Source organism: Ferriphaselus amnicola, assembly GCF_000974685.2.
GTDB classification, from domain to species: domain Bacteria; phylum Pseudomonadota; class Gammaproteobacteria; order Burkholderiales; family Gallionellaceae; genus Ferriphaselus; species Ferriphaselus amnicola.
Genome location: NZ_AP018738.1, coordinates 1,262,630 through 1,316,477, shown reverse-complemented (window position 1 = coordinate 1,316,477; position 53,848 = coordinate 1,262,630). Strand labels below are relative to the sequence as shown.

Sequence of the window (53,848 nt, the reverse complement as noted above, 5' to 3'; positions counted from 1 at the left end):
CTTCCATGTCGGGCAGTCGCCCTTGGGCATGGCGGTGGTGATCTTGGTCATCCGGTCTTCCCGGCAATGCGCCCGCATTCGTCCCGTGCGCAGATCGACGACACCTCCGGGCGTGTTCAGCAACCAGATGTCGGCATCCCACTCTTCCGTGTTGCCCGCATGACGACGGTCGGCACGGGCAAGACGTTCCACACCACCGATCGTGCTTGAACCGGCTAGTTTGGCGGCCACTCTGGGATTGTCCGAACGCACGGCGGCATGGCGGCAGACATGGCGGATCAGATCGGTTGCCGCCAAGGTGTCCTCGGTACGCCAGCGCTGACCGTCCCACATCAGCCACTTGCCCCATGCTGCGACATAACGCCAGTCGCGCTGATAGCGACGGGTGAAGGAAAGCGCCAGTGCATCCTCGGTGCCCCATACCGTCTGCTCGGTTTGCTCCTGACCGTCCGCATCATCAGAGTCATGCTCGTCATCAGGCAGGTGCATTTCAATGCGCGGGCCGCTGGCAATGAATGCCGCAACATCGAGTCCTTCGGTAATCGCGTCCGCCGCATCCCAGCCTTCCGGACGATCTTCGGGTGGCAGCAGAATGGAGCACGATATTGCCCCCGCCGCCAGCACAGCCTGCGAGGCCGACTGTGCATATTCCCAGCCCGGCTTATCCTTGTCCGGCCAGATGGCGACCGACTTGCCGGTGAGTGGCGACCAGTCGGTTTTATCGACTGGAGCTTTGGCCCCGTGCATCGCGGTGGTGGCGCACAGGCCGATCACGATCAGTGCCTGCGCGCATTTTTCGCCTTCGACCAGTACCACGGTGCTGGACGCAGCGATGCCAGGTTGGTTGTAGAGCGGGCGCGGATCGGGTGGCGACATCTTGCGACGCTTGGCATCCCATGGACGGAACTCCTTGCGGCGACCGGGTGGGTCGTAGCGATAGACCACTGCAATCAGATTGCCAGCTGCATCCTGATAGTCCCATTTGGCAGTGGCAGGACCGAGATCGTCGACCGGTGCTTCGCGCTTGGTTTTACGGGCAGGCAGGGCAGGCGCGCGGCCTACCAGATCACGCGCATGTTGCAGGACGCTGGCGAAATCGTTGTGCACATCGCAGCCATGGTGTCGAGCAATCAGATCGAAGATGTCGCCGCCACTGCCTTCGGCACGGTCGGTCCACAGACCGGCTTTCTCACCAGTGAGCACGATCTCCAGACTGTCGCCGGGGCTGCCCAGCACATCGCCGATGTGAAACTTGCCGTGACGCTTCTTGCCAGCGGGAAGCAGTGTGAACAGCACCGACTCCAGTTGGACGAGCAACGCCTGCCGAATCTCCTCGCGTTCTACTTCGCGGCTTGGGCTCGCTTGAGCAATCGTATCGTTGAAATCCATCATCTTGCACCTGACTTTCTGGTTCGTTTTTTAGGTTTCGGCGTTTTCTGTGTGGTGAGATAGCGCGCCCGGCGCGCCACCTCTCTGACGAATTCCGGGTTGAGTTCGACGAGGTCTGCGAGATGGTCGAGATCGCTGCCCAGCAGAAACTGATACGCCCTGCGCCGGGTGTAATCCTCGACTGCAGCCGCATCCGCGATGCCCTGACAAATCACCGCCACGATCAGCTTCGCTTCCGGCACGGGCGCAAACACATGGCGCAACAGCATCCGCTCGATGGCGCGCATGCCGATCAGTGGCACCGGTGGTTTGCTCGACGCTTTTGGAATCAGGGCCGCGTTCATGCCGACCTCCAGCATCGTTCCTGCCATGAACAGAACTTGCATTCGAAATGCGTGGCATCGTTGAACGATCTCGGTAGCAACTCGCCATGCTCGGTGGCCGCGATGATCTTCACGGCACGATCGGAGGCGCGCTGCGCCAGTGCCGCATCGAAATCAACCTGCTCAAACCAGATCTCCTGCGTGTCCTTGTTGATCGCGGTGAACAGTGCCGGGTTGCGGCTGATGCCATCGACCGTGCCTTCCATGTAGGCTTGGTAGATCGCCATCTGTGCGGCATACACCGGTTTGGAGACAGCCACGCCGCGCTTCACGCAATCCCGCCAGTTCTGCGCGTTCATGGTTTTGCACTCCCATAGCATCGGGAAGCTGCAGCCCAGATCATCCGGTGCGTCCATGACGATGCCGTCCACATGACCTTGGATCAGACCGTCACAAACCGAGAAGCCAAACTGGCCGCCGGAACGCGTGCGGGTATGTAGGTCGAATCCGGCCAGACGCAGCCAGCGAATCGCTATATCTTCCAGCACATGTCCAACCTCGAAGATGCGCAGCACGCGCCCGTCGAAATCACGACCTGGATCGGCAGGAGCTCCGGCAAACTCGTACTGCAGTGCCCGGTCACACGCCACACCTAGGCGGGAGGCCCCGAGGTAAGTGCGGCGAGTTTGCTCTGCACGTTCTGTCACCAGTGCCACATCGATGTGAGCGGTGATCAGGTCGTGCAACTTGGGGCGGTGATTGAAATCCAGCATCACACACCGCCTTTCTGTGCCGTACCTTCTTCCCACGGCAGGTCGTTTTTTAGATCACTGAACGGGTCCTGCACTACTTCAGCCAACCCGCGAACGGGTGGGAAGTTGAAGCCGGTTGACCCGTAGCGATCGGCCATTGCATTGACGAAACAGGTGACGATGGAATCAACCACCCGCAAGGCATCTGCTTCGGTGTAGTCGCCCAGCGGTTTGGCGTAACCGATCTCGCCCGCTGCGCTGCCGAACGCCTTGAGGCATCCGCGAATGGCGGCCTGCTCGAATTCAGTCGCATCAATCATGGGCAGCTCCTCGTCCTTGCGTTCTGCCTCGACGCGCACGCTGTAGAACCGATGAAATGCATCCTGACAGCGCTTTGAACAGAACACCCATCGCACCGGATAGCGTCTTGCATCGCCGATGGCATAGCGCGTGTCGGTGATCCCAAAGCCACGCGCCTCTCGTGAACAAATCCAGCATTTCACGATCCCTCCTTACTGCGCCCACGCCGGTTTGCCGGTTGCGGCAGGGCGTTGCGGAGCGGGTTGTGCGGGTGAGCCGGAATGGCCACCTTGGGATGGGCTGCCTACCTTCGGCGTCATGCCCATCAGACGGGCGTAATCCTTGTGATCAGGTTCGATGGCTTGTTTGACGATGTTGCGGTTCTCGCCCTTGGCATCCTTTTCGATATCGATGCGTGCGACGAACTCGATACCGTCGATGGCGGCGAAGCTGGTGATGCGGCGGGCTCTCTGCGCTTCCGGCGATTGGTCGGCGGGCTGCACACCGTGGGCGGAATTGAGCAGCGCACGGATGAAGGTGCGTCCCATATTGGCCCATGCATCGCCCTTGGCAGAATGCAGGCCGATGTTGCTCCACAGCTTGCGTTTGGCATATTCGCCTTCGAGCACGACGAATTCGGCGGCCAGATAAATCGAGCCGGTATCGAAGCTCTCGGTGGCATAGCCATCCGTCCACCCCTTGGATGAATCGTCGTGACCGCCGGGCTTGAGCGTCATGCGTACTTTTGCCAGCGTCCCTTTCGGGATCAGGTCGAATGAGGTTTGTTGTTCGGCATCGTTAAAATCATTCCAGTTCATGGCTTACTCCTTGTCAGATTGAGGTGTGGTGGTGGCTGCGCACTTGGCGATCAGTCGTCCGAGATGCGGTTCTTCCTGCATGGACAGACGGCCAGACCGGTCCTTGGCAGGGAAGCCCCATGGATTGAGCGTGTGGCAGACGAAGGCGCGATAACTGCTGCCGTCATCCGCTTTGAGTTCGGCGAGCGTCACGACCTCATCGACGATGCCGGGCAGTTCGAGTGCGGTCTTGGAACCCTCGATCTGCGGCATGAACACCTTGCGGTTGAAGTCGTCGATCTTCTCGTCGAGGATGGCGACGAACACCACGTTCTTGCCGCGTGCGTGCTGCAGGTGGGTGAGTGCGGTGATCATTTCCTGTCCGAGCAATCCGTATGCACCCCGGCTGTCCGGCTTGCCGGTGCGCTCGGAATACGCGGCAGGTTGTGCCTTGGCCCAGGTGAAACACAGCCGGGACAGCGCCGTGATCGAATCGCAGAAGTAGGTTTCGTACTTGTCGAGTTGTGCCGGGTCGCCGTAGATCTGGCAGACATGGTCGAAGTGCGCCTGCGAGAACGGCTGGTCGGCGGGCAATGCTGGATTGGGACCGGCGAGAAACACCACCAGATCACGGAACTCTGGCCAGGTGCGTGGACGGATGGTATCGCCCGACCATTCGGCCACGGCCAGGTCGCCTGCCTCCAGATCGATGAACAGCGTGATGTCGGTGCCCAACGTTTTGAGTTGGGAGGTCTTGCCGATGCCGCTCTTGCCGAGCAGGGCCATCTTCACGCCACGCTTTTCGGCGCGGCGCTGGTCGGCGGAAATGATGGGCAGGCTCATGCTGCACCTCCTTCCACCAGTGCCAGACGGAAGCTGGGTTTGCCGGGTTTGACGGTGCGTGCTGCCTCGAATTGTTCGCGCAGAGTGGATGGCCAGTTCTTGAAACGGCTTTCCGACACGGAGTAATCGACGTCGATGAAGTCGGAAACGTTCTCTCCGGCGGCAGTGATGCGTTCTGCCATCTCGGCCAGACGCTTCTGATCCCACGAGACACGCTTGGGCAACTCGTAGGTCACTTGCAGCGCGCCGTCATCGATATGCGTTACACCAAAATCGCGTCCGGATTCCTGCAAGGACTGCCGTGCCTGTTCGCCGTAGCGTTGCTCCAGCGCGGTATTGAGCCGGTCGCGCGACTGCTTGATCCAGGTCGCCATCAGGTTGAGCGACAGGTCGAACTCCTGCAGTTGTTGCTGTGGCAGCGCGGCAAGTTGGCTGACAGAGAGTTCCGGCAGGGAGCCGGTATTGATCATGAGGTCGCTCATGCTGCACCTCCTGCGGTCAGAGGTTGAGAGGTGCTGGAGCGCATACACTGGGCTTCGTAGGCTTCGATGTCCTCGATGCGGTACAGCACGCGCCCATTGAGTTTCATGAAAACCGGGCCTATGCCTTCACAGCGCCAGCGTTCTAGGGAGGCTTCGCTGCAGTTCCAGCGTTCAGCCAGTTCACCTTGTGTCAGGTGTCGGACTTTTTGTTGCATGATGAATCTCCTGAATGGTTGCGATGTCACCGGTTTCAGGACTCAGCGAGTGCCGTCAACCAGTGAAGCGAATTTCTCAAGCGGGATTCCTCAAACCGTTCCGCAGATTCCTCAGAACCATTCTTCAAAGTCGATTCGTGCGAACAGGCAACAAAAAGCCCGGATTGGTGAAGGCCAATGCCGGGCTGTGATAGGGAAGTAAGGATGAAACGGGCTAGTGCAGCCAGTCCTTGTCTTCGTAGGGGATGATCAGGGCGTAGCGTTCGTCGGTGCGGTCGTATCGAATGAAAGTCTGGTAAGCCTTGCTGTTTCGATCAAATACCTTACGCGGCGAAAACTTTTCTGCGGTTGAATTGCATGCCGATCGCAGCGCATCCCTTTCCATCTCGTGATCTCGGTCCTGAATGAGTGCAAGTAATATGGATTGCTGTTGTGGCTCGAGGTTATAGGCGTCGCCGTCGATGTAAACCCGCCCCTTGGATTCCACATAGCGCAGGGTGGTGCCCGGCACGGATTCTTCGATGACCTGTGGTCCGGGTGTGGACATGCGGTCTGCAAAAAACTCGAACTTGCTTTGACTGATACGCGCGATCGAGGCCAGGTTGATTACATCTAGTCCTGCCATGGGTGAGCCGTCCGGCAGGGGCAATGCGCTGCTGGTCAGGATGCGGCACGAACTGATGGTTTTATCCAGACTGATCTGGTCGCGTAGGCGTTGTGCGACCTTGGGTTGGTGCAAATGGCGCGTGAAATACCAAGTGACGGGTTTGCCGCGCACGGGCTCGGTGGTGCCGAGATACCAGCAGGTATCTGGTTCGATCTGCTTGATGTTCGTCGATGATAAGCCCAGGCCGATAGCGATGGCCGTTACCAGCTTGGCCGGGCTGGGCTTGAATGTGTCGCGCAGTCGCCGGGGTGCTTTGACGTCGCCACATTCTGGGCAGGACAGCAGGATGCTGTCATGAGCCAATTCGCGCACCACGCGCGCGGTTTCGACACCGCACTCCTGGCAGGTCCCCCACTCGAGCGGTGTGCCGATGACCAGCATGCGCTCCCGCAATAACTGCTGCCCGGCCTCGGCGTGCTCACCGGCACAAAGCGCCAGTCCATTGATTTCCGGCTTAGCACGCTCGAGCAGGCGGCAAAGCAGATCGGTCGCATCGCATTGCGACTGACTCATGCGTTGACCTCGTCGGCCTCGATGACGTTGAGCGCTTTCAGCACGACGTTGGCGACCTGCTGGTTATGCACCGACAGATTTTTGATGGTCGACGATCCTGCCGAACTGATGTCAAAACTGAAGTGCGAGGTCTTCTCGTCAGCGGAGGCCAGCGGGTACACGATGATACAGGCACGGACCAGATTGTATTCAGCTTCGAATTGGTGCTGAATTTTCAGATTGTCGAGTGCCAGCCGGATGGCGTCGTCTTGGTCCTTGGCAGGAGGAGCCTCGATCTCGAAGGAAATGCCGGTGCTGCCGTTCGGACTGAATCGCGCGCGGCGCAGCCTGACCTTCTCCACACCGTGAATCGACCAGTCGTCAAACGGCTCCAGCATTCCATCGCGCAGGGCATTGAGTTTGAAGCGTGCTTTCTCGATGGCCTCGGGGGCGATTTCTTTTTCGACGACATGCTTGCCGAACAACTGGAGCACGGCAGTGTGATTGGCAGCCCCACCTTTGACGACGGTTTCCACGAACCCGGAATCCGGGTGATAGACCAACGCGGTTTCTAGCGCGATACGGGTGGTGATGCGCTTGAAGTTGCTTTCGGAGAAATGGGCAATCGCCGTCACTGGCCCCTCGACATAGATGGCCAACTGGATGCTGCCATCGGCAGCACGCTCACTGATCTCGATATGGGTGCCATCACCAGCGCCGACCTTCTTGTACAGCTTGGCCACCTCATGGCAGAACGATTCCAGCTTTTCCCGATCACGGGTTGGATCGAGGCCGGGCTGGATGCGATGCTTCTTCCAGTATTTGCCGTTGGTCTTGGCCTGAAACGCGAGGTGCAGTTCGGCGTCCCGGAAAGCCTTATCTCGGAACGCCATCATCCAGAGGGCTTTTTCTCGTTCGTCGCGCGAAGCAAATGCAGTTTCAACCTCGGCATCGCTCGCGCAGGCAATCTGGAATTCTTTAATGGCCAAACCGTTCGACATCATGTGGGCACGGCGCAGATCGTCGTACCACAGGTGGATGTCATGACCGATCGCTTCGCGTTCGGTGGCAGGGAGATCGGCATTGGGCAGCGATGCGTCAAGTACCTCGACGGCATCTGACAGTATCGTGGGTAAGGTTTCCGGGGCTTGATCCCAATCGATATTCAGCCGTGCGCCGAGAACGTGCGCTTCGGTGAACTCGCGAAGCGTCGGCATGGAGATGTGTCGGAGGAAATGGCGCGGGTTGAAGATTTTCATGTGTGGCGTTCCCCTTTACGAATATTTGCGCACTAGGCCGACAACGACCCCAAAAATTTCCAGCTTGCCCTGTGGCCGGATGATTGAAAAATCCGGGTTGGCCGGAATGAGATGAAAACCAGCCTTGTCGCGCCCCAGCGTCTTGAGCGTGAATTCATCGTCGACTATGCCAACCACCAGTTCGCCGGGCTGGGCATGAGTCCGGCGCTCGACGATGGCCAGATCGCCGCTGTGGATGCCCGCATTGATCATTGATTCGCCCTTGACTCGAATAATCACGGTTTGCGCCGGTTTCTCGATCAGGAAGCGATCCAGCATGACCTGCTCGCAGGCCTCGTCGGATACCGAAACTGGCGTGCCCGCCGGAACCGGTTGGCTGGCGACCGTGCGCTCGAAAAACCGATCACTCGGAGCCCAATCGCCATCCGGGGTGCGTTCCAGCATCCCGACAGCTTCCAGCCGTTCGAGCATCTTTTTGATAGCGGACTTGGAGGCGAAGCCGAGTAGATCCATCAGCCGGGCATAGGACGGAAAAGTGCGGTACTCGGCGTAATACGCCTGTAGTCGCGCCAAGTGTTCCTGGTCGTTGGACGATTTGGATTTGGATATTGTCATGAGCGATATTGTAGAGAACGCACGTTCTCTAGTCAAAAATTATCACAACCTTTTTGCAATCGTTCGCATCTGTTCGCATTCGCTGGAAAATCTCTCGCCAAATTTCATATTCCTCCATCGCAAAATTCTTTCATCGACGAGTTTGATGACAGAAGGAGTGCTACCCAATGATGGATGTGAACCAAACCCCACCGGACCGGATGACGGTCGAGCAGCGCAGGCAGGAGGTCGGCCAGTTGCTGGCACGCGGCATTGCCCGCTTGAGAATGCCCCCGCAAAACTGCGCCCCAGAGAGCGAGTTTGAACTTGCTATACCGCCGGAACGAAGCGTTCATGCGGTCTCCAACCCACGCAACAGAAAGGAGATCGCATGAACCAGAAAACCCATCCCTTCGTGACGCCGCCATCGGTAGTGGCACAGATCACTCAATTGCCCAGCCTGGACATGGCAGCAATCAAGGCGTTGTGGAAACGCCTGTACGGCGGGGATACGCCGACGCACAACCGGCAGTTCCTCGAACGCCGCATTGCCCACAAGCTGCAGATGATCGAGTTCCGCAAGGTCGATCGCAACATGCTGGAGAGCAACCAGCGCCGGATCGCTACTCTGATCGAGCGCGGCAAGATGCAAACGCCGACCAAGCATTACATCCCGCCGGTCGGCACTGTGCTGACCCGGTTGTATCAGGACGTCGAGCACCGGGTGACCATCGAGGCCGAGGGCACCTACGAATACCAAGGGCGGCGCTACGACAACCTGTCCGTCATCGCCCGCGAGATTACCGGCACCCGCTGGTCTGGCCCGCTGTTCTTCGGATTGCGCAAACAGGAAACTACCAAGAAACCCAAGAAAGGAGTTCGTAAATGAACCAGCCCATCAAGCGCCGTATGCGTTGTGCCGTCTATACGCGCAAATCCAGCGAGGAGGGGCTGGACCAGGAATACAACTCCATTGATGCCCAGCGTGATGCCGGGCATGCGTATATCGCCAGTCAACGTGCCGAGGGCTGGATCGCGGTCGCCGACGATTATGACGATCCGGCATTTTCTGGCGGCAACATGGAGCGCCCCGGTCTGAAACGCCTGATGGCGGACATCGAGGAAGGTAAGATCGATATCGTCGTGGTCTACAAAATCGACCGTCTGACCCGTAGCCTGGCAGATTTCTCGCGCATGATCGACGTATTCGAGCGGCACGGTGTATCGTTTGTTTCCGTCACCCAACAGTTCAATACGACGACCAGCATGGGGCGGCTGATGCTCAATATCCTGCTGTCGTTTGCCCAGTTTGAGCGAGAGGTCACCGGCGAGCGCATCCGCGACAAAATCACCGCCAGCAAGAAGAAAGGCATGTGGATGGGCGGCATCCCGCCCTTGGGCTACGATGTGGAAAATCGCCGACTGGTGCCAAATCCCAAGGAGGCTAATCTGGTGCGACACATCTTCAAGCGCTTCGTCGAGATTGGATCGACCACCTTGCTGGTCAAAGAAATGCGGTTGGACGGTGCGACCTCCAAGGCGTGGGTAACGCAGGACGGCAAGGTGCGTGAGGGCCGTCCGATCGACAAGAGCCTGCTGTACAAGGTGCTCAACAACCGCACCTACCTTGGGGAACTGCGGCACAAGGAGCAGTGGTATCGAGCCGAGCATCCACCGATCATCGACCAGCAGGTGTGGGATGATGTGCAGGCCATCCTGTCCGTCAACGGACGACAGCGCGCCAAAACTACCCGCGTCACCAAGGTGCCGTTTCTGCTTAAGGGGATTGTATTCGGCAGCGACGGCTACGCCTTGTCGCCGTGGCATTCCACCAACAGGCAAGGACGCAGCTACCGGTATTACATTCCACAGCGCGACACCAAGGAATACGCCGGAGCATCGGGATTGCCGAGACTGCCAGCCGCCCAACTGGAGGGCGCAGTGCTCGACCAGTTGCGCGGCATCATGCGCAATCCGGCGATGACCGGCGAAATCGTGCCGCAAGTGAAAAATCTCGATGCAGACATCGACGAGGCACAAATCACCGTGATCATGACCCGGCTGGATTTGATCTGGGATCAACTGTTTCCGGCAGAGCAGTCGCGCATTGTCAGGCTGCTGGTGGAAAAGGTTGTCGTCTCGCCGACCAACATTGAGCTGCGCCTGCACTCCAACGGTATCGGTCAGATCATCAGAGAGATGCAACCGGCGTCAGCAACCGAGGAGGCCATGGCATGAGTTCCATCAAAATCGAAGGTCACGCCGAGGCCGTGCCATTCAGCGATGGCTCATTGACGCTCAACATCCCGATCAAGATAAAGCGGCGAGGTGGGTGCAAGAAAATCACTCTGCCCAATGGCGAGGAGGGGATAGCCAACTCGCCGAAAAAAACGACGGCCATGCAACTGGCACTGGCGCGCGGACACCGCTGGCTGGCCATGCTGGAATCCGGTGAGGTGAAAACCATGCGTGAACTTGCTGCCCGCGAGGGCGTGGACAACAGCTACGTCAGCCGGATGGTCAACCTGACGATGCTGCCGCCATGGACGATTGCAGCGATTTTAGAAGATACGCTGCCGGATGATGCCATTTTGTTCGACATGGCGGTTGATCCGCCGTTGGTGTGGGGTGAGTGCTAATCCAATGACGTTCATGTTTTAGACATGCACGTCATTGGTTTGGCTTTCGAAACTTGGTTTACTTCTTGATGCCGCAGCTACTTATACCGAACAGGGAGTAAGCTGGGCAGAAGCCGATCAGCCCGGTCAACAGCGGTACCACACCGATCCATCCCCATGCACCTATTGTGTCGGTGACGGCCAAAGCAATCAGAACTAGCCCTACGACGATGCGTAGCGCGCGATCGATCCAACCTGAATTGCATTTCATACGTTTCTCCTTGTCTGGTTGCGAAAAACCAAAAGCATAATATTTTACCTCCTTCAAGTATGTGAGGAATGTCACATAAGTAATATATTGAATTTACTTGTTTACAAGACAATATTTGAAGAAATAGAATAGTAATCGAATACTTACTTGTGGGGTTTTTGTGTGAGAATAATTGGTCGACCTTCACTACGTTGGGCGATTTTGCGCTGTAGGCATAAAGTCCTTTCTGGGCTTAAGTCGCTAAATCTCTCAAAACGGAAAATTTCACTACTTGCGCTGGCCGCAGCGTTGGTTTCCGCATTCCTGTGGGTCATCCTGACTCAAGGACCGCTGGCTCCTCTAAAGGTGACGACTGACAGGGTTCGTGCCGCCAATCTGGCCCCAGAGGTCTTCGGAGTGGGCATCATTGAAGCACGGCATACTTATAACATTGCTCCGATCATGAACGGTAGAGTAAGCCGGATGCTGGTCGATCAGGGCGACAAGGTGGTAGCTGGGCAAGTCGTTGCCGAAATCGACCCCGTCGATCTCAATGAAAAACTTGCCAGCAGTCAGCATCTGGCAGAGCGGGCGGCTAATACTATCAAGGTTGCCGAGGCTCAGTTGATCGAGGCTCAGAGTCGCAGCAGAACCACGTCTTCGACCTATGCACGATTCGAGGAATTGCATACACGCGGTTTTGTCAGCCAAGAAATGCTGGACGCCAAACTGCATGAAAGAACCGCCGCCATCGCTGCCGTTGAAGCTGCAACAGCGAGTTTGTCTGCCGCCAAACGTGAGTATGCCAAATCCCTTTCAGACTTCAAGGGGGCGAAGAAGCAGCAAGAGCAAACTCGTTTGATCAGCCCGGTGAGCGGTATCGTTACTGCCCGTATGGCTGACAATGGAGCCATTCTTTCCCCCGGCCAAACGGCGCTGCAAGTGGTTGAACCGAGCGACTTGTGGATCAAGACCCGCGTGGATCAGAAGCAAGCTGGCATGTTACAGCCGGGATGCAAGGCAGTTATTGTGCTGCGCTCCCAGCCGCAAATCCATATTCCTGGGGCACTGGCGCGTATCGACTTGATCAGTGATTCCGTCACGGAAGAGCGTATCGTCAATGTGGTTTTCTCAACCAAGGAAATCCATCCGAGCGTGGGGGAGTATGCGGAAATTACTTTCCAACTCCCTTCTCTTCAGCGGGTGCTTTCCATTCCCAGTGCAGCGGTTAAGCGCATCAGCCAGCAGGAGGTGGTTTGGGTGTTGCAAGAGGGACATGCCCGATTGCGCGCAATCAAGACAGGCGTTGCTACGCTGGATGGTCGAACTCAGGTCATTGACGGCCTGAGCGATCAAGACGAGGTGATCGTCTATAGCCAGCAGGCGCTGCGTAATGGCCTGAAGGTCAAGGTCGTTTCTGAAATCGTGAGGAACTGAACGTGATCAATCTAGCGAGCCGCGATATTCTGCATGGCTGGGGAAAATTCGTTTTTACCGGTGTCGGGCTCGGCTTGCTGATTGGTGTCACCTTGACGATGGCAGGCGTTTATCGTGGCATGGTAGACGATGCCAAAGTACTGATCGCCAATGCGGGCGCAGACTTGTGGGTGGTACAGCAAGATACACTGGGGCCGTATGCTGAGCCTTCCAGCATTCATGACGATGTTGTGCGTGATCTACTCGGGCAGCCCGGTGTAATGGAAGCAGGCAACGTTGCCTATCTGACGATGCAGATACAGCATCAAGGCAAGGAGGTGCGTATCATGCTCGTCGGTATCGAGCCGGATCGACCCGGTAATCCGGAGTATCTGGTGTCCGGGCGACCGATTGCACAGTCTCACTACGAAGCGCTGGCCGATGTTAAAACCGGGCTAAATTTGGGAGATCGTGTCCAGATTCGTCGTCATCAATTCACTGTGGTCGGGCTGACGCGCCGCATGGTTTCTTCCAGCGGCGATCCGATGGTATTCGTCCCGCTGAAAGATGCGCAGGAAGTACAATACCTCAAAGACAATGATGCACTGCTCAATGAGCGCGCGCGAACGACAGCGAATCCTGCGCTCAACCGTCCAGGCTCGACTAGCGCACTGAACGTCGTCCTCGCCGCACAGAGTTCCAGTCACATGGTCAATGCGGTGCTTGTACGGGTCAGGCCGGGTTTCGAGGCAGAACAAGTGGCCAGCGACATCCGGCGCTGGAAACACTTGCAGGCCTATACCAAGGATCAAATGGAAGAAATTCTGGTCGCCCGATTAATCGCCACCTCGTCCAAACAAATTTTCATGTTCCTGGTAATTCTGGCTATCGTCAGCGCTGCCATCGTTGCCTTCATCATCTACACCATGACTATGAACAAGATCCGCGAGATCGCTGTGCTCAAGCTGGTCGGAGCCAGTGACCAAACGATCGGCGGAATGGTGTTGCAGCAGGCACTGGGGCTGGGGCTGATCGGCTTCGTTGTTGGCAAAACTTCGGCCACGCTATGGGCGCCGCTGTTCCCTAAATACGTGCTGCTCATTCCGGGGGATGCACTGAGAGGTTTCGTGCTGGTCATGCTGATCTGCTCAATCGCCAGCATCTTTGCGATTCGCGCAGCCTTGCGAGTTGATCCGGCGACGGCGATTGGAGGTTGATAGCATGAACCAACCCGCAATCCATATTGAGAATCTCAGCAAGCGCTATGGCGAGGGCGATACTGCCGTCGATGCCCTGAAGGGCGTGGATATGACGATCTGGCCCGGCGAGGTTGTCGGGCTGGTTGGGCCGAGCGGCTCGGGCAAGAGCACGCTGCTGAAATGTCTGGGGGCAGTCATTGAGCCGACTGCCGGGAAGATGCAGCTTGGTGGCGATATCGTATTTGATCAGACCTGGAAGATCGACGACTTGCGTGTATTGCGCAGGGATCGGATAGGCTTCGTGTTCCAGGCACCCTATTTGATCCCGTTTCTGGATGTTACCGACAATATCGCCTTGCTGCCCATGCTGGCTGGTGTTCCTGATGTTCAAGCGCGTGAGCGGGCCAGAGAGTTGCTGGCTGCTTTGGATGTCGGTCATCGCGCCAAGGCACAGGTCTCTCAGCTTTCCGGTGGCGAGCAGCAACGCGTGGCGATTGCACGCGCACTGGCGAATCGCCCGCCGGTGATTTTAGCCGATGAACCCACCGCACCGCTGGATAGCGAACGCGCTCTCAACGTGGTGCGCATCCTTAACCGGATGGCGGGGCAATACCAAACTGCCATTATCGTGGTGACGCATGATGAAAAGATTATTCCAACATTCAAGCGTATTTATCACATTCGCGATGGCCGCACCTATGAAGAAGCGGGCGAGGGGCGCCCAGCTTAGAAATTAACAGGAGAACGAAATGACTCAGGAAATTATCAAGCGCCGTTTGCCTACGGAAGAAAGGCAGGGCGAGATTATTCGTGTGGCCGTCGAGCTTGCAGCGGAAAGGGGGGTGGACAGCGTCACCACTCAGGACATGGCGGATGCTATGAACGTCACCCAAGGGGCGATCTTCAAGCACTTCGCCACCAAGGACGACATCTGGTTCGGCGTTATGAACTGGGTACGCGACCGGCTGATGTCCGTACTGGATAAAGCGGCTTCCGAGGCGGCTGATCCGCTTGACGCTATCGAGCGCATGTTCTTTGCACACATCACCTTCATCAACAAGCATCCGGCCATTCCCAGACTATTGTTCTCCGAAATGCTGCACAAAAAGAGCAGCAAATTGCGCGTACTTATCCAGACCATCATTTCAGGATACGAAACCAAGATCGCCACGTTATTGGATGCTGCCAAGGAGCAAGGTCTGGTGTCGGATGAGTTGGACAGTCAGCATGCGGCAGTACTGTATATCGGAATGATTCAAGGCTTGGTCATGCAGATCACTATCTTCAACGACAAACGCAGTCTGCTCGACGAGGCTAGAAAAACCTTCCCTATATTTTTACATGGCATCAAAACTCGCAGCTGATTCATTATATTTTCACCCACGAAAGGACTTACCATGAAAAAGCAGTTGATCGTAGCCACATCCCTTATCTCCCTGGCGTTGTCCGCATCTCATGTGCAGGCAGCAGAACCACTGGAACTGCAAAAAGTGATGAAAGAGCTTGGCAGAAATATGCAGGTTATTACCGATGGAATCTCCCGTGAGGACTGGGAGTTGGTTGTTAAAACGGCTCCAATGATTGCAGAACATCCACAACCTCCGCTGACGGAAAAAATGCGCATTATGTCGTTCATGGGAACTGACATGCCCAAATTCAAAGCGCTTGATGGCGAAACACATGAAGCCGCACATGATCTACTTCATGCGGCGCAAGAAAAGGATGGAAAGAAAGTCATCGCAGCCTTTCAGAAAGTGCAATCTTCATGCCTAAGTTGCCATCAGGCTTTCCGTGGGAAATTTGTCGAACATTTCTACGGCACAGTCAGCAAATAAATCAGCGGATAATCAACCATCATTCATGGAGCAAATCATATGAAGAGCTGCAAATTAAGTTGGACTCTGGTCGCAGTGTTGACCGTCATTGTCGCGGCATTGGGGTATAAATTTACAGTAGGTAATGTCAAGCCATCGGACGATGGCCGTCAGGCGGTCATATTGAGTAAAGATGAGCGCAATGCACTGCTACTCGAGATGCGTGTGTGGCTGCAAAGCTCACAGGGAATATTGGCGGCGGCATCCGAAAAAGATTTTGATGCGGTTATCAAATTTGCCAAAGCATCCGGCATGCAAGCTGAGGCAGACACACCGGGGTCATTGTTTAGGAAGCTTCCCGTCGAGATGAAGGCGCTCGGTTTTGATACGCGCGGAAAGTTTGACGACATTGCCGCCGAGGCTGCAAAGTCAAAAGACAGCAATCAGGTGATTACGAAATTGAGTGTCGCTATGAATAACTGTATTGCTTGCCACGAAATGTATCGATTTGTTGAGGACTCAAAATAGGCCGTAATAATAGTTGCGGCGATTCGGGATGGTACGTTGCCGGGCGACGTTAACCTATTTGGTCTGGCTGTTGATCCACTGTTGGCATGGGGATGATGCCTGAATAGACTTCTAATATGGCTGGTTATTTCCCTTGGTAATTCTGCTATCAAACCGTTCATCCGAGTCCGCGCGTAATTCTATGAAAATAAAGGATGAAATTTAATGCCTTTGCGGACTTCGGTTTCGGCATGGTTGGAGAGTCGGCAGAGAATATCGGCGCGGAGAGAGAAAATAGCCCTCGATCTTGAGGCCGGTGGTGAGAGGTGAAGTCCGCAACTTGTTGAAAATAAAGCCGCCGTGTGCGGGATTTTGGAAAAAGAAAAAGGACTCAGAGAGAGTCTGAGTCCTTATTATTGGTGGTGGGGCGCAACCCCGTATCAATTCGATTCTCTGCAACGCGCACTAGCCACTAAAGGCGGGTGCGGAAATCTGCAAGAACCCCTTATCTGCGCAGCATCTTATCAGGAATTTACCAGGTTGTTTTGTTGATGGTAGAGTGACTGCGAACGCCAGTTCAATTGCTGATTTTGGAATTGAACCGGCGTCCTGAGTTATAAATTTTCGATTTGGCTCCGAGCCATTAATTTTTCCGCCAATTTAACGAGGCTAAGTTGCTCGACTATGTGATTGTCGTAATCGACGGTAAAGAACGTTGGTTCGGAGATGGGTGGGGAGGGAGCTCCATCACGTGCAAGCGGAATAACATGTACAGCGCCGCCATATAGTCGAATCACAAATAGAACTGAGTGGCGGCCTGCTCCATGAGAGTATGATGCCAACATCATGAGATGAGAATTTCCATCCATAGCCGAAAAAAATTCACCAAAGTTGGCCCCAATATCCCCATCTAAATTCATGTATACAGGGGGTTTCCCGGTTAGAACAGAGGCCTTGATGTCGTCGAAAGCTGCATCGCGACAATACTGTTCGCCATAGGTGTGGATCGCAATATTCATACCGATTTTTGCCAGCACACGAGAGTAAGCATCTGTGTCGATATTCATGCCTATGTGCATGCTCGGTTTCTCAATGGTCTTCGGATCGGGAAGTTCTGCTCCAGAAAGAGCAGAAAGTTGTGACCTTACAATTGAGAGCCATTCAGGAATTTGTTCCGTTGTTTCTGAGCGTAAAACGAGTTGCCCAGTCGGCCGCAAAAATAATCTTGCTATTTCTGTATCCCCGGAATTTTTCAGCGGCTCTAGCCAGATGCACTCACTTGGTGGTTGTGCCAACTGTTCCGTCGAAGCAAAGTTGTATTTATCATCTGACCAAATGAAGGTCGTTACACCGTAGCTAATGATAGAGCTTTGTTTTTGTTTGTCGACAATGAGTACATCCTTAATGAGCAAGGAAGAAATCTGATCAAGCAAAGCTCGAATGCCGATAACATCTGGCCCGGAAAGGCCTAGTTTTTCTTTGCTGATAACGATTTGCGGCATCACAGTCGGTATGCCGCCGGCCCCCAGACCAGATTCAAGTTCATGACCTGAATGAGGATCTGCAATCGAGTTGCTTGCTGTATCCAGTCTTGGGATGCTTGCTTTTTTGCCGCTTCCTCGTCCTTGCCCTTGCAAAAAAATACGTGCAAGTGCGGCTGGTGAGTTTCTCATAAACTTGGCTTCGAGCTTTGAAAAAATGCCCGTATTGCAATTGGCACAAACTAGCTTCTTGAGTAAAAAGCGCCGATCATCACCGCCAAGTCCAGCGGGAAAAATATGTTCATCGGTGAATTGACCGGGTTCCCCGCAGTAAATACAAGTTGGTTGTTCATGCATCGGGATCGATAACGCGAAAACCAGCACGCAGTACCTCAGCGCTGGCTGACCTTGCAGCAATCGAATCCCGAAGTTCTTCCAGCGCAGTCAGTACCATATCCAACGACTCAAACCGATGTTCCAGCCAGTAGTCGTTATAAAACAGAGCGCTGAATGACTCGCGACTAAACGTGTCGTTTTCAGCAGGAATTCCCAGTGCATCGAGAACGTAATCGAACAGGCAGTCAACACTTGGCGCTTGATCGGCAAAACCAGCATCCTCCAGCCTCGCAGCGCGATCCGCTTCATAGAGCACAATCCCGAGCAGATCGATCAGTGTCGATCTATCAATTTGACGCTCAATGCTTCGGGCGAATTGCTGATCCTGCAGCCATAATTTGGTAATTCCCATGTGCACTCCAGTTATAAGGTTACGCCTTGCTCACGGGATAATACCCATCCGAATCTTGGTCTTGATGCCCGACAGCCAATCTTCCCGGTACTGTAGGGCGAGCGCGTCAAGGTTGGTGCGACCGACCCCGGCTTTACGTGCCAAATCCTCCAGCGATACCGCGCAGTCAAGCCAGCCAAGTGCGTGCGTCGCAATCAACGCAGCCTTATCGGCGGTTGTCACGACAACGATTGCTGAGGGCAATAGCTTATTCGCGAGCAGCCACGCCAGTAGATGTTTTTCACCATCGTCGAGCGTGCTGCATGAGTGATGTGAGAGCACCAGCGATGCAAGTTCTTTGCGCGTTACAGGGTGCTGGCCAGCGAGTCCGGCATTCAGGTCTGCCGGAAGTACCGAAATGTGGCGCGGGTCGTTGGGGTTGCCAGTGAGAGTTTCCTCTACACATTTTTCGACTGTTTCAATAGAAAAATGGCTACTGATTGCTGTCCAGCAGCCGGTTCGGAATGCTTCGAGGATGACATTGGTATCAGCGAAAACTCGGGTTGTCGGCATACGGTCTGCACCTCAAAGTTCGAACGGTGCGGTGAGGTCGTACTGAGCAAAAAGTTCGTTCAAACCGCCCAGCCCCAGTCCCATGGTTTTTGAGGCTTTACGTGCCGACAATCGCCCATTTTCAAGTGCTTCGTGAAGCATGCGCACAAACGCTGTTGAAAACCGTTTGGGTGGACCAGATACCGATGATCGTTGCGTCTCCAGCGAGAGGTTGCGGCGAGTGTCCTCACTGATGAGTTTGAGGTTTAAAAGTCGCCACGCGAGCGCGACTGGTGCAACACGTAGCAGCGCTGCAACTTCGCAGAGATGTGCGACGTCGTCTAGGCGGTCACGGTCGATTAATTTGTCGAGAGACGCACGAGGCATTAGTAGCGCGGCTGCAAAATTGTCGGCCAGTTGTTCGATTCGCTTCTTTTTATTACGATCCTCAAGCGAGTTGGATTCGCGATGGTCAGGCTTCATTGCATCCCATGTCAGCGCGTGGAATAGCTCGTGTGCCAGATCGTAGAGGCGACGCGCCTCGGTTTCATTTCGGTTGATGAGAATAACGCCCATTTCTTCGAGATGACAGGTCGCACCCGAGATGGATTTGCCATCGTCCGCCTCTAGTGTGTCTACAAAAAGCACCGGAATGTCGAGCTCGCGCTCGATTTTATCAATTAAGGACTCTGCAGGAATGACACCAAGATCAAGTTCGGCTGCCAAGCTTTCAGCGCGCTCTTGTGCGTCCTCGAATGAAGACTGTGCTGACAGACGTAAGGCACGTTTGAGTACACTCGCACGGCTGTCTTGCTGCTCACGCAGCCAGCGCAGCAGGCCGATCCATTGCCCAGCCTTTAGTTCGAAACCGTCAAGGCTGTCTTCAGGAACTTCGGGGGCTGCACGCCACGAGAATTGTGCCTCGCCAGCGACGGTGAATGGATCAATGAAAAATTCGATGTCACGATCCAGAAGATCGGATAGCGTCAGCAGTTCCTCCGGCTTCAACGCGCGTTTGCCGTTCTCAATATCGGAAACCGACTGGCGATCATTCAAGCCGAGGTGTTGTGTGAGCTGATCTTGTGTCCAGCCCTTCGCATCGCGTGCTGCTTTGACGCGGTAGCCGATCAGCTTTTGCGAGATTTTTTCAAACATGGTAATTGCCCCCTCAAGGTCGATATTCTACATCTTGCATATTGAAATCCGCAAGATAATCTTGCTTTTTTGGCTTGGCAATATTATCGGCAACTCTTCTTTGTAGAACGTCGGTTACATCATATGAGCTGCAAACTAACTGTCATGCGTTATGGTATTACGCCACTTTTACCACCAACCAGCATAAAAGTATTGTCAATAGCCTGTTTGGTGGTTACTCGGCTTCTGTGCTAGGATGCGCGCCGCTTTGAGGTGCTTTCCTGCTTGCAGGTAAGTTAAACGGGAAACAGGTGAAATACCTGTGCTGCCCCCGCAACGGTAAATAAGTGTGGGTTTGTCATCATGCCACTGTGAGCAATCATGGGAAGGCGACAGATCAAAACTTGTGAGCCCGGATACCGGCCTGATTGCATACGAGCAGAAGAGGGCGCGGGTGGCGGCTTCGTGGTGATTCATTTTGCAGCGTGCTTTCTCAAAGAAAGCTGATTGTTTGCTGTCCGCACTTCTTCTGATTATTAACGCTCTAGCGGGGTCGCTGGGGTTTATCAGGAGTGCTTTAAATTATGCAATACAAACTTTCTGCTGCCATTTTATGTGCAGCAACCTCCCACGCATTTGCAGAAAATACGCTGCCGGAAGTGTTGGTGACCGCCACGCGCACCGAGCAATCTGCCGATGCAACTTTGGCGTCCGTTACTGTTATCACCCGTGAACAGATAGATCGCTTGCAGGCGCAGTCCATGCAGGACGTGTTGCGCGGTGTGGCGGGTTTGACGATCAGTAATAACGGTGGCGCAGGGAAAGCTACCTCAGTATTTTTACGCGGTAGTAATGCCGATCATGTGTTGGTGTTAGTCGACGGAATAAAAATCGGTTCGGCAACTACGGGTACAGCCTCATTTCAGGATATTCCAGTCGCACAAATCGAGAGAATTGAAATTGTGCGCGGTCCGCGTGCCAGCCTGTATGGCTCGGAAGCGATTGGCGGCGTGATCCAGATATTTACCAAAAAAGGCGGTGGAGCCTTGACTCCTAGCGCGAGCTTCACGGCGGGCAGTTATGGCACGTACAATAGTAGTGCTGGCTTGAGCGGTGGCGGTGAGCAGGGCTGGTTCAATGCCAAAGTGAATCAGCAAAATGTGCGCGGCTTCAACGCCTGTCGCGGTAGTTTAGTCGCAGGCTGTTTTGTCAATGAACCGGACAAGGACGGCTACCACACGACTTCGCTAGGCTTGAATGGAGGCTATCACTTTGACAACGGTCTAGTGGCTGAAGCGCAGGTGTTGCGTGCGAATAGCAAAAATCAATATGACGGCAGCCGCTTCGCCGGAAATCAAGCTGAAGGCGTGCAACAGGTTGTTGGCGGCTCGCTCAAATTTTCCCCCATGCAAGACTGGAAGATGACGCTGCGTGCGGGTAGTAGCCAAGATAATTCAACCGCCTTTTTTAATGGTCTTTACAACAGTCGCTTCAACACGCAACGTGACAGTTTGACGTGGCAAAACGATGTTGCCGTGGGCGATAGTCATCTGCTCACGGCAGGGGCGGACTATCAAAATGATCGCGTGGACAGCTCTACACTGTACGCCAAAACTACGCGCAACAACCAAGCTGTGTTTGGGCAGTATCAGGGCGGTTTCGGTGCCCACAGCGTGCAAGCCAACGCACGCCGTGACGACAATCAGCAATTCGGCGGGCACACCACGGGGGGATTGAGCTACGGTTATGCGCTGAGTGACGCTACTCGGTTGACCGCCTCCTATGGCACGGCATTCAAGGCACCGACCTTCAACCAGTTGTATTACCCTGGTTTTGGCTCGGCGACCTTGCGTCCAGAGTTGTCACGCAGCGCGGAAGTTGGCCTGGCGGGACGTGGAGTGCTGGGCAAATGGTCGCTGAATGCCTATCAAACGGACATTACCGATTTGATTGGCTTTGATGCGTTTTTCAATCCAGTCAATATTAACACGGCACGGTTGACTGGCGTGGAGGGGCAACTCAAAGCGCAATTGGCGGAGTGGGACATTAACACTACGTTGACATTGCAAGATCCGCGTCAGACCTCGGGTAGAAATAGTGGCAAATTGTTAAACCGCCGAGCGACTGAAGCGCTTCGTATCGAAGTGGCGCATGACTTTGGCGCAATTCGTGTGGCCAGCTCATTGTATGGCGAAGGCCGCCGTTACGACGATCTGGCCAATACGGCGGGTAAAAAGCTGGCGGGTTACGGCCTGCTCGATATTCGTGCAGAGTATCGCTTTTCGCCCGAATGGCTGTTGCAGGGTCGCCTGGACAACTTGCTCGACAAGCAATATGAGACGGCACAGTTCTTTAATCAGGCACGACGCGGGTTATACTTCACGCTGAATTACCAAGCCAAGCAATAATCTGACTCAAGTGGGCGTGTCATCGCGCTCACTCCCTATGTTAAGGAGCCCATATGAAAACTTTATCGAATCGCTCGCTGCTCATCGCGGTAAGTTTGGTGGCCTTGATGGCAGCTACGCGTATGCACCACTTCGGCACATCGCTGCATTTACCCGACGCGTCGTTAGCGATTTTTATTCTCGCGGGATTTTTTATTGCTAGTCCCGTATTTTTTGCTGCATTGTTCATCGAAGCGGTCGTAATTGATTACCTCGCCATCACGCAATTTGGTGTGAGCGACTTTTGCGTTACACCTGCGTATTGGGCGTTGATTCCGACCTACCTCGTATTATGGGCGGCGGGGAGGGTTTATGCGCGTTTGCATCAAGATACACTGCGCAGCTTAAGCGTATTTTCCGCGATCTCCTTTCTTGCCATGAGTATCGCGTTCCTGATTTCCAATAGTGCGTTCTACGTGTTTTCTGGACGTTTCCCAGAGATGAATTTCAGCGAATACACTGAACGTGTGGCGCAATACTACGTGCCTTACCTTAGCAGCGCAGTGGTCTATCTTATCCCCGCCGTGCTGATTTATGCCGTGGCGCAACAACGCCTGAAAGCTCATGCCGGATAATTCAGCGCAACACCAGGCGCGCATGGCGCGCAAGAAAAAGGTTATCGATGCCGCGATTGCCCAGGCCAATCAGGACAAGGGTTTGCTGCTGGTGCTCACGGGCAACGGCAAAGGAAAATCCAGCTCGGCGTTCGGTATGGTGGCGCGCAGTTTGGGCTACGGCTTCAAGGTTGGCGTGGCGCAATTCCTCAAAAGCCGCCGCGACACCGGCGAAGAAAAATTCCTCGGCGCGCAAGCCGGGGTGGACTGGCAAGTGCTGGGCGACGGCTTTACCTGGGATACGCAAGACAAAGCCGCCGACACCGCCACAGCGCAACGCGGCTGGCAGGTGGCGCAAGCCATGTTGCGCGATACCTCATTGCATCTGGTGGTGCTGGACGAGCTGACCTATTTGCTCAAATACGGCTACCTCGAAGCCGCACAAGTGTGTGCCGATCTGGCAGCGCGCCCTGCCATGCAGCACGTCGTCATTACGGGTCGTGCCGCACCCGATTGCTTGCTGGAACTCGCCGACACCGTCAGTGAAATCAATGATGTCAAACACGCCTATCGCGCAGGCATCAAAGCCCAGCCTGGAATAGATTTGTAATGCGTTTTTGTCCCGCTTTATTTATCAGCGCACCCGCATCAGGGCAGGGGAAAACCACCGTCACCGCTGCCATTGCAGCCTACCATCGCGGGCAAGGGCGGCGTGTGCGCGTATTCAAAACCGGTCCAGATTTTATCGACCCGACTATTCTGGCAACCGCTTCGGGACAGGCGGTTTACCAGCTCGATTTATGGATGGGCAGCGTGGACGAATGCTGTGCGCGCTTGTATGACGCAGCGGGTGAAGCAGATTTGATTTTGATCGAAGGCGTGATGGGCTTGTTCGATGGCAAGCCCTCCAGTGCCGATTTAGCCCGTCAATTTGGCGTACCCATTTTGGCGGTGATCGATGCGAGCGCGATGGCGCAAACCTTTGCCGCACTCGCCGTTGGGCTGGCACGCCTGGACAGCGAGCTGCCCTTCTTCGGCGTGCTGGCAAATCGGGTCGCGAGCACGCGGCATGCCGAGATGCTGACCGAACATTTACCTGATGATTTGAACTTTTGTGGCGCATTGCCGCGCACGGCTGAAATCACTTTGCCCGAACGCCATCTGGGCTTGTTGCAAGCTGCCGAGCTGCCCGACATCACGGCGCGCATCACTCATGCGGCAACGCTGTGGGCGCAATACGGCGTGACCGAATTGCCACCAGCGGTAGGATTTTTGCCCGCACCACTCGTCGCGTTGCAAGGTGGATTGGCGGGCGTAAGAATCGCTGTGGCGCGCGATGCGGCGTTCTCATTCTTGTATCAAGCCAATCTCGATGTGCTGCGTGAACTGGGCGCGGAACTGCGCTTCTTCTCGCCGCTAGAGGATGCCAACTTGCCTGATTGCGACAGCGTATATCTGCCCGGCGGCTATCCTGAATTACACCTGAAAAAATTATCATCCAATGCTACGATGTTGACGGCACTGCGCAATCATCACAGCGCGGAGAAGCCCATACTGGCCGAATGTGGCGGCATGTTGTATGCCTTGCAATCCTTGGCCGACAAGCAAGGTGCGTCAGCCAATTTGCTAGGTTTATTGAATAGCACAGCCACCATGCAGCCGCGCCTGACCGCCCTCGCCTTGCAAAGTGCAGTGCTGCCGCAGGGGACGTTGCGCGGCCATACTTTTCATTATTCCAAACTGGAAAGCGATCTGCTGCCCGTCGCGCGCGGCGCATGTCCCAATGGCTACGCCACCAGCGAAGCGGTGTATCAGCAAGGTCGTTTGACCGCTTCCTACATCCACTTTTACTTTCCCTCCAATCCACTTGCCGTGGCGCAATTATTCTTGCCATGACGCATCGCTACTCCGATTCCGAACGCGCTGCCATCTACCGCGTTATCGCCGAGCGGCGCGATATGCGCCACTTTTGTGGCTCGGACATTCCCGCAGCAACGCTGCAACGCATCTTGCAGGCGGCACATCAGGCACCCAGCGTGGGGCTGATGCAGCCGTGGCGTTTTATCCGTATTAGCGACGGCGCGTTGCGCGAAAGAATTTACCAGCTGGTTGCAGCCGAACGGCATTTAACCGCGCAGGAGATGGGCGAACGCGATGCAGAGTTTTTACGCCTCAAAGTCGAAGGCGTGCGCGATTGTGCAGAGTTATTGGTAGCAGTATTGGCTCCCGATGACGGCACGCTATTTGGCCGACGCACCCTGCCCGAAATGGATCTGGCATCGGTCGCTTGTGCCATACAAAACCTGTGGCTGGCGGCGCGTGCCGAAGGATTGGGTATGGGCTGGGTGTCGCTGTTTGAACCGCTCGCCTTGGCACGCTTACTCAATGTGCCAGCCGGGGGTAAGCCCATCGCCATCTTGTGCCTAGGGCAGGTCGAAGCGTTTTACACCGCACCGATGCTGCAACTGCAAGGCTGGCGCGATGCGCAACCGCTGGCGAATTTGCTGTTTGAAAATCAATGGGACGAGCGTGCAGCATGATGGACTTGCTGTGCGCATACAGCCTGCCGCTGTTGGTTCTAGCCGCCGTACTGCTCGATCAACTACTCGGTGAACCCCGCCGTTTTCATCCGCTAGTAGGCTTAGGGAATTTTGCGCGGCGGGTGGAAGACCTCTGTTATCCATCCCACACAAAATCGGCCTCAAGGCTGTATTCGCAAGGCATGGCGGCGGTGTGTCTAGTGATAGCTCCATTCGTTTTACTGGCCGTATGGCTGCAAACGTTGCAGGTTGTTGGCGTGTTTTTTCCTATCGTCGTTTTATATTTTTGCATCGCGCCACGCAGTTTGCGCGAGCACGCCGAAAGGGTCTGGCTTGCCTTGCAAGCCAGGGAGCTGGTGGCGGCGCGCACGGCGGTCAGCATGATGGTGAGCCGCGACACCACGCAGCTGGATGAGCGTGCGGTAGCCAAGGCGACCGTGGAATCGGTATTGGAAAACGGCAATGACGCGATTTTTGCCGCGCTATTTTGGTTCGTTGTGGCAGGTGCGCCGGGTGTGGTGTTGTACCGCATCAGCAACACGCTGGATGCGATGTGGGGCTATCGCAATGCGCGCTATCAGTATTTCGGCTGGGCGGCGGCGCGCCTAGACGACTGGCTGAATTTCATTCCCGCGCGGCTCACCGCTCTGAGCTACGCTTTGTTGGGCAAGACTTCATCAGCCTTGCGCTGCTGGCGCACTCAAGCCCCGCTGTGGGACAGCCCGAATGCCGGGCCGGTGATGGCGGCGGGCGCGGGGGCGTTGCAGGTGCAACTCGGCGGTGCGGCGCGCTATTGCGGGGTAGAGGAAACGCGCCCGCTGTTGGGCGGTGGCGAGGCTGTGGGCGCAGCGGATATTCGGCGTGCCTGTGCGCTGGTGCAGCGCGTGTTGTGGGTTTGGCTGGGGTTGATTTTTGTCGCTTCATCCGTGTGGGAGGTAGCTCATGCTTGAGCACGGTGGCAGAGTACGCGCAGCCGCACAGCACTTCGGCATCGCCGAAAAACACTGGCTGGATTTATCCACGGGCATCAATCCGAACGGCTGGCTGGTTCCCGTCGTGCCGCAGCAGGTGTGGCAAACCTTGCCGCAGGACGAAGACGATTTACCCGCTGCCGCGAGTGCGTATTACGGCTGTGCCTCACTACTCGCGGTGGCCGGTTCGCAAGCCGCCATTCAAGCCTTGCCGCGCTTGTTTTCGCCCAGCCGTGTCGCACTGCTTACTCCCAGTTATGCCGAACATACACACGCTTGGCAGCAAGCGGGGCATGAGGTTTTAGCCCTGCCCGCCGAGCAGATATTGCCGCTCGATGAGGCCATTAACATCGTCGTTATCGTCAATCCCAACAATCCCACGGGGCAACTTTTCAGTCGTGCAGACGTGTTGGCTTTGCATGAAACACTCGCTTCGCGTGGCGGCACGCTTATCGTGGATGAAGCCTTTATGGATGCCACGCCAGAGCACAGCCTAGCGGGTGATTGTCCGCGTACAGGCTTGGTCGTGTTGCGCTCCATCGGAAAATTTTTCGGTTTGGCGGGCGCGCGCGTCGGCTTCGTTTTAGCCGAGCAAACCATCCTACTCCGCTTACGTGAACTGCTCGGTCCGTGGCCGATTAGTGCGCCGTCGCGCTTCGTCGTCAGCCGCGCCTTGCGTGATACGGTCTGGCAAACCGCTACGCGCAACACCTTGCCGAGGGCAGCCGCGCGCCTGTGCGCCTTGCTGGAACAACAGGACTTGCAGGTGAGTGGCAGTACGGCGTTGTTCGCCTGGGTGCGGCGCGCCGATGCCGCGAGCATTCACCGGCAACTGGCGCAGCAAGGCGTACTGACGCGTTTGTTTGTAGAGCCTGCCAGTCTGCGCTTTGGCTTGCCGCGCGATGAAGCGCAATGGCGGAGACTGGAGGCGGCGTTAACTCAACGAGCCCCCCCTCACCCCAGCCCTGATGAAACAACTAGCCAATCGACTAAGCCCGCACGCGGGCAGGTTGCTGGTTATCTCCCGATGGGGGAGGGGGTAAAGACGGTGGCGCGTACCGTGATGGTGCAAGGCACCACGTCCGATGCCGGAAAAAGTACCTTGGTTGCTGCGCTGTGTCGTTGGCTGGTAAGGCAAGGTGTGCGCGTTGCGCCCTTCAAGCCGCAGAACATGGCGTTGAACAGTGCGGTTACCCGCGATGGCGGCGAGATCGGGCGGGCGCAGGCAGTGCAGGCAATGGCGGCAAACCTTGCGCCACACACCGACATGAATCCCGTGCTGCTCAAACCCAATAGCGACACCGGCGCGCAGGTCATCATTCACGGTCATGCCATCGGTAACATGGAGGCGCTGGAATATCACGCGTACAAAAACACCGCGCGTGCGGCAGTGATGCAATCGCATCAACGGCTGGCGGCGCAATACCAGGCGGTGGTGGTGGAAGGCGCGGGCAGCCCGGCAGAAATCAATCTGCGTGCCGGTGATATTGCCAACATGGGATTCGCCGAAGCGGTCGATTGCCCGGTTGTTTTGATTGCTGACATAGATCGCGGCGGCGTGTTCGCGCATCTGGTGGGTACACTGGCCTTGCTGTCCGAAACCGAGCAGGCGCGTGTAGTTGGTTTCGTCATTAACCGCTTTCGCGGCGACATCGCACTGCTGCAAGACGGTCTGGACTGGCTGGAGCAACGCACCGGCAAGCCGGTATTGGGCGTGCTGCCGTATCTGCATGGCCTGCATCTGGAAGCGGAAGACGCGCTACCGATTAACTCCCCTCGCCCTTTGGGACAAGCAGCGACTCGCCAGCTTGCTGGCTTAGTCGATTGCTCGGTAGTTCCATCAGATGGGGCGGGGGTGAGGGGGCGCGCCACGCCAAAGCTACGCATCGTCGTCCCCGTCCTCCCCCACATCAGCAATCACACCGATTTCGATCCGCTGCGCTTGCATCCGCAAGTCGAGTTGATTTTTGCTCCCATCACTGCACCGTTACCGCTCGCCGATTTAATCATTCTGCCCGGCAGCAAGGCGGTGCGTAGCGACCTTCAAAGTTTGCGTCGCGCCGGTTGGGAGTGGGCGATCAACCAGCATCTGCGCTATGGCGGAAAGCTGATCGGTATATGTGGTGGCTTGCAGATGCTGGGTGAATTCATCCACGACCCACTGGCCATCGAAGGTGAGGCGGGCAGCAGTCCAGGGCTGGGCCTGCTGAAACTGCAAACCACGCTGGCGGCGCAAAAACAGTTGCGCAATGTAGGCGGCACACTGCTACTGGAGGACGCTCCCGTGTCTGGATACGAGATTCACGCCGGAGTCTCCAGCGGTGCGGCATTGGCCAAACCTGCATTGCGCCTGGCGCACGGCGAGGATGGCGCCATCTCGGACGACGGGAAAATTCTCGCGACCTATCTGCACGGTCTATTTGAATCGACCGCCGCGCTGGATGCGCTGTTGCGCTGGGCGGGTTTGCACACGGTGAGCACGCCTGACTACGCCGCCCGCCGCGAGGCAGACATTGAGCGGCTGGCCGATGCTGTGGAGCAGCATCTCGATCGGAAAAAGTTGGCGGCATTGTTTGGACTGGAGGGCGACCGATGCGGGAATTGATTTTGGGCGGCGTGCGCTCTGGCAAAAGCCGTCTGGCGGAACAGCACGCTTTGGATGCGGGCGTGCCGGTTGTTTACATCGCCACCGCGCACGTGCGCGACGAAGAAATGCAGCAGCGCATCGCGCATCATCAAGCCCGTCGTCCTGCCGCGTGGTTGTTGGTCGAGGCGGGGCCCAATTTGGCGGAGGTATTGCAACGCGAAGCGCAGGCTGGGCGCTGTGTGCTGGTGGATTGTCTGACGATGTGGCTCACGCAACTATTGTGCGACGCTGATGAAACGATGTTGCGGCGCGAAGTCGCCGCGTTGCTGGACGTGCTGCCGCGCTTGCCGGGGCAGATTATTCTGGTGAGCAACGAAACCAATATGGGCATTGTGCCTCTGGGCGAATTGTCGCGCCGCTATTGCGACGAGATGGGGCGGCTGCATCAACAACTGGGTGCGCTGTGTAATCGTGTAATTTTGACGGTGGCAGGTTTGCCGCTGGTGGTGAAAGGAAGCTGAAGATGGACAATGACTGGTTGCAACAGCCGTGCGCGGTATTGCATGAGGCGGCGCGTAGCGCAGCGTTGGCGCGGCAAGAACAACTTACCAAACCACCGGGCGCGCTGGGGCGTTTGGAAGATATTGCCGTACAACTGGCCGCCTGGCAGGGAGTGGCGCAACCGACCCTGCAGCGCATCCATATCAGCATTTTCGCTGCCGATCATGGCGTGGCGGAAGAAGGGGTGTCGCTGTTTCCGCAAGCGGTTACCGCAGAAATGGTGCGTAACTTTGCGCGCGGAGGGGCGGCGATCAGCGTGCTGGCCAGGCAGTTGAATGCGGACTTGGAGGTCATCAATCTGGGGACTGTGACGGCAGTTGAGCCTTTGCCCGGTGTGCGCGACGAACGTATCGCAGCAGGTACGGCGAATTTGGCTAGAACTCCTGCCATGACGCAAGCGCAATGCACAGAGGCCTTGCAAGCGGGGCGCAACGCGGCAGTACGTGCCAAGCACGCCGATGCACAATTATTTGTCGGTGGCGAAATGGGCATCGCCAACACCACGTCGGCTTCGGCGCTGGCCTGTGCGCTGTTGGGTGAGTCGCCGCACAATCTGGCCGGACGCGGCACGGGCCTGGATGCGGCAGGCGTGTCACACAAGGCTGATGTCATTGCTGCCGCCTTGGTGTTGCACGGGGTTGAGGGCGTGCGCATTGAGGCACAAGAAATTTTGCGCCGCTTAGGCGGCTTTGAAATCGCAGGCTTGGCGGGCGCATACATTGCTGCTGCGCAGCTAGGTTTGCCCATCTTGGTGGACGGCTTTATCAGCTCGGTTGCCGCCCTCGTCGCGGTACGCATTAACCCATCGGCGCGCGCGTGGATGCTGTTTGCGCACACCTCCGCCGAAGCGGGGCATCAGCGCGTGTTAAGCGCACTCGACGCGCAACCCTTGCTGCAACTCGGGATGCGTCTGGGCGAAGGCAGCGGGGCGGCAGTGGCCGTGCCATTGTTGCAACTGGCGTGCACCCTGCACAGCGGCATGGCGACTTTCGCCGAGGCCGGGGTCAGTGAGCAGCACTAGGCCGATCATCGTGACGGTGCTGCGCCACGGCGAAGTCGCCGGGCGGGCGCAGGTTTTTCGCGGAATCAGCGATGTGCCGCTGACTCCGCAAGGTATTGCGCAGATGAACGCCACGCTGGCGCGGTGGGCGACACCAGCTTTCGATGTCCTCGCTACCTCGCCTCTGCGCCGTTGCCGGTCATTTGCCGCTGATTATGCGGCGCACTCGGGCGTGCCGTTGCTGGACATGCCGTGCTTTAGTGAGCTGAGTTTTGGCGAATGGGAAGAGCTGACACCCGATGAAGCGGCGCAACGTGATCCGGCCAGCTATCGGGCATTCCGCGATTCGCATGGAGTCCACCCCCCTCCTCACGGCGAATCCCTGACTGCACTGCGTAGCCGCGTCATGCAGGGATGGCTCGAATGGATGAACCACGATTGCGGTGCTCAGCGTTTGCTGGTGACTCATGCCGGTGTGATGCGAGCCCTGTTGATGGAGTTGTTCGGTTTTACCCCGGCGCAGGCGTTTCAAATCGCCCTGCCCGAAGCTGCCTGCCTGCGCATTTCGCATTTACACGGCCAGCCACCTTTTCTGCTGGGGATTAACTGATGCGCGGTTTGATACTCGCTCTCCAGTTTCTGACCCGTTTGCCTACACCGCAGTTGCACGACTTTAACCCGGCTGAACTCAGCCGCTGTGCCCACTGGTTTCCCTGGGTGGGGCTGATGGTCGGTGCATTTGTCGCCAGCGCGCTGTGGCTGGGTAGTCGCGTCGATCCCGCATTGGGCGCGTTACTCGGCTTATGGGTCTGGATATGGATTACCGGCGCGTTGCACTTGGATGGTCTGGCCGACATGAGTGACGCAATGGGAGCGGCGCACCGCGACCGTGACCGGTTCTTGGCTGTGTTGGCCGATCCGCATCTAGGCGCTTTCGGTGTAGTGAGCTTGCTGTTGCAACTTATCACTAAATTAACATTGTTGACGCTGTTGGCACGTAACGGTCATTATTGGGAAGTGTTGTTGATTCCAGCTTGGGCTCGATGGGGAGCGCTGATTTGGGCGCGGCTACCGCCCCTCAAAGTTGGCATGGGCGAGCGCTTTGGTTGGCAAGTCTCTCTGATCACAATTTGGCTGTGTGGTGTGGCTCTTGTTATTGGTAGCATTGTTGCACCGATTTTTTGGGTGATGCCATTATTGGCGCTGGCGTGGAGGCAATTCCTTCTACAGCGCTTGGGTGGTATGACGGGTGACTTGCTTGGCGCTGGTGTGGAGTTGATGGAAAGTCTAGCCCTGTTGATCTTGATAATTCAAGTAAGTATTTATGGTTGATGACCATCCTTGTCGCCATCAGTAATAGTGTTGTCCGTGAGCGGTTGAGCTCAGTTGACATGGTGTGTGTCGATTTGGTCGTGTTCCAAACTTAACCCGTTGACAACCGCCCAATCACCACATCCTTCCGCGCGCTCCCGGCACTGGAGCCAAAGTAGTAACCCAGCACCAGTCCCAGCGCCATATCCAGCGTGCCCATCGAACGTAGCACGATTTCACGCATTTCGGTCGGCACGATGTGCGACATGATGTACCACTGCACCGACAAATACCCCACGACGACAACGGCTGCCAAAATACGCGGAGTCCAGCTGTCGCCAGTTTTGATCTCCCGGTCGCGCGCATTGGCACGATCCTCGGCAGCAATCTTGGTCAGATCGACACCGATGGATGCCATATCCTTTTCGAACTGCTGATCGGCCAGCCTGATTGCCATCAGATCGGCTGGCGTTGCTTTGGCAATTGCCTCGGACACTTGCTGCTCGATCGCATTCGGCAAACCGAACGCCTGACCGATTGCACGTATCGCGACACCGGCCAGCCCGAGTTCGGGCGCCAGTGCCGTTGCCAGACTCGGTGCGATCGTGGTCACCGCTTTTTTCCAATCGAAATCACTCATAAGATTCTCCTTACGCCATCATCGTTTTGCCAGCCTTGAAATCCGCCAGTGTCAGTCCACCGGTGTACTGGAAATGCGCCAACTCCCGGAACGTGGTCCAGCGGCCAGCCCATTCCAGTCCACAGGTTTCGCCAATTTCACCCAATCTGCGCCACACCTCACCGTCCGTGCCGGTCGTACTCCACACCGGCTTGCCGCAGCGAAGCGGCAACACATCGAAGGCGCAGCGCCAGTTGTGCCAGCTGTCGCCAGCCTTGGCCTTGGTCACGACCTTGCCGGGTGCGGTGCGCCCCCGTGCGTAGATCGCATCCTGTGCTTCGAAATCACGGTAGGTGCTGGTGGCAATCACCGTGATGCCGTTGGCAAGCAAATAGGGATCATCCGCGCACGCGGCGAAAAAGGTTTGAGCACGTTTGCGTGCAGCGGGGGAGAGCTCATTCAAATCACGACTATCGATCATTTGTGTCTCGCCTCCAGTGTGGTGACACGCCGATCCATGTCGTGCAGCATCTGATTGACCAGCGCCGTATCGCGCATCGCATCGTTTCGGGTGTAGCGCTCGTCGCGCATTTCCTTGACCTGACTGGACAGACTGTCCAGCTTGGTAGATACACCGGACAGCCACCAGATACCGGCAGCGGTCTGGGTCATAATCACCACGATCAGTGCCAGCGGGATTTCCTTGCCGACATGCCAGTGCTCGCGTCCCACTTCCTGCCGATGGTGCGGCTTGATATATCCGTCATCGATTTCGTGACTCATGACTTATCTCCTTTGGGGTATTTTTGTTTGATGGACAGGCAGGCATTGAGGTAAGCCGCCTCCTGCTCGCGACCAGCCTGTTGCACCACCGGATCGTTGGATGCTTTTTTGACCTGCGCATCGATGTAATCGGTGAGCGCTGGATATTCGGCGGCGCGCTGACCAAGGTAGGCCGCAGTTTTGATAACGGCCTGTTCGGCTGCGATGGCTGTTTCCAGTTCTGTCGAAGACGGTTCGGGCAACTCTGGTGAGAGCCAAACCAGTTCTGGCAGCCCACCTTCGGCGACGATGCGCACATAGAAATCCTTGTTGGGTACGGCAGTCGGATGAATGCGCAGCACGGCGCTGTGATCGAGATTTTTCATGGGGAGTCCTTTAGGCGATGCGAACGACTTTGAGTTGTGAGGCACCGGGGCCGTAGGTTGCTCCCCATGCCTGCAGGGTGGCCGTAGCACCCCACGGGATCACGGCCAGATCGACAATGGTTCCGGCAGCGATGTACGCGATGTAATCCACGACCGGCGAGCTGTACCAGCCTGCTGTCGTGGTCGCCGCACCGCCATACCATGCGATTACGCGATTGAGCATGATGGCGACCGCCATATGCAACGCGGGGCTGACAGTGAAGGTCGCCTGTCCGGTGATCCGGTACCAGCCGGTTTGCGAAATCACCGCACCACCGGTTGCCGGGTCTTGCTTCATGCCGCCGTTCACTCCCTGCACCGACGGAATGGGAAACACGATGGTGTTCCACACACTTGATGTCAGTGCTTGAGCCGTCGTGCGCAGCAAGGAGAGAATGGGACGCTGCGGCGCAGTCCCCTGCGTATCCGAGATGAACTCGCAGTTCACCCCGTTGCAATACAACATCGAGATTTCGCCCTGACCGATGGCTTGTCCTGTGCCAGCTGCGGTCTTGATGGTCACCGTAAATGCACCGGTGGTCAGATTTTCCACAGCGAACACCGGCATGTTGTTGGGTACAACGATGACCAGGTTTGAGGTCAGCGCGCCGTTGAACTCGAAGCTGGAGGCCAGTGCTTCAAACTCGGTCAGTGTGTAGGTGCCACCCGCCAGTGTCTTGGTGACGTTGTAACCGAGACCACTCAATGGCTGGACCGGAATCCAGACGGTATTGGCCGCATCTCGGACCTTCAGCACCCCGGTGGTCGTATCTGCCCAGACCTGATACGGCAGGGGTGTGCCGGGTGGCGTCGGACCAGAAAACTGCGTGCGCAGTGTATCCAGCGCATTGTTCATTGCGGCGAGCACCTGCGCACCGGTGCCATCGGCCACGACTAGTGAGTTTTGAGACATGAGAACTCCTGGAGTTAGTAGCCCTTGGCGAGCCAATTGATGTTGCGTGCCACGCCGACCCCAGCATTGGTGATTTGCACGGTAAAGCCGGTCGTGGTGGGTTGTGCCGGAAAGGCGATGACGTCTCCGGCACTGGGGTTGAGGATGGTGATCTGCACGTTGGGTGTGATCTGGAACGGCGTGACAAACACGATCGCCTTGCCTGCTGCCGGTACGGCCAGTGCCGTGCCGGTATCCACCCGATCCGGCATATCCACCGTGAAGCTCATGCCGGACAGAATCGTCGACACCGAAGGATCGTTGCTGTCGAGCTTCACCCTAAAACGGAATCGGCGCGCGACATACTGTCCCGGCACGAACGGTCGCCAGCCTTGCCAGACTAGTGTGTTGGGTGCGGTATCGATCTCGATAGCCAGACTCGATTTACCCGAGAAATTGCCCGCCACACTGGCCTGCGCGGAGAACACCGGAATTGCCGCCACCGAACCAAACGGCGTATCGGATGCTGCTTGCACACTGACCGACACGTTGCAGGCCTGTGCGGTAGCGATATCGATCTCATGTGAAACCGGGATCTGGTAGTAACCACCGGTGGCGATGCCCCCGTAATACTCCACGGTGTTGGCCGCAGAGATCAGCGGAATGCCAGAGAACAGGGCCGAACCACCGAGCTTCACGGCATTTTCTACAGGATCGCGGAACGCGGGAGTGGTGCAACTACCTCGCCATCCGGTTACAGCTTCGTCAACGCTGGCCACGATATTGGCTGGCAACACGCCGCCACCGATGGCGATGGATTGCGCTGTAGCCGAATAGGCCGTGACTCCACTGGCATTGCTGAAATGTGCTGCCACCCAATAGGTGCCGGATTGCGCCACCACAAACTCATGCAGCGGTGTGCGGCCCTGCACGATTGCGGTTTGCCAGTTGACGCCCAGTCGTACCTCATAATCGACACTGCGGAAATCAGTTACCGGCTGCCATGACAGCAAGGTTTGTCCGTTCCGGTAGGCATTCGACAGCCCTGCAACATTCGGCAGCGGGGACTTCAATGCGATGCCGGTCACGTTGTAAGTAACAGGCTGCACCATGTCGAGCGACTGCCTCGCACTACCAAACTGGTTGAAGGACAGCAGCTTGATATAGAGCGGCAACCCGATCATATCGGCGGTGAACGGGTAACCGAAAATCGCCTGATCCAGTCGTGCGAACAGCCCACCCTTGTTGTGCGCACCGATGGTCGTGCCATAGGCTCCGCGTCTCAGATAGGTGCCGAGCGTGTATTTGCCAGTACCGGTCAGGGTGGCCGTCTGGTACGCGATCAGTTCGCCATCGACATAGCACAGCGTATTCAGCGCATCGGCATCCGCCTGTGTGCCGCCGGTCAGTTGTCCAGTGGATACCGATATATCTACGGCCAGTGTGTTGGTTCGGTCAGGATCACTGCTGCTAGCTATGGCCGCCGTCAGTACACCGTGACGCGCCGCACCATGAATCTCGCCGACCTTCTGATAGGTGGCGTTGTCGCGTGACACCCATACTTCACAACCGCCCCAATTGGCTCCACCCGATGCGGCAATCCAAACTTCTAGTCCGGTACCTGCGGTGAGCAGATCCGGCGCTTCAAAAATCACTGGCGCATTGACATTGCCCGGATCGACGTTGTAGTTGGCGGCAAACCCGCTGCCTGCCTGTTGCGCGTATCGGGCGGCGGCAGCTACACCGATCGGCAACTCTTCGGCGCTCACTGTCAGCAAGCCGAACTCGTCTTCCTCGATGCTCACGATACGCACCGGTTCACGGTTCAGTCCCAAGGCGCTATCGGTGAGCGTCACAACATCCATCGGTTCCAGCAACGCGTATTTCCACGGCAGGCGGAATTCGTAATGATTGCGGATGTACAGGCCGCGCTGCAGGATCAGTTGTGCGACATGCCGTGCGATGGTGGCATTGCAGATTTCCGACAATTTTTCGGGTGAGGCCGGACGCAGCCCGTAGGCTTCGATGTTGGCCTGATCGAGCGCTTCTGCGAGTTCAGGGTTGTAAAAGTTGCCCCGGTTTGCAAACTCGACCTTGATCGAATTGGGCGTGTCCGATTGCGCCTTGCGCACCACGGTCACCGGATCGCTGCCGGTATCCGCAATGAATGCATCATCGTCCAGGTCGTAAATCGGGGCGATGGCAGGTGTGTAGGTCACGCCATTACCGGTCACTACCTCGTCGCCATAGGGAACGAACTTGAGTAGCCCGTCCGAGTAGACCACGGTGGAATTGCAGCACTTGAGCCACTGCAATATCCATTCGGCAGCCGATTTCTGCGCATCCACCACTGCACTGATGAATATGCCGTTGGCTACACAGTAATTGGAGAACTGCGCCGTGTCACCGACCTGCACCGACGGAAATAGCGCACCGTGCTTGGCGTTGGTCAGAAAGTCATAAATGAGATCGCGGGGATTGGCATCGACGATGGCAGTGGAGTATTGCGCCATGCCCTGCATCTCAAAGGAGTAGTTGGGTAGTTGCGCGTTGGTGCCTAAATCAACCTTGGTCGCGGCAATGTAGGCCAGCCCCGGATAATTCAATGCCTGTGCCGGATAGCGCGAGGACAGATACGCCCAAGGTGCTTGTCCCGGCACGCCGGTGAACTTGGCCTGACCACCACCTGCGAGCAGCCCTTTGAAATTGTTGGTCGTGGGTGAACCCTGTATGCCGTTGACCTGTTTTTTACCTTCCCAGATGCTGACGATGCCGCCGACGGTACCTTCACACAAGCCGATGGCAACCGAGGCGCTGTACTGATAGCCGGTCACCTGAGGACTTCCTCCTCCGCCACCACCGCCGCCCTTGCCACCGGAGGCCGCTTGCGAGGTCTGTGCGGTGGCCACGAAATCACCGTACCAGAGGATGTTGCCGGTGATGCGATGCCGACCATAGACGATCTGCTTGGGCAGCCCGAAGGTCGAGCTTTGCATGCGCACGCCAGAAAGACGTTGCGGGGCTGGCGCACTGGGAGCACTGCCGCCACCGCCAAACAAACCGCCCATTTCTTATCCCCTTAAGCCCGCAAGGGGCTTCCCACGGAATATAAGGTGATAAATCACCTATTCCTGAATGAAAAAACTGTAAAACTTGATGGATCGCCGCATCAGGTCGATGTCCTGATCGAGTTGCCCGAGGCAGACACATCCAGCCACCCGATAGGCGTGGATGAACTGCGGCCACTCCACGACGATGGCTCCGTGCGAGAACGATCGACCGAAACGCCAGATCGCCACATCCCCCGGTAGAGGTGATTCCACTTCCACTAGATAGCGCTCGACCCATACCAAAAAGCGTTCTTCCTCACGGTGCAGCATCCAGTCCGGTGGATAGTCACCGGTGTCGAATGCCTCGATCAATCCGGCATCGGCGTAAACACCGATCAGGAGTTGCGCGCAATCCACACCGGCACCCTTGACCCGTGCCTTGTGGTGGTAGGGCGTGTTGAGCCAGCTGCGCGCAGCATCCACCAGCGCAGTTCGTTGTTGAGCTTCGGCCATGATCAGTATGCGGTTTCAGGGATGGGGATGAACGGTTCGCCCCGGAATTTCGGCGCGTTGGCAAATTTGCTGGTGCAGGTTACAAGCTGCTTGTCGCAGCCGGGATAGGCCGTGAAGGTATCACCCAGTTGCGGCACATTCGGCCACGGCAGGTTGAAGGCAAAGGCTCCACCCGCAAACGCACGCACGGTGCGGGAGATTCCGCTGTTCGCGCCACTGGTGAAGGTCACCGTACCCAGATCGAACCAGCTTGCCGCTTGCGCCAAGGCAGACGGAAACCATGTTGCCGTCGATGTGCCGCTGACCGTCCCTGCCACGGCGAGTGCGGCCTTAGATAAACCACACATGCCATCGAACAGGGTATTGCCGCATCCGGCCTGATACTGGTTGCGCGGCATTTTGACGTTGAGCAGTTCGAGCCAGCTTTTTACCTTGAGGCGTGCTTCCGTCCTGCCGGTCTGCACTTCCGCGACTCGCCCGGAAAATAGCTGCAAGCCTTCAGCTACCGTGCTGCCGATAATCATGTAGGCACGATCGAGGCGTATGGTCGCACCATCCAGAATGCCGCCCTTGACCTGGCGCAGGAAATGCACGCCGTTCACCGTATCGGTCGGATTCGCATAAAGCGTCAGGTCCAGCGTATCGACTTCCAGTCCGGCAATCCAGCGAATCCGGCTGCGCTTGAATTTGATGCCGCTACTTATATATAGTGCGCCGCCCAGCATCAGGTCCAGATCGAAGTCGGTATAGCGCAACACCTGACCACCCAGCAGCGTTAGTGTGTAGCAATCGGCCATGACCAGTGCATTGCCCGTGCCATTGAGCATGGCGAGCAGATTGGCGGAAGCTGTCTTCATAATCAGATGCGGTTGGGTGTGAGGGAGCCGATAAACTCGACCTTCTTGGCTTCCCACAGGCTGTTCATGAATTCGTTGAATTCCAGCGTGTCCTGCAGGAAACGACAGCGGTAGTAGTAGCTGCCGGTCCAGGTCAGTGCGCCACCTGCCACGGGTGCCGTGGTGAACGTCACCAGCCCGGTACTGCCGACCGTAAAACCTGCAGCTTGCAGCACCCCGTTGAGGTAGAGCGAGGGTGTGCCGTTCAACTGGCCGACTGCTTCCAGATTGCCGCCATAGCTGCGCATCAACTGAAAGGCCGTTTGCACGCCGTTGCCGGTACCGAAGTTTTGCGCGGTGATGCTGTTGTCGTTCGGGTCGGAATACAGGAACGAGTCGAACGAGCCACGCACATTATTGAAGAATGCGACCAGTTGCTGGATTTCCTGATAACTGGCCGCTTCGCGCAACACCTCGTAGGACAACCGAAACGTGTAGATCGGTGCCGACATCCATGCACTGCGGAACTCCTTGCCGGAAACGGCTTTCTGGATGCGGGTCGCCCACTGGGGGGCGCGTACCACATTCCAGGTCAGCCCCGGTAGCGTTGGAAAGACCTGATTGCTCATGACTAGACGGTTTTAAAGTTTCTGGCCTGCGCACGCAGGGAATCGGCGATCACGTTGCCGTTGTCCATCAGAAAGCGTTTCACACCTTGGGTATCGAACGTGCTCAACTGGATGTTGATGGGTTGTTGTCCGCCCGTGCCGGACAGGCCACGAATCGTGTCCGCATGCTCGGCAGGCAGCACCATCTCGCGCTCATGCAACTGCGTCATCGGATTCAAGCCCGCCGGAATATCAAAACCTCCGGCAGCCGATGCGACAACACTCTTCGCGCCCAGCACCAAGGCCATGACCGAGGCAAACGCGGCGGCAGCCAGTCCCCATCCGGCAAACGGGATAGAGGCTTGTGATTGCGCTGCACCCGCTGCGGCACCGGCTGCCTTGGCACCGATTTCCACATTGGCACTGGTGACCGCGATCGACTTGCTGGCGACGGCGGCAGATTGTTCCAGTGTGCTGCGCACCGCAGTACCGGTCCGGGAGGCCAGTGTCTTGGCCGCTTCTGCAGCCAGCCATTGCGCCACCATCTTCACGCCCATGTTGACGAACTCCAGCACGATGGATTGCGCCATGTTGCGCATCGCCTGACTGAAGATGAGCGTGCCCTGAATCATGCCGTTGATGCTTTTTTCAAAAGCGTTGGTGAAGGGCTGGAACATCTGCAGTGCTTCCTGACGTTGTTCCAGCGCCATCGCCGCACTGTTGCGCTGCATTTCCAGATCATGTTGCTGCTTGATCTGGGCTATCTTGTCCATTGCCTGCTGGTATGCGATCGGGTCAGCCGCAACCAGCGCGGCACGATCTTCGGCAGCCTTCAGCTCGATGCGGTATTTGCGTTCTTCCAGATCGCGCAGGGCGGCCAGTTCTTCCGCGCCGGAAATGTCACCGAGTTGTTTGGACTGACTCAGCCGGTCACGTTCCATGGCAAGGCCGTGCAGGCTGGCATTGCGTCTGGCATCGACCTGCATCTGTTCCATCTTTTCGATTTCCTTGGCACGTTCGATTGCGGCACGGCGGACCTCGTCCTGCGCCTTGCGATACTCCCGACTTTCCAGACCATATTGCTCACCGATCTTGGCGGCGGCCTGCATCGTGAGCTGAACACGCTCGAGCGATCCTGCGCGGGTGGCATCGATCTGGCGCTTGATCTCTTCCTGCTGGGCTTGTGCCGCTTCCTTGTGTACGGCCAGCGAGGCATCGAGCAGTTTGCGCTCTACGGCAATCCGCTCCTCTTTGGACAAATTGCGGGTCTGCAGAATGTTCTGCCAGTAGGCGCGTTCCTGTTCCTTGGAGAATTCAAAAAATGTGTGATTGAGATCATTCTCGCGATCGCGTGCAGCCTTGAGTTCGACCAGTCCCGCCTCAAAATCCTTGATACGCGATTTTGGTTTTGCGCCTGAGTCGGTTTTGCCGGACGATTGCTGGCCGCCGGTTTTAGCCTGAGTGGGTGTGGGTTGCTTGGGATCGGCATAGGCACGCTCTACGGCAGCGCCCATATCCTGACGAGCCTGAGCGGCGGCCTTGGACATACGCGCGGCATTGCGTTCGACCGCTTCGGCAGCCGCTGCCGAACCATCGGCCCATGCCTGCTTCACACCGGCCCAGTCGAGACGAAGGGCGGCAGCAGCGATCTGGCCAAACTCCTTCAGACCGATCACGACCAGCTCAACAGCCAGACCAATCGCGGCGAACGATTCCTGAAAGCCCGTGCGCAGGGCGATGACCGCAATCTCGACTACGGCGCACATGTTCTTGAACAACTGCATGCCGGAGATCGAGGGACTGCCATCGCCAAGCGCCGCTTTGACTACCTCGACCACCGTGACAAATACATCGGCAATTGCATTCCATGCCGCAGAAACGGCTGTACTCACGCTGCTGGAAACGGATACGAAAGTTTCCATCACGGCGCGCATGACTTCGACCGCCTGAGGTCCGATATTGGCGAACCAGTTGGCGGTTTCAGTCAGGCGCGGCAGCATCGCATCACCGATGGTTTTGCGGACCGCCGAGATTACATCGCCCACGTCATTCATGGCGGCGCGATAGCGTGCCGTGGCTTCGACGTTTTCTGCGCCGACGGCCAACCCCAGTTCACGCGCCTTGGTGCGCGAGGCTTCCATCAACTCGGTGTTGAGTTTCAGGATGCCCTGGACTTCACCCCACGCCTTGCCGTAGACCTTCATGCCTTCGATGTTGCGATCCGTGCCTTCGCGGAAGGCGAGCAGCCGTCCGTTCACGTCCAGCATGATGTCCAGGCTGTTGCGGTAGTGACCGTTCTGATCGCGGGTGGCAACGCCCAATGACTTGAACGCGTCCTCGTTGCTGACCAGTTGTTTCGTCATCGCCTTGTTGGCGGCCAGCATGGTGTCGCTGGACTGGTAGATGTCGCCCAGTGCGATGTTGAGGATGGACGCTTCGGTCGCCGAGATGCCGAGCGACTTGCCCAGCGCATTGGCCTCTTTGGTCATATTGACCGTTTCTTCCACGGCACTCTTGAAGGCAGCACCTCCGGCCAGTGCCGTGGTGATGGCTGCGAGGGCAACATTCACCTTGCCAAACGCTGCCGTGACACCATTCATGCCAGACTGGATGCCATCCTGCATGCTGGACACCGAACGCTGAATCTCACCCATGGTGCGATTGACTTCATTGCGTGCGGCCCCGAGATCGGCAGACAGACGCGCGATATTCGCGGCCATCTCGATTTCGATGGTGCCGATGGTGGTTGCCATATTCAGTCCTTCGGGTCTACAATGTCGCTACTTTTGTAGTAAATGTTATTGGGAGAGCCAAAATGGGTATGCCAGTTAGAATCGACGACACGCTGTACGAGCAGGCGCGCACCGAAGCGCAGGTTGAGCACCGTACAATCGCAGGACAGATTGAGTATTGGGCCATGGTTGGTCGTGCATCACTCGACAATCCGGATTTGCCAGTTAGTTTTGTGGCGGAAGCTTTGGCCTCAATGCGTGAGCCACGCGATCAGGCAACACCGTTCGTGCCACGCAGTCGCCGTGCATGAGTTACACCGTTGAACAGACGCGGCGCTTTGCCCGTCAGTACAAGAAACTGCACGATAACGTCGCGGCAGATGTCGATAATGCAGTCGAACTAGTTGCTGAGAAACCTTCCATCGGCGAGCGTAAAAAAGGTGATCTCGCTGAGTTGTTAGTCTACAAATTTCGTAGTCAAGGACAGCTCTATCTGCTGGGCTACACACTCGACGAAGGTGTCCAGTTGGTTTATCTGGAAGCCATAGGTTCTCACGAGAATTTTTACCGCGATCTCAAGCGCTAAGTCCGCCTGCCGCTGTAAACATCTCGGCAAATTCCTGAACATCCCGCTCTGTGTTGTCCGCTTCCCGTTGCCATGAAGCTGAACTACGCGACACCGGTTTGATACCGAGATAGCTTTGCACCATCAGGTGTAGCGGGGGATGCCTGTCCCAGTAATGATTCAGCGCGGCAAGCCGCATCAAATCCATTTCCCGATCGATGGTGTCCCACGACCAACCGGTACTCATGGCAATGTGCGCAGTCAGTTCGTCCCAGTCGATGAGCTCGCCGCGTGAACCTCCCCCGGCGCGCGATCCTCAAAACCGCTGGCATTCATTACCGCCGAGAACGCTTGTCCCATGTTGCCGATGTCGAGCAGCGTGCCCAGTTCCGCTTCGGTCAGTTCAGGGTAGTTGCGCTGCAACGCCTGCAGGATGATGGTACCCATGACATCGAAGTCCGGCACCCACGTTCCCTTCTGGATTTCGGCAAATTCCGCCTTGAACTGTTTGAAGGTGGCCCAGTTGACCGGTGGGGCGATAAACTCGCGCCCCGAGAGGGTGATTGTTTTACCGTTGATCATGATTAGTCCGCCACAGAGAAGATGCCAAGAGAGCCGGTTGCATCGGCCATCGCCTCGAAGTCCATTTCGGGGATGGCGTAGTCTTCCAACTTGGTTGCCAGCGCCAGTTTCGACGAGGTGCAGGAGTTGAGTTTCAGAGTGTTGGTCTTGCCGCCGACCTGTGCGCTGAACACGCCCATGAAGGTTGGCGTGTTGCCCATCAACGCATTGCCCAGCGTGATCTTGCTGCCGCCGGTGGTGGCGTTGTACAGATAGTCGATCAGCACCTGCTTGGTATTGTCGGCGGTGTTGAAGGTATACACGCCGGTGACCGACACGCTGTACTGACCGGCAGCCGGTGCACTCGCTACCTTGGTCAGCGGCAGGCCCGTTGCGCCATACACTACGCCCAGATCGGTATCGAAAGTGGCGGCATTGGCAACCGTCACCGTGGCGGTGGTGACCGTACCGACTTCGTTCACTGCCGAGAGCAGCAGACCGGTCGCCGAGGTGCCGCTAAAGAACAGGTCGTTCAGCGCGCGCCCGTTCAGTTCGGCGAATTTTGCCTTGCCGGTCAGCTTGCCGGAACCGCGTCGCACATCCAGCGGAAACTGGCTCTGTCCGCGCAGCTCCTTCAGCGTGAACGAGAAGTCGAACGACACATCCTGCAATTTGCCGAGTTTGATCGGCGTCGAGTTCGCGGCGGCATTGATGCCGTACAGAAATCCGCTACCAAAGGTCAGACTCATGGTGGTTGTCTCCTGAGATTAAAGGGTGGGTGGGACAGGTGCTGCGGGTTGCAATCGCACCTTGAGGTCGTCGAGTGCCGCCCGTAGCGGGTTGTAGGTGTCGGTTTCGCGAAGTGCAGGCAGGCTTGCCAGCAGATCGGTGAACCAGACCTCGATGACTGCAGACGCGTCGATGGCTGCCACGGGTGTGGCAGGGTCGGTTTTGGCCATGGGGTATTCCTTTTGAAGTTAGCGCAGGTAGCGCAAAATGAAATCGACCGGCTTGGTGTAGATGTCCACCAGTGCGTCGTAACTGTCGGCACCGCACTGGTCCTGCAAACAGGCGGTGACCGCGATGCCATTGATCACGCCGTAATGCAGATGGCAGGCAGCTTTGACAGCCTCGCGTAGGGCAACAGCCGATTCTGCCGTTCGTGCCAGACAGTTCACCTGCATGCGCGCCGTGCACATCTCGCTATTCGTGCCGGGAAAGGCGGGCGTGTCCGGTCGATCACTGATCAGTTCGAACACCACGGCAGGCAGTAAGTCCGCCTCGGGCCGGGTATCCAGATAGATGCGCGTGCCAACCAGTGCAGTGAGATCAACTGATACATCCAGCAATGACTTGATGACGGTTTCGGATTTCATTTCATCTTCTCGATTTCGAGCGGCAGGCGAGTACGCGCGTAATCGGCCATGGTTTCCACCGCATCGGCAGCCTTGCCATCCAGTGCCGGACGCATGAAGGGTTTCTTTTTGGCACCGGGATGCTGGACCGTTTCGCGCGCGACACCGGCAAGGAGCAGGCTTTTGCGATTCTTCGGCTTGATCAGGTGACGGGCTGTGCCGTACTCGACCATGCCTGCATAAAACACACCGTTTTTGCCACCGGCCTTGATGGTGGCGGTGACACGGCCTCGCTGTGACTTGGCCGATACCCGGATCGAATCACGCAATGCGCCGGGTTGCTCGCCTGCGCGGGTACTGTTTTCTACACCGCCGATGGGGCAGAGACGTTTGGCCTCATCGGCTATCACCCGTGCTCCGGCACGTACACCACCGCGCACGACATTTGCTTCGATACGCGCAGGCAGTTCGTCGAGCAGCTTCTGCAGTTCGGCGAGTCCGTTAATCTTGAAATCAGTCATCGAGGTCGAGGCAATATAGTTCGAGATATTCGTGGCGCTCGGTGCGGCGCAGCCATTCGATACGCGCAATGCGCCCATCTGAAAAAACCACGCGCTGATCCGCATGCACGTCAGCTCGGTGGCGCAAGGTGATCATGCGGGTGGCGGAACTACCGACCGCCTTGGCATTGAAGATTTCCCGACCGGACAGCTCGCGCACTTCCGCCCACACGGTTGCAATATCCGTCCACACTTCCTGATGACCACCCAGATTGCCGCGCGTGATGGTTTTTTGCTGGAGCGTGATGCGACGATCCAGACGTCCTGCCGAGACACGCACGCTCATAGCAAGGTCACCACCCGGTATGGGTCGAGCAGGCTGTCCACGAACGGCAGCGGATCGATACGTCCGGCAGGCAACACGCTCATTTCCTCGCGGTGCTGGTACAGGCTGCCGACACGCAGCAGCATCCAGCGCTTGATGCCATCCGGTACCTTGGTGGCATCGGCATAACCAGCATCGAACAGAATTTCTACACTGCCGATCTGCGGCAGGGTGGGCGGCCAGATCTTGCCGAAGGCAGGCGTGATGCGCGCCGGTTCGGAACTCGACTCCACGACATAGTCGGTCGCGGGCATGATTTGCCAGAGGCCGCCCATGTCCAGGTATCGCACACTGACCACGCTCACGACCGGCGAACGGTTGAGCAGAACCATTGGCGTGAACCGATCCAGCACCAAGCGCCAGCGTGCGGGCAGAAACTGCCGGGCAGTCAGCATCTCCGCGTGCAATCTGGCCGCCGAGATCAGCGCGCCGATCAGAGGATCGTCGTCCGCCGTGTCCACCCGCAGGTGGAGTCGGGCTTCACTGAGGGTGACCGGCTCCAGTGCGGGAGGGGTGACGAGTTGCAACGGCATGGGTTAGCTCACGGGTGTATCGGCGGAGGCTGGATCAGTGGCGGGCGCATCAATCGCATCGATCGCAGGAGTGGGCTCGTCGGCAATCTCAACCGCTACCGCGATGCCGCTGGCAGTCAGACGTTCTGTTTCCTCTGTCGCCGGATAAGTTTCTCCTGCGCGGTATTTGATGCTGCTGTTGCCCGCGCCATCGACGGCGTGGAAGTTTTCGGTGAAGCGAATGTGACGGGTCATGAGTTGCCTCCGTTATCAGTAGATGATCTGCGTTACAGCCGCTTGGTTGAAGGCATCCGCATCGGCATAACGCGGATTGAGGCCGATGATCTGAGCTGCCACGACACTCGCAGCGACTCCGACCGTGATCGACAGACGCACGAATCCATAGCCATTGGCGATATCCAGATCTTCGGGTTTCAGATTGAGGAGGGCCTGCTTGGCACTGCCACCGCCCACCTGAGTGAATTGCACGATGGCGCGACCGGTGATGTCCTTCACCCCGGTACCGGCTGCATCCAGTGCCTGCTGCAGTTTTGCATCCACCGTACCTGCTACGCCCAGCGCACCGGTTTCAAGAATGGCCATGAGGGCATGGAAATTCGCCACTGAAATCCAGCCGGTGGTGACAGTACCAACTGCCTGACTGACCGGATCGACGGTGGCGAGAATGGACATCAGTTCGCTGCCTTTTGCGTTGGGAAACATATTGGAATCTCCTGTAAAAGTTCAGGCGGGAGACTGTCCCGCCCGATAGGGGTTTAACGATTAGCTCTGCATAGCCAATCGACTAAGCACTCAAACGACGCGTGCCAAGTCGCTGGTTAGCGTGCGGCCAGCTGGATGAATGGCGACAGCTTGCTGCTGCCCTTGGCAGGATCGATCGCGCTGGCGATCTTCGACTGTCCATCCATGCGGAAGGTGGTGCGAAATGCGGTCAGATCGGCATCGAAATACAGATGCATCGAGGTCGCCGTCTGCAAGCCACCGGCCTTGGTGATGGTCTGGTAGTACGACAGGTCTACCAGCATCACGTCACCCTGCGACGAGAAGGTGTTGGCGTGCTGCGACACGATCACCGGACGACCCAGCAAGGTGCCGTAGGGTGAGACCTGGATACCGCCGACCGTCAGTCCGTTGGGCAGGTAGATCGGGTAGTTGCCAAGCGACAGCGTGAACAGCGCGGGCAGCACATCGTTGTTGATGATCCACACCGCGTTGCCGAACGAGCCGGGTGGCAGGCGCGCGATCATCTTGGCCAGATTCTGCGGCACCAGTGTTTGTGTGGTCTGACCGGTTTCCTTCGCGACCGTCACCACGGCACCGGCGTTCATGCAGCCGATGGGGATGCCGTTACCCGCACCGAACAGGATGGATTCGTTGGTCTTCCAGCGGATCGAGGTGGCGACCTTGTCCGGCAGGTAGCTGGTCAGGGCACTGGCATCGTCCAGCAACTCGTCGGTGGTCGGCACCAGTGCCATCAGCTTTTTGAGCCGCAAGGTGGACAGACCCATCACCGGTTTGGTGGCATTGGCCGCCGCTGCTTCGCCTTGCCAGTAGGCACGAATGCCGTTGGTACCCCATGGCGTGGTTTCATCCTTGGGGAAGGCCATGCTGTTTGCCGTGATCTCGACGTTGTCGGTCAGCGGCATCAGCGAATCCTCGCCCAGACTCAGCCGGAAAATTTCCTTGGAGAAATCGGGCGGCACCAAGAAACCACCATCCTGACCGGCACTCTCGTTACCAAAGCTGGTCGGTGCTGCAGCACCTATGAACAGGCGTTCATCCATCGACTTGCCGGGTTTCTGCGACAGATACACTGCCTGCATGAATTCGCCAATGCTGGCGAAGCCGCGCTTGGGGTCCAGTTCGCGGTTATCGGTGACCACCACCCCGAGGGCGTTGCTTGCCGACAACCGTGCTTCTTCGGCGATCAGGGCAGCTTCGCGGTCGATGGATGCCGAGGCCGCATCGATTTTTCCGCGTAACGCATCGAAGGCGGTGACCTCGGCATCGGTCATGTCGCGGGATTCGGTTGCCGCCAGATCAGTCAATGCGCGGGCCTCTTTGACCAGCGCACTCTTGCGTGCCTGTAACGCTCGTAGTTGTTTGCTCATGCTTGGGTTCTCCAAATAAAAAACCCGCACGAGGCGGGCGATAAAAAACCGCAACGTTGCGGTCAGATTTGAGGTGCGATTACTCGCGGGGTTTGCTACAGAATTTCCAGTTCGCGACGGGCGATGGCGAGGCGGGATGCCTTTGGCTTCGATGACTTTGCATCACGCTGCATTTTTTTGAGGACATCGGAAAAGGTGCTGATGCCATCAACCATTTTCTCGGCCAGTGCAGCATCGGCACCCAATACACGCCCTTGTCCCATACCCTCCCGCACCTGCGAGATGGCGACACCACGTCCCTTTGCGACGGCCTTGGTGAAGGCGGCGTAGTAATCGTCGGTGCGCGATTGCAGGAACGAGCGGGCCTCGTCATCCAGTGGTGCGTAGGGATTACCTTCGACCTTGAATTTGCCCGCCGAAATCAGCGTGGGCTTTACACCATCACGAGACATCGCTTCGGAATAATCAAAGTGCGCCTGCCACACACCGATGCTGCCCACCTCGCCACCGGGCGTGACATACAGTTCGGAGGCCTGCGCACCGATCCAGTAGGCAGCCGAGGCTGCGAGACTGTTGGCGATGGCGACTACCGGTTTCTGGCTACGGGCCGCAGCGATCTCGTCGGCCAGTTCGGCCACGCCATAGACACTGCCGCCGGGACTGTCGATGTCGATCAGGATGCTGCCGACCGCAGGATCGGCAATGGCATCGCGCAAGGCCGCTGCAAACAGTTGTGTGCTGACACTGCCGGGACCAGACACATCGTCGACCATGTTGCCGCGCTGGGTGACGACCCCATACAGTGGCAATACCGCGATGCCGTTGCCAGCCGAGTTGGCCAGCGCTTGGCGACGCGTGTTGCGTGCCGACTGATCTGCCGCGACCTGTTTCAGTGCGGCTTGGGTGGCGGCATCACCGCGTGACCATCGGTTCATGACCGAGGTTACGGCAGCCAGTCGCTCGGGCATCATTGCCCATGGTGTGGCCAGAAACTCGGCCAGCAGGAGTTCACGTTTCATCTTCGGCGTCTTTCTGTTCTGAATCAGCGGGTGATCGAGGTGCTGTGGGTTGCTTGGTCGGTTTAGCTTCGCCTTCGGCTTCCTCGACATCGGAGTTCTCGACCATGTTGAGTGGTCGCAGCGGTTCGTCCAGTCCGTCGATCGGGTCGAGGTTTTCTGCGATACGCGCTTCGTTGCGGGTCAGCCAGCCATTTTGAATGCCGCTCTGGTAATAACCGGCACGACTGGCGGCATCGCCACGCATCAGGTTGGCGAAATCGAATTCCACTTCCAGTTTGTCGTCATCGAGCAGCAGGTCGGCTTCGATGCTGGCTTCCCAGCGTTCGGCCCATGGGGTCATGGTGTGCATGACGAATTCGAGACTTTGCTGTTCGATGTTGCTGAAGGTAGCTCGGTCCAGGTCGCCGATCATGTGCGGCGGCACGCGGAACAGCCGCGCAATGTCGGTGATCTGGAATTTGCGTAGTTCGAGGAACTGCGCATCCTTGTTGGTCACACCGACCTCATGGAATTTCATGCCGTTTTCCAGCACGAGCACCTTGCCGCGATTGGCTCCCGACTGTGCCTGTTGATACGACTCGCGGAACACCCGCTTGGCATCGTTATCCTTGAACGATCCCGGAAACTCGATCCAGCCACCGGTGGGCTTGGCATCGTTGGCAAAGAAGCGTGCACCATAATCTTGAGCTGCCAGTGCCATGCCGATGCTCTCGCGTGCCAGTTCGATCGGACTCATACCCAGCAGGCCATCGGAGGACAGGCCGCGCAGATGCCAGATCTCGCCGCGCGGCACGATCGTTTCATTCCCCAGCCGGTCGGTCACGCGATAGCGGTAGTCACCGTTGGGCAGCAACTCCATGCGAATCCGATCCGGATGGATCGGCATCAGTTCGATGATCTCACCGCGCGCATTCGACACGATGCGGTTGTACGCATTGCCGCGTAACGCCAGATGGCCCTGCAGCATTTCGCGCCACTCGAACGGGTTTTGAAAGCGGTTCGGACGCTTGGCGAACAGGTCATATAGCCAGTGTTCGGTCACGCGTTCCTTGCCGCCATCGGCGCGCTGCCGATACAGAACGAAGGGCAGTGAGGCCATGGTTTCCGACAGGATACGCACGGCGGCGTACACCGCTGACAAACGCAGTGCCGCATCTGCCGATACACGCATGCCGCTACTGCTGCGCGCACTGACCGGTTCGAACCAGAAGTCACCCCATGGCGAACGGTCGCTGCTGGAAGCACGCCAGCGCGACAAGAAATCAAACATCCCCATTCGCCAATTCCAGTCAAAGTTGGTTACAGCATCATCAATTCGTAATCGCTATCCAGCACCACCGCATCACCCGGCAAAATTGCGCGGGAGATCGCCATGATCAGTGCCACGATGCCGTCGATCTTGTTCTCGGGTCGTTCCTTGCGCGGATAGATGTTGTCCTTGGCATCCAGATGTGCCACCACGTTGGAGGCCATCCAGCCCAGCACCGGGTCGCTGTCGTGGATGAGTTTCTTTTGCAGCACCAGTGCTTCCAGCGTCTTCATCGGCTCGGAAAAATTGAGCACGGTGGGGCGCACCTCCAGCATCGGCAATCCCTCCGCGATCATGCGGGTGGAGAGTTGCGTAGCTTGGAACGGGTCGAACGCCACCGACTGAATCTCGAAGCGGGAGGCAAAGTCGATCAGGTCGGCCTCGATCCAGCCGAAGTCGATCACGTTGCCGGGTGTCACCGTCAGCCTGCCTGCGCGCATCCAGCCGGAGTATTGGCTGTTGGCCGAAGAGTTGACCGTGTCTTCTGGCAGGTAGTAACGTCCGAATACGGCATAGGCTCCAGCCATGTGCGGATGCTGGAACACCAGCATCAAGGCTGCGATGTCGGTCTTGCTTGCCAGATCCAGACCGATCCAGCATGGCTGGCCGCTAAAATTGTCCAGATCGAGCGTGGCATCAGAACAGGCATCCCAAGCGCGCATGTCCATCCATGCCGTGTCTGCATTGACCCACTCGTTCAGGTGCTTGGTCTTGAAGTTGTTGACCGCGCTCGGCATCTGCATCGCCTTGGCCTGCAGCGGCAACAACACTTCAGGACGCACCGAGATGTTCCAGTTCGGGTTGGCCATGACCAAGGCCGACTCGGATGTCCAGTCCACCTCGGAACCGTCATCGATGCCGTAGACGATGCCGAACTGACTGTCGTCCTCGAACACGCCATCGAGCAGTCGGGTGACGAAGGTACGCACCTCGTAGCAAATCCCCGCGCGGTTGCTGCCTGCGGTGGTGATGACCCACAGCAGCGAGTTGTCGCGCTTGCCCGTGCCGGTCTCCACTACGTCATAGACGGTGCGCGACTTGTGCGCGTGCAATTCGTCGACGCAACCGAAGTGGATGTTCAGACCATCGAGGGTCGAACCTTCCGCCGACAGTGCTTCGAACTTTGAGCCGCTGGTCAGCACGTTCATGTTGTGCGCGCCGACGTTCACACCAAAGCGACTACGGAACCCGGCGGACTTGCGTGCCATGGTCTGTGCATCGCCAAACACGATGCGCGCCTGATCACGGGTGGTCGCCAGTGAATACACTTCGGCACCACCTTCACCATCGGCGGTCAGCATGTACAGCGCGACCGCCGAGGAGAGTGTCGACTTGGCATTACCGCGCGGCACCTCGATGTAGGAACGCCGGAAACGGCGACGACCATTCGGTTTGACCCAGCCGAACACGGTGGCGAGGATGAACACCTGCCACGGCTCCAGCTTGATCGACTCACCAGCCAGAGGCCCTTTCACATGCGGCAACCGTTCAATGAAGGCGCACAGGTTGTCGGCAGGGTAGTAGGCTTTGCCTGTTCGATCCGTCAGCTTCGGGTTGAAGCGGTACGGACTGTTCCTGCCACGGAATTTGGCCAGATCGTTCAGTTGCCGCTGGCAGGCCAGTTGCACCCAGCGACAGGCGGGCGTGTCTCCCGCGACAACGGACTCGGCATACTGGCGGGCGATGGCAGCATAGTTGCGCGCCGCCATCAGCCTGCGATCTCCGACCATGGATCAGCCGGTTCAGAACCGCCCGAGGGCAGCGTGACGCGCGAGCGCGATGCCGGGGTGAAGCCCATCTCGGTTTCGTAACTTTTCATCTCAAGCGCCAGGTCACGGATCACGTCCATCAGCGGCGAGCGCCGCAAGATGCCGCTGGGGGTTTTGACCAGCATGCCGGACACCCCGGTCTGGTTGATCTTGGCCAGTGCCTCGCGATACATGCCGGAGCAATTCGCCCAGCGTTCCAGCACCGCACCATCCAGTGCCGACAGCAAGCCGGGCGGTGAATTCTCCACCGCGTAGCGCCACGCCTCCTTGGCACCCTCGGACATGTACTCGGGTGGCGAGCACAGCACGCCAGTGGGCTTCGGCTCACGCGGATTGGTGCGGCACTTCTGCAACGTCCCTTTGATCTTCTTGATCGCAACGGGAAGGGGTTTACGTCCGGCCATGGTTTCCACAAAAAAAGTTTTTCATTTTGCACGCACAAAAATTTGGGCAGGCGTCCGGTCCACTGCGTGCGGGTTGTAGAGATTCATACCCCCTAGGGGGTGGTATGCCTGCGCGATTGCCACTCGCTGGTGGTCTTGCGGTTGTGACAGGCAATGCACAACGCCTGCAGGTTGCGCCAGTCGAGGCGGTCACCACCCGACTTGATCGGTTGGATGTGATCGACCACCCGTGCTGCAACAATCAAACCCTTCGCCTCACATGCACAGCACAACGGGTGTGCCCGCAGGAACGCCGCTCGTGTGCGCTGCCACGCCAGTGATTTGTAGAACGCCCGCTCAGGTTCGTGTCGGCGTGTCCGGTCGTAATCACGGTGCATCGCCGCACGATGCTTGTCGCAGTAGCCGGACACCTCCAGCACTACCGGACAACCGGGGTGACGGCAGGGTGTGGGGGCTTTGCGGGGCATTGGAGGTAATCAACAACAGTTAACAAACGGTACTGGTACTTTGTTCAGAAACCAGTTGATTAACTTAAAAAATGAAGCGTTCATGTCACCGTCATCAACAACAACGGAGCAAACAAAATGAGCTACACAAGCAACGAATTTACGGTCGACGAAATCGGTTTTATCCAGACAGCAATAACTAAGGTGCTGGCAGCGGTCGCACGCGGCGAGCTGGACCTGAACCTGATTGCCCGCGAAGAACTGGCTGCACGCGGCCTCGACAAAAACGGTGCTTGGGTCGGGTTCGACAAGGCCGCAAAAATCCACAACGTTTAAGGAGATACGCCATGAACCAACTCGACACCATCCTGACCCTGATCGCCGAGATGCACCTCGACATCGAGACGCTGGAAACACGCCACAGCGACCGACTGGACTTTCACGATGTCGCGGTGTGGCGCATCAAGGAAGCCTTGCACGCCGCCTTCATGGCCGGATGCGAAGTCGGGCTCCAAACGCCCAAAGCCAGCGAAGCCGAAATTGCCGCACAACCTTAATCAACATCAATCCACGAGGAGAACACCATGACCGACATCAAACTCACCGACACACAGCGCCAGATTCTCGAACACGCCGTGCAGCACACCAGCGGCAAACTCGACTGGTTTCCCG

68 protein-coding genes and 1 riboswitch (2 of these 69 cut by a window edge) are annotated in these 53,848 nt (G+C 57.2%); of the genes, 26 read left to right on the top strand and 42 right to left on the bottom strand.

The window, feature by feature from the left end; all coding sequences use genetic code 11:
• From OYT1_RS06480 to OYT1_RS06430, 11 genes are all read right to left on the bottom strand, one after another.
• On the bottom strand, nucleotides 1-1,392 hold the 5' portion of the coding sequence (locus OYT1_RS06480; protein WP_062627145.1) for a phage/plasmid primase, P4 family. The gene continues 903 nt to the left of window position 1, outside the view; only the first 1,392 of its 2,295 coding nucleotides appear in the window; it begins with the start codon at nucleotides 1,390-1,392; its stop codon lies beyond the left edge, outside the window.
• A complete protein-coding gene (locus OYT1_RS06475; protein WP_197714114.1) occupies nucleotides 1,389-1,733 on the bottom strand; it encodes a hypothetical protein in 345 nt (114 codons plus the stop codon). The genes OYT1_RS06480 and OYT1_RS06475 overlap by 4 nt, the downstream gene beginning before the upstream one ends.
• The gene (locus OYT1_RS06470; protein WP_062627143.1) at nucleotides 1,730-2,485 is read right to left on the bottom strand and encodes a hypothetical protein; all 756 of its coding nucleotides are present in this window, start codon (nucleotides 2,483-2,485) and stop codon (nucleotides 1,730-1,732) included. Before OYT1_RS06470 ends, OYT1_RS06475 begins: the two co-directional genes overlap by 4 nt.
• Nucleotides 2,485-2,967: a DUF6511 domain-containing protein gene (locus tag OYT1_RS06465; RefSeq protein ID WP_062627142.1), complete on the bottom strand. Its 483-nt coding sequence runs from the start codon at nucleotides 2,965-2,967 to the stop codon at nucleotides 2,485-2,487. Before OYT1_RS06465 ends, OYT1_RS06470 begins: the two co-directional genes overlap by 1 nt.
• Before the next feature lie 9 nt (nucleotides 2,968-2,976).
• Nucleotides 2,977-3,582: a hypothetical protein gene (locus tag OYT1_RS06460; protein ID WP_062627141.1), complete on the bottom strand. Its 606-nt coding sequence runs from the start codon at nucleotides 3,580-3,582 to the stop codon at nucleotides 2,977-2,979.
• A gap of 3 nt (nucleotides 3,583-3,585) precedes the next feature.
• Entirely contained in the window at nucleotides 3,586-4,404 is an 819-nt protein-coding gene (locus OYT1_RS06455) for an ATP-binding protein (RefSeq protein WP_062627140.1), read from the bottom strand.
• The gene (locus tag OYT1_RS06450) at nucleotides 4,401-4,886 is read right to left on the bottom strand and encodes a hypothetical protein (RefSeq protein WP_062627139.1); all 486 of its coding nucleotides are present in this window, start codon (nucleotides 4,884-4,886) and stop codon (nucleotides 4,401-4,403) included. Before OYT1_RS06450 ends, OYT1_RS06455 begins: the two co-directional genes overlap by 4 nt.
• Nucleotides 4,883-5,101 carry a helix-turn-helix transcriptional regulator gene (locus OYT1_RS06445; protein WP_062627138.1) on the bottom strand — a complete coding sequence of 73 codons (219 nt, stop codon included), beginning with the start codon at nucleotides 5,099-5,101 and terminating at the stop codon, nucleotides 4,883-4,885. Before OYT1_RS06445 ends, OYT1_RS06450 begins: the two co-directional genes overlap by 4 nt.
• Nucleotides 5,102-5,315: 214 nt before the next feature.
• The gene (locus OYT1_RS06440) at nucleotides 5,316-6,281 is read right to left on the bottom strand and encodes a hypothetical protein (RefSeq protein WP_062627137.1); all 966 of its coding nucleotides are present in this window, start codon (nucleotides 6,279-6,281) and stop codon (nucleotides 5,316-5,318) included.
• Complete coding sequence (locus OYT1_RS06435; protein ID WP_062627136.1) at nucleotides 6,278-7,519, bottom strand: hypothetical protein; 1,242 nt, start codon at nucleotides 7,517-7,519, stop codon at nucleotides 6,278-6,280. Before OYT1_RS06435 ends, OYT1_RS06440 begins: the two co-directional genes overlap by 4 nt.
• 15 nt (nucleotides 7,520-7,534) lie before the next feature.
• A complete protein-coding gene (locus tag OYT1_RS06430) occupies nucleotides 7,535-8,134 on the bottom strand; it encodes a LexA family protein (RefSeq protein ID WP_062627135.1) in 600 nt (199 codons plus the stop codon).
• Here OYT1_RS06430 and OYT1_RS13650 point away from each other — a divergent pair.
• From OYT1_RS13650 to OYT1_RS06410, 4 genes are all read left to right on the top strand, one after another.
• Nucleotides 8,133-8,438 carry a hypothetical protein gene (locus tag OYT1_RS13650; RefSeq protein ID WP_172588517.1) on the top strand — a complete coding sequence of 102 codons (306 nt, stop codon included), beginning with the start codon at nucleotides 8,133-8,135 and terminating at the stop codon, nucleotides 8,436-8,438. The genes OYT1_RS06430 and OYT1_RS13650 overlap by 2 nt on opposite strands.
• Before the next feature lie 66 nt (nucleotides 8,439-8,504).
• A complete protein-coding gene (locus tag OYT1_RS06420) occupies nucleotides 8,505-9,002 on the top strand; it encodes a DUF2924 domain-containing protein (protein WP_062627133.1) in 498 nt (165 codons plus the stop codon).
• Nucleotides 8,999-10,351 (top strand): recombinase family protein, encoded by a 1,353-nt coding sequence (locus OYT1_RS06415; RefSeq protein ID WP_062627132.1) that lies wholly within the window; start codon nucleotides 8,999-9,001, stop codon nucleotides 10,349-10,351. The genes OYT1_RS06420 and OYT1_RS06415 overlap by 4 nt, the downstream gene beginning before the upstream one ends.
• Nucleotides 10,348-10,752: a hypothetical protein gene (locus OYT1_RS06410; RefSeq protein ID WP_062627131.1), complete on the top strand. Its 405-nt coding sequence runs from the start codon at nucleotides 10,348-10,350 to the stop codon at nucleotides 10,750-10,752. The genes OYT1_RS06415 and OYT1_RS06410 overlap by 4 nt, the downstream gene beginning before the upstream one ends.
• 58 nt (nucleotides 10,753-10,810) lie before the next feature.
• Here OYT1_RS06410 and OYT1_RS06405 read toward each other — a convergent pair whose 3' ends face one another.
• On the bottom strand, nucleotides 10,811-11,002 hold the full coding sequence (locus OYT1_RS06405; protein WP_062627130.1) for a YgaP family membrane protein: 192 nt from the start codon (nucleotides 11,000-11,002) through the stop codon (nucleotides 10,811-10,813).
• A 201-nt stretch (nucleotides 11,003-11,203) separates the two neighbouring features.
• On the opposite strand from OYT1_RS06405, the gene OYT1_RS06400 reads away from it, so the two are divergent.
• The 6 genes from OYT1_RS06400 to OYT1_RS06375 are packed head-to-tail and all read left to right on the top strand — an operon-like array spanning nucleotide 11,204 to nucleotide 15,938.
• A complete protein-coding gene (locus OYT1_RS06400) occupies nucleotides 11,204-12,418 on the top strand; it encodes an efflux RND transporter periplasmic adaptor subunit (RefSeq protein ID WP_062627129.1) in 1,215 nt (404 codons plus the stop codon).
• A 2-nt stretch (nucleotides 12,419-12,420) separates the two neighbouring features.
• The gene (locus OYT1_RS06395; protein ID WP_062627128.1) at nucleotides 12,421-13,614 is read left to right on the top strand and encodes an ABC transporter permease; all 1,194 of its coding nucleotides are present in this window, start codon (nucleotides 12,421-12,423) and stop codon (nucleotides 13,612-13,614) included.
• Between the two features lie 4 nt (nucleotides 13,615-13,618).
• Nucleotides 13,619-14,326, top strand: a complete 708-nt coding sequence (locus OYT1_RS06390) for an ABC transporter ATP-binding protein (RefSeq protein WP_062627127.1) — start codon at nucleotides 13,619-13,621, stop codon at nucleotides 14,324-14,326.
• 19 nt (nucleotides 14,327-14,345) lie between these two features.
• Nucleotides 14,346-14,960, top strand: coding sequence for a TetR/AcrR family transcriptional regulator (locus OYT1_RS06385; RefSeq protein ID WP_062627126.1), 615 nt, complete (start codon nucleotides 14,346-14,348; stop codon nucleotides 14,958-14,960).
• A 33-nt stretch (nucleotides 14,961-14,993) separates the two neighbouring features.
• A complete protein-coding gene (locus tag OYT1_RS06380; protein ID WP_062627125.1) occupies nucleotides 14,994-15,431 on the top strand; it encodes a cytochrome c in 438 nt (145 codons plus the stop codon).
• Between the two features lie 39 nt (nucleotides 15,432-15,470).
• Complete coding sequence (locus OYT1_RS06375; RefSeq protein ID WP_062627124.1) at nucleotides 15,471-15,938, top strand: hypothetical protein; 468 nt, start codon at nucleotides 15,471-15,473, stop codon at nucleotides 15,936-15,938.
• A 593-nt stretch (nucleotides 15,939-16,531) separates the two neighbouring features.
• On the opposite strand, the gene OYT1_RS06370 is transcribed toward OYT1_RS06375, so the two are convergent.
• Genes OYT1_RS06370 through OYT1_RS06355 form a run of 4 tightly spaced genes read right to left on the bottom strand, consistent with a single transcriptional unit; the run spans nucleotide 16,532 to nucleotide 19,832 of the window.
• Complete coding sequence (locus OYT1_RS06370; protein WP_232013237.1) at nucleotides 16,532-17,782, bottom strand: HNH endonuclease; 1,251 nt, start codon at nucleotides 17,780-17,782, stop codon at nucleotides 16,532-16,534.
• Complete coding sequence (locus tag OYT1_RS06365) at nucleotides 17,748-18,146, bottom strand: hypothetical protein (RefSeq protein WP_062627122.1); 399 nt, start codon at nucleotides 18,144-18,146, stop codon at nucleotides 17,748-17,750. Before OYT1_RS06365 ends, OYT1_RS06370 begins: the two co-directional genes overlap by 35 nt.
• A gap of 30 nt (nucleotides 18,147-18,176) precedes the next feature.
• On the bottom strand, nucleotides 18,177-18,698 hold the full coding sequence (locus OYT1_RS06360) for a hypothetical protein (protein WP_062627121.1): 522 nt from the start codon (nucleotides 18,696-18,698) through the stop codon (nucleotides 18,177-18,179).
• Nucleotides 18,699-18,710: 12 nt separating this feature from the next.
• On the bottom strand, nucleotides 18,711-19,832 hold the full coding sequence (locus OYT1_RS06355; RefSeq protein ID WP_062627120.1) for an XRE family transcriptional regulator: 1,122 nt from the start codon (nucleotides 19,830-19,832) through the stop codon (nucleotides 18,711-18,713).
• Nucleotides 19,833-20,065: 233 nt separating this feature from the next.
• Nucleotides 20,066-20,253, top strand: a riboswitch (cobalamin riboswitch).
• Between the two features lie 142 nt (nucleotides 20,254-20,395).
• On the opposite strand from OYT1_RS06355, the gene btuB reads away from it, so the two are divergent.
• From btuB to cobS, 11 genes are read left to right on the top strand one after another with little or no spacing between them, the layout of a single operon-like run.
• Nucleotides 20,396-22,219, top strand: coding sequence for a TonB-dependent vitamin B12 receptor (gene btuB, locus OYT1_RS06350; protein WP_197714113.1), 1,824 nt, complete (start codon nucleotides 20,396-20,398; stop codon nucleotides 22,217-22,219).
• A 53-nt stretch (nucleotides 22,220-22,272) separates the two neighbouring features.
• Nucleotides 22,273-22,833, top strand: a complete 561-nt coding sequence (locus OYT1_RS06345; RefSeq protein ID WP_062627118.1) for a hypothetical protein — start codon at nucleotides 22,273-22,275, stop codon at nucleotides 22,831-22,833.
• On the top strand, nucleotides 22,823-23,422 hold the full coding sequence (gene cobO / locus OYT1_RS06340) for a cob(I)yrinic acid a,c-diamide adenosyltransferase (protein ID WP_062627117.1): 600 nt from the start codon (nucleotides 22,823-22,825) through the stop codon (nucleotides 23,420-23,422). The genes OYT1_RS06345 and cobO overlap by 11 nt, the downstream gene beginning before the upstream one ends.
• The gene (locus tag OYT1_RS06335) at nucleotides 23,422-24,708 is read left to right on the top strand and encodes a cobyrinate a,c-diamide synthase (protein WP_062627116.1); all 1,287 of its coding nucleotides are present in this window, start codon (nucleotides 23,422-23,424) and stop codon (nucleotides 24,706-24,708) included. Before cobO ends, OYT1_RS06335 begins: the two co-directional genes overlap by 1 nt.
• A complete protein-coding gene (gene bluB / locus OYT1_RS06330) occupies nucleotides 24,705-25,352 on the top strand; it encodes a 5,6-dimethylbenzimidazole synthase (protein WP_062627115.1) in 648 nt (215 codons plus the stop codon). The genes OYT1_RS06335 and bluB overlap by 4 nt, the downstream gene beginning before the upstream one ends.
• Nucleotides 25,349-26,302, top strand: a complete 954-nt coding sequence (cbiB, locus tag OYT1_RS06325) for an adenosylcobinamide-phosphate synthase CbiB (protein ID WP_232013236.1) — start codon at nucleotides 25,349-25,351, stop codon at nucleotides 26,300-26,302. The genes bluB and cbiB overlap by 4 nt, the downstream gene beginning before the upstream one ends.
• Complete coding sequence (locus tag OYT1_RS14075; protein ID WP_084612027.1) at nucleotides 26,295-28,928, top strand: cobyric acid synthase; 2,634 nt, start codon at nucleotides 26,295-26,297, stop codon at nucleotides 28,926-28,928. The genes cbiB and OYT1_RS14075 overlap by 8 nt, the downstream gene beginning before the upstream one ends.
• Entirely contained in the window at nucleotides 28,916-29,431 is a 516-nt protein-coding gene (cobU, locus tag OYT1_RS06315; RefSeq protein WP_062627113.1) for a bifunctional adenosylcobinamide kinase/adenosylcobinamide-phosphate guanylyltransferase, read from the top strand. The genes OYT1_RS14075 and cobU overlap by 13 nt, the downstream gene beginning before the upstream one ends.
• 2 nt (nucleotides 29,432-29,433) lie before the next feature.
• Nucleotides 29,434-30,492, top strand: coding sequence for a nicotinate-nucleotide--dimethylbenzimidazole phosphoribosyltransferase (cobT, locus tag OYT1_RS06310; RefSeq protein ID WP_062627112.1), 1,059 nt, complete (start codon nucleotides 29,434-29,436; stop codon nucleotides 30,490-30,492).
• A complete protein-coding gene (locus OYT1_RS06305) occupies nucleotides 30,479-31,081 on the top strand; it encodes a histidine phosphatase family protein (RefSeq protein ID WP_062627111.1) in 603 nt (200 codons plus the stop codon). Before cobT ends, OYT1_RS06305 begins: the two co-directional genes overlap by 14 nt.
• Nucleotides 31,081-31,803, top strand: coding sequence for an adenosylcobinamide-GDP ribazoletransferase (gene cobS, locus OYT1_RS06300; protein WP_062627110.1), 723 nt, complete (start codon nucleotides 31,081-31,083; stop codon nucleotides 31,801-31,803). The genes OYT1_RS06305 and cobS overlap by 1 nt, the downstream gene beginning before the upstream one ends.
• A 91-nt stretch (nucleotides 31,804-31,894) precedes the next feature.
• On the opposite strand, the gene OYT1_RS06295 is transcribed toward cobS, so the two are convergent.
• From OYT1_RS06295 to OYT1_RS06250, 10 genes are read right to left on the bottom strand one after another with little or no spacing between them, the layout of a single operon-like run.
• Nucleotides 31,895-32,422, bottom strand: coding sequence for a hypothetical protein (locus OYT1_RS06295; protein WP_062627109.1), 528 nt, complete (start codon nucleotides 32,420-32,422; stop codon nucleotides 31,895-31,897).
• Nucleotides 32,423-32,432: 10 nt separating this feature from the next.
• Entirely contained in the window at nucleotides 32,433-32,882 is a 450-nt protein-coding gene (locus OYT1_RS06290; protein WP_062627108.1) for a M15 family metallopeptidase, read from the bottom strand.
• Entirely contained in the window at nucleotides 32,879-33,184 is a 306-nt protein-coding gene (locus OYT1_RS06285) for a hypothetical protein (RefSeq protein WP_062627107.1), read from the bottom strand. Before OYT1_RS06285 ends, OYT1_RS06290 begins: the two co-directional genes overlap by 4 nt.
• Nucleotides 33,181-33,549 carry a hypothetical protein gene (locus OYT1_RS06280; RefSeq protein ID WP_062627106.1) on the bottom strand — a complete coding sequence of 123 codons (369 nt, stop codon included), beginning with the start codon at nucleotides 33,547-33,549 and terminating at the stop codon, nucleotides 33,181-33,183. The genes OYT1_RS06285 and OYT1_RS06280 overlap by 4 nt, the downstream gene beginning before the upstream one ends.
• Nucleotides 33,550-33,559: 10 nt before the next feature.
• Complete coding sequence (locus OYT1_RS06275) at nucleotides 33,560-34,501, bottom strand: hypothetical protein (protein ID WP_062627105.1); 942 nt, start codon at nucleotides 34,499-34,501, stop codon at nucleotides 33,560-33,562.
• Between the two features lie 14 nt (nucleotides 34,502-34,515).
• Nucleotides 34,516-37,548 (bottom strand): phage tail protein, encoded by a 3,033-nt coding sequence (locus tag OYT1_RS06270; protein ID WP_062627104.1) that lies wholly within the window; start codon nucleotides 37,546-37,548, stop codon nucleotides 34,516-34,518.
• A 57-nt stretch (nucleotides 37,549-37,605) separates the two neighbouring features.
• Nucleotides 37,606-38,043, bottom strand: a complete 438-nt coding sequence (locus tag OYT1_RS06265; RefSeq protein WP_088178222.1) for a C40 family peptidase — start codon at nucleotides 38,041-38,043, stop codon at nucleotides 37,606-37,608.
• Nucleotides 38,044-38,045: 2 nt separating this feature from the next.
• Nucleotides 38,046-38,900, bottom strand: coding sequence for a DUF2163 domain-containing protein (locus tag OYT1_RS06260; RefSeq protein ID WP_062627102.1), 855 nt, complete (start codon nucleotides 38,898-38,900; stop codon nucleotides 38,046-38,048).
• 2 nt (nucleotides 38,901-38,902) lie between these two features.
• The gene (locus OYT1_RS06255; RefSeq protein WP_062627101.1) at nucleotides 38,903-39,508 is read right to left on the bottom strand and encodes a DUF2460 domain-containing protein; all 606 of its coding nucleotides are present in this window, start codon (nucleotides 39,506-39,508) and stop codon (nucleotides 38,903-38,905) included.
• A 2-nt stretch (nucleotides 39,509-39,510) separates the two neighbouring features.
• Entirely contained in the window at nucleotides 39,511-42,240 is a 2,730-nt protein-coding gene (locus OYT1_RS06250; protein WP_062627100.1) for a hypothetical protein, read from the bottom strand.
• A 62-nt stretch (nucleotides 42,241-42,302) separates the two neighbouring features.
• On the opposite strand from OYT1_RS06250, the gene OYT1_RS06245 reads away from it, so the two are divergent.
• Both OYT1_RS06245 and OYT1_RS06240 read left to right on the top strand, forming a co-directional pair.
• On the top strand, nucleotides 42,303-42,530 hold the full coding sequence (locus OYT1_RS06245; protein WP_035384501.1) for a ParD-like family protein: 228 nt from the start codon (nucleotides 42,303-42,305) through the stop codon (nucleotides 42,528-42,530).
• Complete coding sequence (locus OYT1_RS06240; RefSeq protein ID WP_062627099.1) at nucleotides 42,527-42,805, top strand: type II toxin-antitoxin system RelE/ParE family toxin; 279 nt, start codon at nucleotides 42,527-42,529, stop codon at nucleotides 42,803-42,805. Before OYT1_RS06245 ends, OYT1_RS06240 begins: the two co-directional genes overlap by 4 nt.
• On the opposite strand, the gene OYT1_RS06235 is transcribed toward OYT1_RS06240, so the two are convergent.
• From OYT1_RS06235 to OYT1_RS06160, 16 genes are all read right to left on the bottom strand, one after another.
• Nucleotides 42,795-43,031: a hypothetical protein gene (locus OYT1_RS06235; protein WP_062627098.1), complete on the bottom strand. Its 237-nt coding sequence runs from the start codon at nucleotides 43,029-43,031 to the stop codon at nucleotides 42,795-42,797. The two genes, OYT1_RS06240 and OYT1_RS06235, sit on opposite strands and share 11 nt — an antisense overlap.
• 14 nt (nucleotides 43,032-43,045) lie before the next feature.
• Nucleotides 43,046-43,366 (bottom strand): hypothetical protein, encoded by a 321-nt coding sequence (locus OYT1_RS06230; protein WP_062627097.1) that lies wholly within the window; start codon nucleotides 43,364-43,366, stop codon nucleotides 43,046-43,048.
• 2 nt (nucleotides 43,367-43,368) lie between these two features.
• Nucleotides 43,369-44,094, bottom strand: a complete 726-nt coding sequence (locus OYT1_RS06225; RefSeq protein ID WP_062627096.1) for a hypothetical protein — start codon at nucleotides 44,092-44,094, stop codon at nucleotides 43,369-43,371.
• Nucleotides 44,095-44,112: 18 nt separating this feature from the next.
• Nucleotides 44,113-44,304, bottom strand: a complete 192-nt coding sequence (locus OYT1_RS06220; protein WP_062627095.1) for a hypothetical protein — start codon at nucleotides 44,302-44,304, stop codon at nucleotides 44,113-44,115.
• A gap of 18 nt (nucleotides 44,305-44,322) precedes the next feature.
• The gene (gp17, locus tag OYT1_RS06215) at nucleotides 44,323-44,721 is read right to left on the bottom strand and encodes a tail completion protein gp17 (protein WP_062627094.1); all 399 of its coding nucleotides are present in this window, start codon (nucleotides 44,719-44,721) and stop codon (nucleotides 44,323-44,325) included.
• Entirely contained in the window at nucleotides 44,718-45,221 is a 504-nt protein-coding gene (locus tag OYT1_RS06210; protein WP_062627093.1) for an HK97-gp10 family putative phage morphogenesis protein, read from the bottom strand. Before OYT1_RS06210 ends, gp17 begins: the two co-directional genes overlap by 4 nt.
• Complete coding sequence (locus OYT1_RS06205; RefSeq protein ID WP_062627092.1) at nucleotides 45,214-45,546, bottom strand: phage head closure protein; 333 nt, start codon at nucleotides 45,544-45,546, stop codon at nucleotides 45,214-45,216. Before OYT1_RS06205 ends, OYT1_RS06210 begins: the two co-directional genes overlap by 8 nt.
• Entirely contained in the window at nucleotides 45,543-46,118 is a 576-nt protein-coding gene (locus tag OYT1_RS06200; protein WP_062627091.1) for a head-tail connector protein, read from the bottom strand. Before OYT1_RS06200 ends, OYT1_RS06205 begins: the two co-directional genes overlap by 4 nt.
• Before the next feature lie 3 nt (nucleotides 46,119-46,121).
• On the bottom strand, nucleotides 46,122-46,352 hold the full coding sequence (locus tag OYT1_RS06195) for a hypothetical protein (RefSeq protein ID WP_062627090.1): 231 nt from the start codon (nucleotides 46,350-46,352) through the stop codon (nucleotides 46,122-46,124).
• A 15-nt stretch (nucleotides 46,353-46,367) separates the two neighbouring features.
• The gene (locus OYT1_RS06190; RefSeq protein WP_062627089.1) at nucleotides 46,368-46,820 is read right to left on the bottom strand and encodes a hypothetical protein; all 453 of its coding nucleotides are present in this window, start codon (nucleotides 46,818-46,820) and stop codon (nucleotides 46,368-46,370) included.
• A 116-nt stretch (nucleotides 46,821-46,936) separates the two neighbouring features.
• Nucleotides 46,937-48,229 carry a phage major capsid protein gene (locus tag OYT1_RS06185; RefSeq protein ID WP_062627088.1) on the bottom strand — a complete coding sequence of 431 codons (1,293 nt, stop codon included), beginning with the start codon at nucleotides 48,227-48,229 and terminating at the stop codon, nucleotides 46,937-46,939.
• A 95-nt stretch (nucleotides 48,230-48,324) separates the two neighbouring features.
• Nucleotides 48,325-49,248, bottom strand: coding sequence for a S49 family peptidase (locus tag OYT1_RS06180; protein WP_062627087.1), 924 nt, complete (start codon nucleotides 49,246-49,248; stop codon nucleotides 48,325-48,327).
• Entirely contained in the window at nucleotides 49,238-50,518 is a 1,281-nt protein-coding gene (locus tag OYT1_RS06175; RefSeq protein WP_062627086.1) for a phage portal protein, read from the bottom strand. The genes OYT1_RS06180 and OYT1_RS06175 overlap by 11 nt, the downstream gene beginning before the upstream one ends.
• Before the next feature lie 29 nt (nucleotides 50,519-50,547).
• Entirely contained in the window at nucleotides 50,548-52,266 is a 1,719-nt protein-coding gene (locus OYT1_RS06170; RefSeq protein WP_062627085.1) for a terminase large subunit, read from the bottom strand.
• Nucleotides 52,266-52,730, bottom strand: coding sequence for a phage terminase small subunit P27 family (locus OYT1_RS06165; protein ID WP_062627084.1), 465 nt, complete (start codon nucleotides 52,728-52,730; stop codon nucleotides 52,266-52,268). Before OYT1_RS06165 ends, OYT1_RS06170 begins: the two co-directional genes overlap by 1 nt.
• A 92-nt stretch (nucleotides 52,731-52,822) precedes the next feature.
• Complete coding sequence (locus OYT1_RS06160) at nucleotides 52,823-53,197, bottom strand: HNH endonuclease (RefSeq protein WP_084612023.1); 375 nt, start codon at nucleotides 53,195-53,197, stop codon at nucleotides 52,823-52,825.
• 117 nt (nucleotides 53,198-53,314) lie between these two features.
• Between OYT1_RS06160 and OYT1_RS06155 the strand changes: the two genes are divergently transcribed.
• The 3 genes in view from OYT1_RS06155 to OYT1_RS06145 are tightly spaced (at most 27 nt apart) and all read left to right on the top strand, a layout consistent with a single transcriptional unit that may run on beyond the window.
• Nucleotides 53,315-53,512: a hypothetical protein gene (locus tag OYT1_RS06155; RefSeq protein ID WP_062627082.1), complete on the top strand. Its 198-nt coding sequence runs from the start codon at nucleotides 53,315-53,317 to the stop codon at nucleotides 53,510-53,512.
• A gap of 11 nt (nucleotides 53,513-53,523) precedes the next feature.
• Nucleotides 53,524-53,733 (top strand): DUF6900 domain-containing protein, encoded by a 210-nt coding sequence (locus tag OYT1_RS06150; protein ID WP_062627081.1) that lies wholly within the window; start codon nucleotides 53,524-53,526, stop codon nucleotides 53,731-53,733.
• Nucleotides 53,734-53,760: 27 nt separating this feature from the next.
• On the top strand, nucleotides 53,761-53,848 hold the 5' portion of the coding sequence (locus OYT1_RS06145; protein ID WP_062627080.1) for a DUF3489 domain-containing protein. Its footprint extends 377 nt past the window's final position; the window shows 88 of its 465 coding nt (coding positions 1-88); the start codon lies at nucleotides 53,761-53,763; its stop codon lies off the right edge, out of view.

Coding starts and splice junctions, on each gene's coding strand:
- OYT1_RS06365 (WP_062627122.1), bottom strand. CDS start 18,146: ATGGGAATTACCAAATTATGGCTGCAGGATCAGCAATTCGCCCGAAGC.
- OYT1_RS06165 (WP_062627084.1), bottom strand. CDS start 52,730: ATGGCCGGACGTAAACCCCTTCCCGTTGCGATCAAGAAGATCAAAGGG.
- OYT1_RS06205 (WP_062627092.1), bottom strand. CDS start 45,546: ATGAGCGTGCGTGTCTCGGCAGGACGTCTGGATCGTCGCATCACGCTC.
- OYT1_RS06195 (WP_062627090.1), bottom strand. CDS start 46,352: ATGACCCGTCACATTCGCTTCACCGAAAACTTCCACGCCGTCGATGGC.
- OYT1_RS06255 (WP_062627101.1), bottom strand. CDS start 39,508: ATGAGCAATCAGGTCTTTCCAACGCTACCGGGGCTGACCTGGAATGTG.
- OYT1_RS06240 (WP_062627099.1), top strand. CDS start 42,527: ATGAGTTACACCGTTGAACAGACGCGGCGCTTTGCCCGTCAGTACAAG.
- OYT1_RS06170 (WP_062627085.1), bottom strand. CDS start 52,266: ATGGCGGCGCGCAACTATGCTGCCATCGCCCGCCAGTATGCCGAGTCC.
- OYT1_RS06220 (WP_062627095.1), bottom strand. CDS start 44,304: ATGGCCAAAACCGACCCTGCCACACCCGTGGCAGCCATCGACGCGTCT.
- OYT1_RS06450 (WP_062627139.1), bottom strand. CDS start 4,886: ATGAGCGACCTCATGATCAATACCGGCTCCCTGCCGGAACTCTCTGTC.
- OYT1_RS14075 (WP_084612027.1), top strand. CDS start 26,295: ATGCTTGAGCACGGTGGCAGAGTACGCGCAGCCGCACAGCACTTCGGC.
- OYT1_RS06210 (WP_062627093.1), bottom strand. CDS start 45,221: ATGACTGATTTCAAGATTAACGGACTCGCCGAACTGCAGAAGCTGCTC.
- OYT1_RS06380 (WP_062627125.1), top strand. CDS start 14,994: ATGAAAAAGCAGTTGATCGTAGCCACATCCCTTATCTCCCTGGCGTTG.
- OYT1_RS06405 (WP_062627130.1), bottom strand. CDS start 11,002: ATGAAATGCAATTCAGGTTGGATCGATCGCGCGCTACGCATCGTCGTA.
- OYT1_RS06415 (WP_062627132.1), top strand. CDS start 8,999: ATGAACCAGCCCATCAAGCGCCGTATGCGTTGTGCCGTCTATACGCGC.
- btuB (WP_197714113.1), top strand. CDS start 20,396: ATGCAATACAAACTTTCTGCTGCCATTTTATGTGCAGCAACCTCCCAC.
- OYT1_RS06250 (WP_062627100.1), bottom strand. CDS start 42,240: ATGGCAACCACCATCGGCACCATCGAAATCGAGATGGCCGCGAATATC.
- OYT1_RS06160 (WP_084612023.1), bottom strand. CDS start 53,197: ATGCCCCGCAAAGCCCCCACACCCTGCCGTCACCCCGGTTGTCCGGTA.
- OYT1_RS06150 (WP_062627081.1), top strand. CDS start 53,524: ATGAACCAACTCGACACCATCCTGACCCTGATCGCCGAGATGCACCTC.
- OYT1_RS06390 (WP_062627127.1), top strand. CDS start 13,619: ATGAACCAACCCGCAATCCATATTGAGAATCTCAGCAAGCGCTATGGC.
- gp17 (WP_062627094.1), bottom strand. CDS start 44,721: ATGAAATCCGAAACCGTCATCAAGTCATTGCTGGATGTATCAGTTGAT.
- OYT1_RS06185 (WP_062627088.1), bottom strand. CDS start 48,229: ATGAGCAAACAACTACGAGCGTTACAGGCACGCAAGAGTGCGCTGGTC.
- OYT1_RS06285 (WP_062627107.1), bottom strand. CDS start 33,184: ATGAGTCACGAAATCGATGACGGATATATCAAGCCGCACCATCGGCAG.
- OYT1_RS06280 (WP_062627106.1), bottom strand. CDS start 33,549: ATGAAAAATCTCGATCACAGCGCCGTGCTGCGCATTCATCCGACTGCC.
- OYT1_RS06235 (WP_062627098.1), bottom strand. CDS start 43,031: ATGAGTACCGGTTGGTCGTGGGACACCATCGATCGGGAAATGGATTTG.
- OYT1_RS06430 (WP_062627135.1), bottom strand. CDS start 8,134: ATGACAATATCCAAATCCAAATCGTCCAACGACCAGGAACACTTGGCG.
- OYT1_RS06335 (WP_062627116.1), top strand. CDS start 23,422: ATGCGTTTTTGTCCCGCTTTATTTATCAGCGCACCCGCATCAGGGCAG.
- OYT1_RS06190 (WP_062627089.1), bottom strand. CDS start 46,820: ATGTTTCCCAACGCAAAAGGCAGCGAACTGATGTCCATTCTCGCCACC.
- OYT1_RS06245 (WP_035384501.1), top strand. CDS start 42,303: ATGGGTATGCCAGTTAGAATCGACGACACGCTGTACGAGCAGGCGCGC.
- cobO (WP_062627117.1), top strand. CDS start 22,823: ATGCCGGATAATTCAGCGCAACACCAGGCGCGCATGGCGCGCAAGAAA.
- OYT1_RS06155 (WP_062627082.1), top strand. CDS start 53,315: ATGAGCTACACAAGCAACGAATTTACGGTCGACGAAATCGGTTTTATC.
- bluB (WP_062627115.1), top strand. CDS start 24,705: ATGACGCATCGCTACTCCGATTCCGAACGCGCTGCCATCTACCGCGTT.
- OYT1_RS06275 (WP_062627105.1), bottom strand. CDS start 34,501: ATGTCTCAAAACTCACTAGTCGTGGCCGATGGCACCGGTGCGCAGGTG.
- OYT1_RS06290 (WP_062627108.1), bottom strand. CDS start 32,882: ATGATCGATAGTCGTGATTTGAATGAGCTCTCCCCCGCTGCACGCAAA.
- OYT1_RS06420 (WP_062627133.1), top strand. CDS start 8,505: ATGAACCAGAAAACCCATCCCTTCGTGACGCCGCCATCGGTAGTGGCA.
- OYT1_RS06295 (WP_062627109.1), bottom strand. CDS start 32,422: ATGAGTGATTTCGATTGGAAAAAAGCGGTGACCACGATCGCACCGAGT.
- OYT1_RS06270 (WP_062627104.1), bottom strand. CDS start 37,548: ATGGGCGGTTTGTTTGGCGGTGGCGGCAGTGCTCCCAGTGCGCCAGCC.
- OYT1_RS13650 (WP_172588517.1), top strand. CDS start 8,133: ATGAGCGATATTGTAGAGAACGCACGTTCTCTAGTCAAAAATTATCAC.
- OYT1_RS06360 (WP_062627121.1), bottom strand. CDS start 18,698: ATGCCGACAACCCGAGTTTTCGCTGATACCAATGTCATCCTCGAAGCA.
- OYT1_RS06470 (WP_062627143.1), bottom strand. CDS start 2,485: ATGCTGGATTTCAATCACCGCCCCAAGTTGCACGACCTGATCACCGCT.
- OYT1_RS06410 (WP_062627131.1), top strand. CDS start 10,348: ATGAGTTCCATCAAAATCGAAGGTCACGCCGAGGCCGTGCCATTCAGC.
- OYT1_RS06180 (WP_062627087.1), bottom strand. CDS start 49,248: ATGAAACGTGAACTCCTGCTGGCCGAGTTTCTGGCCACACCATGGGCA.
- OYT1_RS06225 (WP_062627096.1), bottom strand. CDS start 44,094: ATGAGTCTGACCTTTGGTAGCGGATTTCTGTACGGCATCAATGCCGCC.
- OYT1_RS06375 (WP_062627124.1), top strand. CDS start 15,471: ATGAAGAGCTGCAAATTAAGTTGGACTCTGGTCGCAGTGTTGACCGTC.
- OYT1_RS06200 (WP_062627091.1), bottom strand. CDS start 46,118: ATGCCGTTGCAACTCGTCACCCCTCCCGCACTGGAGCCGGTCACCCTC.
- OYT1_RS06345 (WP_062627118.1), top strand. CDS start 22,273: ATGAAAACTTTATCGAATCGCTCGCTGCTCATCGCGGTAAGTTTGGTG.
- cobS (WP_062627110.1), top strand. CDS start 31,081: ATGCGCGGTTTGATACTCGCTCTCCAGTTTCTGACCCGTTTGCCTACA.
- OYT1_RS06385 (WP_062627126.1), top strand. CDS start 14,346: ATGACTCAGGAAATTATCAAGCGCCGTTTGCCTACGGAAGAAAGGCAG.
- OYT1_RS06355 (WP_062627120.1), bottom strand. CDS start 19,832: ATGTTTGAAAAAATCTCGCAAAAGCTGATCGGCTACCGCGTCAAAGCA.
- OYT1_RS06265 (WP_088178222.1), bottom strand. CDS start 38,043: ATGGCCGAAGCTCAACAACGAACTGCGCTGGTGGATGCTGCGCGCAGC.
- cobT (WP_062627112.1), top strand. CDS start 29,434: ATGGACAATGACTGGTTGCAACAGCCGTGCGCGGTATTGCATGAGGCG.
- OYT1_RS06260 (WP_062627102.1), bottom strand. CDS start 38,900: ATGAAGACAGCTTCCGCCAATCTGCTCGCCATGCTCAATGGCACGGGC.
- OYT1_RS06230 (WP_062627097.1), bottom strand. CDS start 43,366: ATGATCAACGGTAAAACAATCACCCTCTCGGGGCGCGAGTTTATCGCC.
- cbiB (WP_232013236.1), top strand. CDS start 25,349: ATGATGGACTTGCTGTGCGCATACAGCCTGCCGCTGTTGGTTCTAGCC.
- OYT1_RS06455 (WP_062627140.1), bottom strand. CDS start 4,404: ATGAGCCTGCCCATCATTTCCGCCGACCAGCGCCGCGCCGAAAAGCGT.
- OYT1_RS06445 (WP_062627138.1), bottom strand. CDS start 5,101: ATGCAACAAAAAGTCCGACACCTGACACAAGGTGAACTGGCTGAACGC.
- OYT1_RS06475 (WP_197714114.1), bottom strand. CDS start 1,733: ATGAACGCGGCCCTGATTCCAAAAGCGTCGAGCAAACCACCGGTGCCA.
- OYT1_RS06175 (WP_062627086.1), bottom strand. CDS start 50,518: ATGTTTGATTTCTTGTCGCGCTGGCGTGCTTCCAGCAGCGACCGTTCG.
- cobU (WP_062627113.1), top strand. CDS start 28,916: ATGCGGGAATTGATTTTGGGCGGCGTGCGCTCTGGCAAAAGCCGTCTG.
- OYT1_RS06460 (WP_062627141.1), bottom strand. CDS start 3,582: ATGAACTGGAATGATTTTAACGATGCCGAACAACAAACCTCATTCGAC.
- OYT1_RS06435 (WP_062627136.1), bottom strand. CDS start 7,519: ATGAAAATCTTCAACCCGCGCCATTTCCTCCGACACATCTCCATGCCG.
- OYT1_RS06440 (WP_062627137.1), bottom strand. CDS start 6,281: ATGAGTCAGTCGCAATGCGATGCGACCGATCTGCTTTGCCGCCTGCTC.